The sequence below is a fragment of the Paenibacillus sp. Y859 genome (assembly GCF_056786405.1).
Genome location: NZ_JBXCIZ010000021.1, coordinates 1 through 45,693, shown reverse-complemented (window position 1 = coordinate 45,693; position 45,693 = coordinate 1). Strand labels below are relative to the sequence as shown.

Annotated in this window: 46 protein-coding genes and 6 pseudogenes; 9 read left to right on the top strand and 43 right to left on the bottom strand. The window is 41.0% G+C overall.

Features of this window, described 5'->3' with window-relative positions; genetic code table 11:
• The 13 genes and pseudogenes from AC1TO8_RS23055 to AC1TO8_RS22995 form a co-directional block, all read right to left on the bottom strand.
• Positions 1-1,421: calcium-binding protein (locus AC1TO8_RS23055; protein ID WP_482057921.1), on the bottom strand; the 1,421-nt coding region annotated here is incomplete at its 3' end.
• Between the two features lie 413 nt (positions 1,422-1,834).
• Positions 1,835-2,005 (bottom strand): glycosyltransferase, encoded by a 171-nt coding sequence (locus AC1TO8_RS23050; protein WP_482057920.1) that lies wholly within the window; start codon positions 2,003-2,005, stop codon positions 1,835-1,837.
• Between the two features lie 272 nt (positions 2,006-2,277).
• Positions 2,278-2,739: pseudogene (locus tag AC1TO8_RS23045) on the bottom strand (GH36-type glycosyl hydrolase domain-containing protein); the annotation flags it as partial.
• A gap of 110 nt (positions 2,740-2,849) precedes the next feature.
• Positions 2,850-3,869 carry an alpha/beta fold hydrolase gene (locus AC1TO8_RS23040; RefSeq protein WP_482057929.1) on the bottom strand — a complete coding sequence of 340 codons (1,020 nt, stop codon included), beginning with the start codon at positions 3,867-3,869 and terminating at the stop codon, positions 2,850-2,852.
• Positions 3,870-4,051: 182 nt separating this feature from the next.
• Positions 4,052-5,290, bottom strand: coding sequence for an RICIN domain-containing protein (locus AC1TO8_RS23035; protein ID WP_482057928.1), 1,239 nt, complete (start codon positions 5,288-5,290; stop codon positions 4,052-4,054).
• Between the two features lie 470 nt (positions 5,291-5,760).
• Positions 5,761-7,053, bottom strand: a complete 1,293-nt coding sequence (gene hcp, locus AC1TO8_RS23030) for a hydroxylamine reductase (RefSeq protein WP_482057927.1) — start codon at positions 7,051-7,053, stop codon at positions 5,761-5,763.
• 226 nt (positions 7,054-7,279) lie between these two features.
• Positions 7,280-7,717, bottom strand: a complete 438-nt coding sequence (locus AC1TO8_RS23025; RefSeq protein ID WP_482057919.1) for a hypothetical protein — start codon at positions 7,715-7,717, stop codon at positions 7,280-7,282.
• 309 nt (positions 7,718-8,026) lie between these two features.
• Complete coding sequence (locus AC1TO8_RS23020; RefSeq protein WP_482057918.1) at positions 8,027-8,875, bottom strand: ABC transporter ATP-binding protein; 849 nt, start codon at positions 8,873-8,875, stop codon at positions 8,027-8,029.
• A 240-nt stretch (positions 8,876-9,115) separates the two neighbouring features.
• Positions 9,116-9,991, bottom strand: coding sequence for an amidohydrolase family protein (locus AC1TO8_RS23015; protein ID WP_482057917.1), 876 nt, complete (start codon positions 9,989-9,991; stop codon positions 9,116-9,118).
• Complete coding sequence (locus AC1TO8_RS23010; RefSeq protein ID WP_482057916.1) at positions 9,978-13,148, bottom strand: GNAT family N-acetyltransferase; 3,171 nt, start codon at positions 13,146-13,148, stop codon at positions 9,978-9,980. The genes AC1TO8_RS23015 and AC1TO8_RS23010 overlap by 14 nt, the downstream gene beginning before the upstream one ends.
• A gap of 209 nt (positions 13,149-13,357) precedes the next feature.
• Positions 13,358-13,552: a hypothetical protein gene (locus tag AC1TO8_RS23005; RefSeq protein WP_482057915.1), complete on the bottom strand. Its 195-nt coding sequence runs from the start codon at positions 13,550-13,552 to the stop codon at positions 13,358-13,360.
• A gap of 127 nt (positions 13,553-13,679) precedes the next feature.
• Positions 13,680-13,916: a hypothetical protein gene (locus AC1TO8_RS23000; protein WP_482057914.1), complete on the bottom strand. Its 237-nt coding sequence runs from the start codon at positions 13,914-13,916 to the stop codon at positions 13,680-13,682.
• Positions 13,909-14,067: a TetR/AcrR family transcriptional regulator gene (locus tag AC1TO8_RS22995; RefSeq protein WP_482057913.1), complete on the bottom strand. Its 159-nt coding sequence runs from the start codon at positions 14,065-14,067 to the stop codon at positions 13,909-13,911. The genes AC1TO8_RS23000 and AC1TO8_RS22995 overlap by 8 nt, the downstream gene beginning before the upstream one ends.
• 24 nt (positions 14,068-14,091) lie before the next feature.
• On the opposite strand from AC1TO8_RS22995, the pseudogene AC1TO8_RS22990 reads away from it, so the two are divergent.
• From AC1TO8_RS22990 to AC1TO8_RS22980, 3 genes and pseudogenes are all read left to right on the top strand, one after another.
• Positions 14,092-14,265 (top strand): annotated as a pseudogene (locus tag AC1TO8_RS22990) (aldo/keto reductase); the annotation flags it as partial.
• A gap of 181 nt (positions 14,266-14,446) precedes the next feature.
• On the top strand, positions 14,447-15,634 hold the full coding sequence (locus tag AC1TO8_RS22985; protein ID WP_482057912.1) for a YhgE/Pip domain-containing protein: 1,188 nt from the start codon (positions 14,447-14,449) through the stop codon (positions 15,632-15,634).
• A 45-nt stretch (positions 15,635-15,679) separates the two neighbouring features.
• The gene (locus AC1TO8_RS22980) at positions 15,680-16,219 is read left to right on the top strand and encodes a PadR family transcriptional regulator (protein ID WP_482057911.1); all 540 of its coding nucleotides are present in this window, start codon (positions 15,680-15,682) and stop codon (positions 16,217-16,219) included.
• A 185-nt stretch (positions 16,220-16,404) separates the two neighbouring features.
• Here AC1TO8_RS22980 and AC1TO8_RS22975 read toward each other — a convergent pair.
• From AC1TO8_RS22975 to AC1TO8_RS22940, 8 genes and pseudogenes are all read right to left on the bottom strand, one after another.
• Positions 16,405-16,491, bottom strand: a pseudogene (locus AC1TO8_RS22975) (SF0329 family protein); the annotation flags it as partial.
• A gap of 293 nt (positions 16,492-16,784) precedes the next feature.
• A complete protein-coding gene (locus AC1TO8_RS22970) occupies positions 16,785-16,991 on the bottom strand; it encodes a hypothetical protein (RefSeq protein WP_482057910.1) in 207 nt (68 codons plus the stop codon).
• 193 nt (positions 16,992-17,184) lie between these two features.
• Positions 17,185-18,039 (bottom strand): ABC transporter permease, encoded by an 855-nt coding sequence (locus AC1TO8_RS22965; RefSeq protein WP_482057909.1) that lies wholly within the window; start codon positions 18,037-18,039, stop codon positions 17,185-17,187.
• Positions 18,036-18,950: an ABC transporter ATP-binding protein gene (locus tag AC1TO8_RS22960; RefSeq protein ID WP_482057926.1), complete on the bottom strand. Its 915-nt coding sequence runs from the start codon at positions 18,948-18,950 to the stop codon at positions 18,036-18,038. Before AC1TO8_RS22960 ends, AC1TO8_RS22965 begins: the two co-directional genes overlap by 4 nt.
• A 168-nt stretch (positions 18,951-19,118) precedes the next feature.
• On the bottom strand, positions 19,119-20,600 hold the full coding sequence (locus tag AC1TO8_RS22955; protein ID WP_482057908.1) for a M56 family metallopeptidase: 1,482 nt from the start codon (positions 20,598-20,600) through the stop codon (positions 19,119-19,121).
• 2 nt (positions 20,601-20,602) lie between these two features.
• On the bottom strand, positions 20,603-20,965 hold the full coding sequence (locus tag AC1TO8_RS22950) for a BlaI/MecI/CopY family transcriptional regulator (RefSeq protein ID WP_482057907.1): 363 nt from the start codon (positions 20,963-20,965) through the stop codon (positions 20,603-20,605).
• A gap of 286 nt (positions 20,966-21,251) precedes the next feature.
• Positions 21,252-21,671: an alpha/beta fold hydrolase gene (locus AC1TO8_RS22945; RefSeq protein WP_482057906.1), complete on the bottom strand. Its 420-nt coding sequence runs from the start codon at positions 21,669-21,671 to the stop codon at positions 21,252-21,254.
• Positions 21,672-22,587: 916 nt separating this feature from the next.
• A complete protein-coding gene (locus AC1TO8_RS22940; protein ID WP_482057905.1) occupies positions 22,588-23,145 on the bottom strand; it encodes a TetR/AcrR family transcriptional regulator in 558 nt (185 codons plus the stop codon).
• 266 nt (positions 23,146-23,411) lie between these two features.
• Here AC1TO8_RS22940 and AC1TO8_RS22935 point away from each other — a divergent pair, with 266 nt between their 5' ends.
• Positions 23,412-24,236 (top strand): SDR family NAD(P)-dependent oxidoreductase, encoded by an 825-nt coding sequence (locus AC1TO8_RS22935; RefSeq protein WP_482057904.1) that lies wholly within the window; start codon positions 23,412-23,414, stop codon positions 24,234-24,236.
• A 79-nt stretch (positions 24,237-24,315) separates the two neighbouring features.
• The gene (locus AC1TO8_RS22930; protein ID WP_482057925.1) at positions 24,316-25,257 is read left to right on the top strand and encodes an aldo/keto reductase; all 942 of its coding nucleotides are present in this window, start codon (positions 24,316-24,318) and stop codon (positions 25,255-25,257) included.
• 476 nt (positions 25,258-25,733) lie between these two features.
• Here AC1TO8_RS22930 and AC1TO8_RS22925 read toward each other — a convergent pair whose 3' ends face one another.
• Positions 25,734-26,450, bottom strand: a complete 717-nt coding sequence (locus AC1TO8_RS22925; protein ID WP_482057903.1) for a 3-ketoacyl-ACP reductase — start codon at positions 26,448-26,450, stop codon at positions 25,734-25,736.
• 492 nt (positions 26,451-26,942) lie between these two features.
• Here AC1TO8_RS22925 and AC1TO8_RS22920 point away from each other — a divergent pair, with 492 nt between their 5' ends.
• A complete protein-coding gene (locus AC1TO8_RS22920; RefSeq protein ID WP_482057902.1) occupies positions 26,943-27,308 on the top strand; it encodes a winged helix-turn-helix transcriptional regulator in 366 nt (121 codons plus the stop codon).
• 34 nt (positions 27,309-27,342) lie between these two features.
• Here AC1TO8_RS22920 and AC1TO8_RS22915 read toward each other — a convergent pair whose 3' ends face one another.
• Entirely contained in the window at positions 27,343-27,657 is a 315-nt protein-coding gene (locus tag AC1TO8_RS22915) for an ATP-binding protein (protein WP_482057924.1), read from the bottom strand.
• Positions 27,658-27,725: 68 nt separating this feature from the next.
• Here AC1TO8_RS22915 and AC1TO8_RS22910 point away from each other — a divergent pair.
• Positions 27,726-27,932: pseudogene (locus tag AC1TO8_RS22910) on the top strand (DUF2332 family protein); the annotation flags it as partial.
• Here AC1TO8_RS22910 and AC1TO8_RS22905 read toward each other — a convergent pair.
• The 16 genes and pseudogenes from AC1TO8_RS22905 to AC1TO8_RS22830 all read right to left on the bottom strand — a co-directional run bounded on the left by AC1TO8_RS22905 (position 27,933) and on the right by AC1TO8_RS22830 (position 40,377).
• The gene (locus AC1TO8_RS22905; protein WP_482057901.1) at positions 27,933-29,081 is read right to left on the bottom strand and encodes a hypothetical protein; all 1,149 of its coding nucleotides are present in this window, start codon (positions 29,079-29,081) and stop codon (positions 27,933-27,935) included. It abuts the pseudogene before it with no gap.
• Positions 29,082-29,129: 48 nt separating this feature from the next.
• A complete protein-coding gene (locus AC1TO8_RS22900) occupies positions 29,130-29,204 on the bottom strand; it encodes a helix-turn-helix domain-containing protein (RefSeq protein WP_482057923.1) in 75 nt (24 codons plus the stop codon).
• 10 nt (positions 29,205-29,214) lie between these two features.
• Positions 29,215-29,697: a DUF2975 domain-containing protein gene (locus tag AC1TO8_RS22895; RefSeq protein WP_482057900.1), complete on the bottom strand. Its 483-nt coding sequence runs from the start codon at positions 29,695-29,697 to the stop codon at positions 29,215-29,217.
• A gap of 279 nt (positions 29,698-29,976) precedes the next feature.
• Entirely contained in the window at positions 29,977-30,648 is a 672-nt protein-coding gene (locus AC1TO8_RS22890) for a hypothetical protein (RefSeq protein WP_482057899.1), read from the bottom strand.
• 291 nt (positions 30,649-30,939) lie between these two features.
• Entirely contained in the window at positions 30,940-31,680 is a 741-nt protein-coding gene (pyrH, locus tag AC1TO8_RS22885; RefSeq protein WP_482057898.1) for a UMP kinase, read from the bottom strand.
• A 520-nt stretch (positions 31,681-32,200) separates the two neighbouring features.
• Entirely contained in the window at positions 32,201-33,832 is a 1,632-nt protein-coding gene (locus AC1TO8_RS22880; protein ID WP_482057897.1) for a copper amine oxidase N-terminal domain-containing protein, read from the bottom strand.
• A gap of 322 nt (positions 33,833-34,154) precedes the next feature.
• A complete protein-coding gene (locus AC1TO8_RS22875) occupies positions 34,155-34,619 on the bottom strand; it encodes a hypothetical protein (protein WP_482057896.1) in 465 nt (154 codons plus the stop codon).
• Positions 34,620-34,936: 317 nt separating this feature from the next.
• Complete coding sequence (locus AC1TO8_RS22870; protein ID WP_482057895.1) at positions 34,937-35,242, bottom strand: DUF3889 domain-containing protein; 306 nt, start codon at positions 35,240-35,242, stop codon at positions 34,937-34,939.
• A gap of 571 nt (positions 35,243-35,813) precedes the next feature.
• Positions 35,814-36,134, bottom strand: a complete 321-nt coding sequence (locus AC1TO8_RS22865) for a hypothetical protein (RefSeq protein WP_482057894.1) — start codon at positions 36,132-36,134, stop codon at positions 35,814-35,816.
• 38 nt (positions 36,135-36,172) lie between these two features.
• Positions 36,173-36,526 carry an acylphosphatase gene (locus AC1TO8_RS22860; RefSeq protein WP_482057893.1) on the bottom strand — a complete coding sequence of 118 codons (354 nt, stop codon included), beginning with the start codon at positions 36,524-36,526 and terminating at the stop codon, positions 36,173-36,175.
• 149 nt (positions 36,527-36,675) lie between these two features.
• Positions 36,676-37,251, bottom strand: a complete 576-nt coding sequence (locus tag AC1TO8_RS22855) for a GNAT family N-acetyltransferase (RefSeq protein ID WP_482057892.1) — start codon at positions 37,249-37,251, stop codon at positions 36,676-36,678.
• 22 nt (positions 37,252-37,273) lie between these two features.
• On the bottom strand, positions 37,274-38,128 hold the full coding sequence (locus tag AC1TO8_RS22850; RefSeq protein WP_482057891.1) for a copper amine oxidase N-terminal domain-containing protein: 855 nt from the start codon (positions 38,126-38,128) through the stop codon (positions 37,274-37,276).
• Positions 38,129-38,167: 39 nt separating this feature from the next.
• A pseudogene (locus AC1TO8_RS22845) lies at positions 38,168-38,424 on the bottom strand (NAD(P)/FAD-dependent oxidoreductase); the annotation flags it as partial.
• A 373-nt stretch (positions 38,425-38,797) separates the two neighbouring features.
• Positions 38,798-39,301, bottom strand: coding sequence for a DUF3600 domain-containing protein (locus AC1TO8_RS22840; RefSeq protein WP_482057890.1), 504 nt, complete (start codon positions 39,299-39,301; stop codon positions 38,798-38,800).
• Positions 39,291-39,857 carry a sigma-70 family RNA polymerase sigma factor gene (locus AC1TO8_RS22835; RefSeq protein WP_482057889.1) on the bottom strand — a complete coding sequence of 189 codons (567 nt, stop codon included), beginning with the start codon at positions 39,855-39,857 and terminating at the stop codon, positions 39,291-39,293. The genes AC1TO8_RS22840 and AC1TO8_RS22835 overlap by 11 nt, the downstream gene beginning before the upstream one ends.
• A 259-nt stretch (positions 39,858-40,116) precedes the next feature.
• Positions 40,117-40,377, bottom strand: coding sequence for a hypothetical protein (locus tag AC1TO8_RS22830; RefSeq protein WP_482057331.1), 261 nt, complete (start codon positions 40,375-40,377; stop codon positions 40,117-40,119).
• A 271-nt stretch (positions 40,378-40,648) separates the two neighbouring features.
• On the opposite strand from AC1TO8_RS22830, the gene AC1TO8_RS22825 reads away from it, so the two are divergent.
• Positions 40,649-41,098 carry an AraC family transcriptional regulator gene (locus tag AC1TO8_RS22825; protein WP_482057888.1) on the top strand — a complete coding sequence of 150 codons (450 nt, stop codon included), beginning with the start codon at positions 40,649-40,651 and terminating at the stop codon, positions 41,096-41,098.
• A gap of 76 nt (positions 41,099-41,174) precedes the next feature.
• On the opposite strand, the gene AC1TO8_RS22820 is transcribed toward AC1TO8_RS22825, so the two are convergent.
• The 4 genes and pseudogenes from AC1TO8_RS22820 to AC1TO8_RS22805 form a co-directional block, all read right to left on the bottom strand.
• Positions 41,175-42,740, bottom strand: a complete 1,566-nt coding sequence (locus AC1TO8_RS22820) for a class I adenylate-forming enzyme family protein (protein WP_482057887.1) — start codon at positions 42,738-42,740, stop codon at positions 41,175-41,177.
• 237 nt (positions 42,741-42,977) lie between these two features.
• A pseudogene (locus tag AC1TO8_RS22815) lies at positions 42,978-43,652 on the bottom strand (phosphotransferase); the annotation flags it as partial.
• A gap of 222 nt (positions 43,653-43,874) precedes the next feature.
• The gene (locus tag AC1TO8_RS22810) at positions 43,875-44,081 is read right to left on the bottom strand and encodes a DUF5316 family protein (RefSeq protein ID WP_482057886.1); all 207 of its coding nucleotides are present in this window, start codon (positions 44,079-44,081) and stop codon (positions 43,875-43,877) included.
• A 218-nt stretch (positions 44,082-44,299) separates the two neighbouring features.
• Positions 44,300-45,022 carry an NADPH-dependent F420 reductase gene (locus AC1TO8_RS22805; RefSeq protein ID WP_482057885.1) on the bottom strand — a complete coding sequence of 241 codons (723 nt, stop codon included), beginning with the start codon at positions 45,020-45,022 and terminating at the stop codon, positions 44,300-44,302.
• Positions 45,023-45,171: 149 nt separating this feature from the next.
• Here AC1TO8_RS22805 and AC1TO8_RS22800 point away from each other — a divergent pair, with 149 nt between their 5' ends.
• Complete coding sequence (locus AC1TO8_RS22800) at positions 45,172-45,525, top strand: winged helix-turn-helix transcriptional regulator (RefSeq protein WP_482057922.1); 354 nt, start codon at positions 45,172-45,174, stop codon at positions 45,523-45,525.
• Positions 45,526-45,693: the final 168 nt, after the last annotated feature.

Below are 45,693 nucleotides of genomic sequence, written 5' to 3'. Positions count from 1 at the left end.
GCTCCGGTTGCACCTGTTGCTCCATCTGCTCCCGTTGCTCCTGTGGCTCCGTCTGCTCCGGTTGCACCTGTTGCTCCGTCTGCTCCGGTTGCACCTGTTGCTCCATCTGCTCCGGTTGCTCCTGTGGCTCCGTCTGCTCCGGTTGCACCTGTTACTCCGTCTACTCCGGTTGCACCTGTTGCTCCATCTGCTCCGGTTGCACCTGTTGCTCCATCTGCTCCGGTTGCACCTGTTGCTCCGTCTGCACCTGTTGCCCCGTCTGCCCCGGTTACACCTGTTGCTCCGTCTGCTCCGGTTGCACCTGTTGCTCCATCTGCTCCCGTTGCTCCTGTGGCTCCGTCTGCTCCGGTTGCACCTGTTGCTCCGTCTGCTCCGGTTGCACCTGTTGCTCCATCTGCTCCGGTTGCACCTGTTGCTCCGTCTGCTCCGTCTGCACCTGTTGCCCCGTCTGCCCCGGTTACACCTGTTGCTCCGTCTGCTCCGGTTGCACCTGTTGCTCCATCTACTCCGGTTGCTCCTGTTGCTCCGTCTACTCCGGTTGCACCTGTGGCTCCGTCTGCTCCGGTTGCACCTGTTGCTCCATCTGCTCCCGTTGCTCCTGTGGCTCCGTCTGCTCCGGTTGCACCTGTTGCTCCATCTGCTCCGGTTGCACCTGTGGCTCCGTCTGCTCCGGTTTCACCTGTTGCTCCGTCTACTCCGGTTGCACCTGTGGCTCCGTCTGCTCCGGTTGCACCTGTTGCTCCGTCTGCACCTGTTGCCCCGTCTGCTCCGGTTACACCTGTTGCTCCATCTACTCCGGTTGCTCCTCTTTCACCTGTTGCCCCAGTCTCACCTGTTTCACCAGTTGCTCCGGTTGCTCCTGTTGGAACTATTGGTAAATTAATAGCGACGATTGTAGAACCTTGAGTAACCTCAATATCTAACGTCGTAGATACAAAGGATAATGTTTCACCCACTAACATCGTTGCTACATCACCCAGCGGACCTTCAATAATGAACAAAGGCTCTTGTGGATCAAATTCTCCAGTTGGACCTGTTGGGCCTGTTAGACCCGTAGGTCCTGTTGGTCCTGTTGGTCCTCCAAATGGACCTGTAGATCCTGTAGGTCCTGTTGGTCCCAACAATGTAGGAGCAGACAGAACGGCTTCTAACTTATTCGTTAAGATCCATTCCTTTTTAATCGTTTCTCTTAGTGTGTCACGTACACTTTCATTTACATTTAAAAGATCTGCTATCGTTGCTCCAGGGCCAGTAATACCAGGTAATGTCCCCAGAACATATTGAAGCTTCTCCCCCTCTGCATTAATAATGTGACTCAGTCCTAATTCTTCCATCGCTATTGATGATAATAGCAACGTTATTGCATCGTCACGTGTTACTGAAATGCTGGGCGTAATATTCGGAATATTAGCTTGTGACATATTTATAACTCCTTTACTTGTGGGATGCTCTATCATATGTAAACTATCATTCTGTTGTTTGTGTTTTTTCCATAATGGGGAAGATATCTTCTTGGATACTAGATTTATATTTTAATCTTGTCCACTATCACTGGATGCACTATACTACTTTAGTTATTCACTCTTGAATTGCTCGTAATATAAGATCTAATTTATCCGTAAGAATCCATTCCTTTTTTCCAATTTCGCGGATTGTTTAGTTAAACCTAATTTGGATATATCTAATAGCTCATGAACGGCATTACGAAAGCGGAGATTAGAATTATTACGGAAGAGCCGATACTGTGCTAGCAAGTGCGACTGATTATAGCTAGCTGGAAGAGGACCATAATAGTTGATGATTTGTACACTACCCAACCAATACTTATTTTTTTTTACACATTTCGTAATAATTCAACACTTTCTCCCTCCACTTCTTCATCAGCATCAAGCCAGAGCACCCAATCTCCTGTGCTCTTCTCTAGACCATAATTACGTGCAGCCGCGAAGTCATCATTCCACTCGTAAGAATAGACTGAAGCATTGCGCAAGTCTTTCCTCTTCATTTCGTACGATCATACAGAGTGTCAACTTCTTAAGTTCCTCCGAATTATTATCCACGATTGTATATCCTCCCATTTATTCATAGTTCGACATTGAGAATAAGCAACACAAAATGAGTTAGAAATTAGAGACTCATGTAATACTAAATATATGTCTAGGGCAGTTTTCTGTTACTTATGACATTTGCTCATAGAGCACGGGGTTGTTACCAAGCAACAAAAAGAGACCTCTCACAAGTTCAATGAACTCATGAGAAGTCTCTCTGTGTGAATTGCCATTCAGAAGGAAACTGAGGCTGGATATGAATACCTTCTTTATTACCCTGTAGTCCAAATAGACCATCAATCAAACAGCGATAAACCCATGGAACGGTTCCTGTATTAAATAAATGGCTGGAACGTCCAGCAGTATGCGGAATTTGTCTATATGCACCTCTATAATAATTAGGTATGAATACAAGCAATTGACCTCATCTAATAATGGCCTCTGAATTTGGTCCTGGAATCATTTTCCGAAGTAAACGATAGGCATTATCCTTCTCTCCTACGGCGTACAACCCATAGATATAAAATGCTGCAGCGTGATTATATACCGCCCCATTCTCTGCGGTTCCTTGATGTTTCTGCGTTACTTTACCTACATCCTCTCGCATTGCTGTATAAGATGGTGCTAGCTTCTCAACTCCATAAGGTGTTTCTAATTGCTCCTTAGCAGCTTGAATCAGCTTACGCTGTTTCAATTCAGCATCCTCATGTAGAATAATACCATCCGGCATGGCACCGTTCACACTCTGTTGGCTTAACGCATCCCCTTTCCTCTTCCGCCCATTGAACAATGACTAATAATCTAAAAACCCAACCTCATTATCCATTCAACAAAGCGCTCCTTCTCCTCAAACTGCGGATAATGAGCTGATTCTTCAAATCGTACGAATTCCTTTACTGGTGCATCCAGTATATCGAAGTAATCTTTTGCCGCTTCCATAGATGTCATGTAATCATATTGTCCCATAACAAAATAAGTGGGTATATCCAAGCGCTCAACAATATCGGTGATATGGTTAGTTAATACTTCCTTCATCAAGAATTTTTGTGAATTGGATATCCCCTTGATTGAGCGAATCACATCGAGCCCATTATTCTCAGGATTCAGCAGTAACCCCAAGTAATAATCTTTGTTATCGTTGATGAGTCTTGCTGAACCACCATATTTCTGAACAAGATTTCTGGGTGTGTACTCCTCCCCTTGTTCGATAGGGTCTCGAAGAAGCTCTAAACTTTCCACTTCATCCAAGTTTCCCGCTTGCTGTGCCTGTTCAATAGTGTATTCCAAGCTATCCAGTTCACTCTGAATCGTATCCGCCATTTGTCCTATTCCTATGTATGCTTTGAATTTATCAGGCGCTTTAGCAGCAGCCTTCATCCCAATATAAGTTCCGAACGAATGTCCAATCAGCAGAGCTTTATCTTGATCTAATTTCTTTGTAACATAATCTGTTAATGCCAGTAAATCATCAACAAGTAAATCGGTTGTCAGATTCGAATAGTCCTCAAAAAAATGATATGACTTCCCACTTCCACGTTGGTCATAATGAACGATAGTAAAATGCTGCTCAAGCTCTTCCTGATATTTTCTCACATACGGAATCTCGGAGACGCCTGGACCTCCATGTACAAAGATCATGATCGGATTGCTCCGATCGACTCCTCTAATCATGATCTCATGTCCTTCACCGTTGATTTGGACCTGATCTAGTACACTGATGCTGTTCTTGCCTTTAATTTGTGGTGTCCATGTAGGAAATACCAAACCTAGTACAGCTATTATAATGATGATAAACAAGCTACGTTTTAATATTTTTGACATCTTCCTGCGCATGTAACGGCTCCTTAAAGTTGGATAGTATCCATCTTTTTAATTTGTATCTAAGATATGTACTCTTACAGTATAATACATATTCAAAATATTGTACCCCCGCCGCAAGAGTTAATTTCCAGAAACGGGGATACGGTATTCAGACAAATATATTTAAGTCTGATGAAACGGTATTAGTTAACTTTGGTAAATAACCATTTCTGCGCGTCCGTTCCGTTGTCTGTCCACTGTTGGACCGCTGCGCCATCTGCCGAAGAAGATCCGGATATATCCATTGCTAATCCACTTACTTTGGAAATAAGCTTGTAATAGCCTCCTCCTACATCAATTATACTCCACCTTTGGGCATTGGAACCATTGTTTTCCCACTGCTGAAGTTGTACACCACTTGAGGTTGAGGAACTTGGCACATCCAACACTTTTCCACTGTGTACAGCCGTAAGCTTGTAGTAGCCATCTCCTGTACTTTCCACCTTGAACTTCTGATTGTTGGTACTAAAGTTGGTCCATTGCTGAATTTTCGCCCCGTTCGCTGTGGAAACATCCACTACATCCAGCACCTTACCACTGGTCTTGGAGCCTAAAATGTAAGTACCATCGCTGATAACATTTGACGAAGAACCTGCCTGATACACACGTACATAGTCAACCATCATTTGCGCTGGAAATGAGGTTGAACTATTGGGACTTCCGGGCCAATTTCCACCCACGGCTAGATTTAGCAGAATGAAGAATGACTTTTGGAATTCCTCCGTATTTCCAGTTCCATTCTCGATATAGAAAGCATTAAACTGGGTTCCGTCCACAAACCACTTAATATAACTCGAATCCCACTCAATGCTGTACACATGGTACTGGGAAAAATCAAGATTTCCGGATACTTGTCCATATTCGGCGTGCCCATTGGCATCCCAGTGCACAGTGCCATTGACATTGGCGTTATTGTTTACACGTTCCATAATGTCTATTTCCCCACTTTTGGGCCAGCCCACTGAATCAATATTCGTTCCCAGCATCCAAAACGCCGGCCAGAGTCCCTGTCCTGAGGGTAGCTTGATTCTTGCTTCGATTTTTCCATGGGTAAAGCTTTTCAATCCCTGTGTCTTTATCCGTGCAGAAGTATAATTCATACCCCCATAAGATTCCTTTTGTGCCTTGATTACGAGATTTCCACCAGTAACCTGCAAATTCTGTGTTCGGTTCGTATAATACTGTAGCTCATTGTTTCCCCAGCCGCTGCTCCCGGTACCAACTTCAGCCTTCCAATTTGCAGTATTCAGTGAAGTTCCATCGAATTCATCGCTCCATGCCAAATTCCAACTTGTAGCTGCATTTGATTCCGTAGTAGGTAGAAAAGTTATCAAGAGTATGAATACCAACAATAGACTTAGCAATTTCCCTCTTTTCAACATCATTTCCCTCTCCTTCTCAAATGAATTTTTTAATAACTTAGGAGCGCATGAGACAACACTTTGCTCATGATGAGCCTTTTAGACATCACCTCTCTTATTTCATGATTATTTCAATGCACGCCGCGCGGTCGCGCACTTGAAACCGGATTAATATGTTACGAAGCCTTAAGGTATGCAGAGAAGGTTTCCCATTGATTATTTCCCTTAATAGCTATAAATGATAGCGCTACCATTTCTGTCTTTACCTGATTATATACTTGTTCACCTTCTTTTCATACCTAAATTTGGCTATTATCCATTAAAAGTATCATTTTGATACTCATACCTTTCGAGTGAATGACTGCCTTACTAAAAAGACACTAACGAGGAGTTAGTGTCTTTAATGGTAATAAGCACGAGAATATTTCGAGTGGTATGTTACTTTCTTCAAAAGTTGTATTACTTCAGTCACGTTCAAATACTATAGCCCCTTAGGACAGCGCCAACATCGCGTTCATATCCTCTGCGGCTGAAGTAATCAACTTCAAACCAAAAGTCTCTACCAGAACATCCAGCACGCCGGGCGAAATGAACTCAGGTGGCTTCGGTCCAATGCGGATGTCCTTAATACCGAGGCTGAACAAGCCTAGCAGGATAGCAACTGCTTTTTGCTCAAACCAAGACAACACGATGCTGATGGGTAGTTCGTTCACGGTACATTCAAAAGCATCAGCCAAAGCCAGAGCAATTTTTACAGTAGAACCGGAATTGTTGCATTGTCCAAGGTCAATATAACGCGGAATGCCCGTATCTCCCACCGTGCCATAATCTACATCATTAAAGCGGAATTTCCCACAAGAAGTGGTTAAAATGACAGTATCGTTCGGCAAGGATGTCGCTAACTCACGGTAATAATTACCTCCTGGACCTGGTGCATCACACCCTGCGATGACGAAAAAGCGACGGATATGCCCGGCTTTGACTGCTTGAATGATCTCGGGAGCGAGTCCAATCACGGTCTCATGGTGGTATCCAGTCGTGAGAACACTCTCTGACTCAACATCTGCCGCAGCTAACGATAGAGCACGCTCAATTAGTGGAGAGAAATCGTCATCCATAATCTTCGCAACACCTTCTAGCCCCGCTACTTCATAAGAGAAAAAGCGATCCGCATACGTTCCTTTAATCGGCATGACACAATTCGTCGTTGCAAGAATCGCACCGGGAAACCGCTCGAATAGTCTGCGCTGATCATACCATGCTTTGCCGATGTTGCCTTTCAAATGACCGTACTTCTTCAACGCAGGATACCCATGAGCAGGTAGCATTTCCGAGTGAGTATAGATGTTGATACCCATTCCCTCTGTCTGCCGTAGCAACTCCTCCAATGCATACAAATTATGTCCTGTCACCACAATACATTGACCTTCAATTTTATTCTGGCTGACTGTAATCGGCTGCGGAATACCAAAGCGATCTGTATGCGCGCGATCTAGCACATCCATGATCCGCACCGCTGCATTCCCGACCTTCATGGCCATCTCCAGATGCTCCTCCGTATTGAAGTTGGAATTGGTCAAGGTCATGTACAAGGCTTCGTGGGTGATCCGATCCACTTCTGGATCGCTATATCCTAACTGCCTAGCATGTGTAGCGTAGGCTGCAATCCCTTTTAACGCAAAAATCATCGTATCCTGCAAGCTCGCTATCGTTTCATTCTTGCCACACACGCCAACTATCGTACACCCACCATTCGGTGTCTGTTCACACTGGTAACAAAACATATCCATATCCTCCATATATCCATATAACTGGTATTTTTGTTGATATTCATAGCGTAACAGAGCTACAAACATAAGTTTGTGCTTACAATCACAAACTATAAATACACGCAGGTGGAACATGGGAATTTGTCGAGTATCATGGACTTTACCGATCATTTCGATGGCTTGAGTAGGATGTTCCGTGGATTCCACTAATAATAGATCTTTGGGGATACGAAGACAGCATCTACTCATACATTTTTTTAATTTGTAGCTTAAGATATACGTAAAACAAGAGCACGAAATATGCAAACGAGACCGATAATGTTACAGCCGATTTCAATGCTGATTGCTTATCATAGTTCATAAGAGTAGTGAACGTTTCAACGGCAGGAGGCAGCACCCAGAACAGTAACGAGAATCCCGAACCTGCAGAATTAACTAGACCTTGCATCGCCAACGTTACGATTAATACAAAAAGCATCCCACTAATCGAGAGACTTGTATTTTTCACAAAAGTCTTATTAAAGAATAGTGCTATGAGCATTCCTAACAGGGACATTTCAATATGGACTGCGAATGCTGTCAACCATTGCATCCATGTTACCGATTGATCAAACATATTCGTGACCACAGGATATACCATTGCAAATAAACTTAAGGAGGTACAAAGCAAAAAAATCATTACTGTTCTCCCGACTAGATAGGTTCGAACACTACCTGCATGCAAAGATGTAATCTGCTCCTGAACCTCATTCATTGAAGAAAGAAAACTGGAACATAACCAAGTAGAGATAAAATAAAGAAAGACTGAGGATATAGCATAGCTATCCATTACTGGATTTGGTCTATATGAATAAAGCATCATTACACCTATGAAGTAGCATAGAAAAATCGGGAAATATCTATAGGATCGAAAATAACTCTTAAACAAAAACACAATCAAGCTCACCGAAAATTCACCCCCTTTCCTCTCGATGATGAATAACCTTTCTTAAGTCAGTGGGTTTTGATCTCGTTCTACTGAAAGAATGGAGTACTTCCGTTCTAGCAACGAGTACAGCACGAAGTCACTATTTTCCTCTTTCACGATAAGTTCATTGCCGTTCTTTAACTTTTGAATATACTCCACGGGCAACCAATCTGCGACTTCATTACTCTCTTCAGGTTTCGGGTTTGAGAACACTATTCTGACTGCAGATTCGATTTCTCGTAAGTATGGATTATCTGATTCGACCACTCCACTATTAATAACGATGACACGGTCAGCAATTTGATTCAGCAAGTCCGTTTCGTGGCAGGACATAATAATCGTAATGCCCTCTTGTTTAAAAACACTCAGCATTTCAGCCAGATCGCTCTGAGACGCAACATCCAATCCCGAAAGAGGTTCATCCAAAATCAATACGTCTGGATTGCCCAAAACAGCCTGCAACAAATTAACCTTTTGCGTCATTCCTTTAGAAAAATAGGCGATACTATGAGTTTCTCTCAAGTTGAATCTATCCAGTAGAGCACCTATTCTTTCATTGAGATAAGGTTTAGAAAGCTTCTGTATTCTCCCCATTGTATACAGGTACTCTTCAGCAGTGAACTTTGGCTTAGGAAAGTGTTCCGGAGCAAAACCAACACGTAATGGAGAGGACGGATTATAGATCACTTTACCCGTAGAAGGACGAATAAGACCTGCAATTATCTTTAGCAAAGTGGTTTTACCCGATCCATTACACCCCAGAAATGCAATAGACTGATTTTTAAAAATGGAGAAGCTTATATCCTTGAGAATAGGCCGATGTTGGGTATAAAACTTATTAATATGATCAAGACGAATGATAGTATCCATTGGATCCCCCCATTAGAATATAACTCCCACCTGAATATTTATAACCCTATCTCATCCATAGAACGATTGATCGTTTTTAATTTGATTGTTGGTTCTGTCAAATTCATCAGTTCAATCCTTTCTTATATTTGAACAAAAAGCAAGCCATCCCCTTGGCTTTATCCCAGGGAATGTCTTGCTTTCTTATGCTCTAAGTCTCGCGCGCTTTATCGTGCTCTTACTCTACCGTTATTGACGCTCTCATAGCACCGCGATCCGCTCCTGAATACGCGGAAACAGCCCTAAGGCATTCTCGTAAAATATCTTCTCATGATGCTGCTCCGGCACGAGCCGGCGGATGAATTCCACATATAGGTCGATCGGTGCAAGCGGCCAGTCGGTTCCAAACAACATTTTCTCGTAATGATCACAGTACACGAGCGCCCGGCGGAAATGGTCCATGAACAGCGGTTCATTCATGAACCGTTCGAAATGAGGGCGATCACCGACGACAAGGCCGGACAAATCCGCGTAAACGTTAGGGTTCTTGGCCACCACTTCGGCGGCGTCCATCACCCAAGGATCACCCAGATGACAGATCATGAAATTCACGCCGCGCTGCTGGTAGGCCAATTCATCTACGGTAAGCGGATGCGAGTACTTCAGCAATCCGTTCATCGAGTAGGTATCACCTGTATGAATGACCACCGGCATGCCGTACTTGGCAGCCAATTCATAGATCGGCGTGTAGATTTTGTCATAGACGTAATGATGATAGTACCCGGCATATATCTTGATTCCCGCCACCTCGGGAGCTTGCAGCCTCGCTTCGATCAGGTCCAACTCCTCCAAAGCGTGCTTGCCCGCGAGCCTGTTCGGATTGATACCAACACATTCCATTAGGAATGGCGGAACACTGTCTTCCAAATCTAGGCCCATTGGGTTGGGTGAACTGGAATCGGGAAATGCCCCCTTCGTCTGCTCGCTGACACCCATTCCAATGCCGAGAATGACGTTGTTCTTGTCAAACTCCGCTTTGAGTCCTGTAGCGGTGTAATTGACTTTGGAGAGATCGATCGCTGTTTGATGAAAGCTGTCAATGTCTGAAAGATGAATATGAATGTCAATAATCGGCATATGTGGACTCCTTATTGTCGGTAGGACTAGCAAAGGTCAGCTTCAGAAAGTCACGGACATCCTCCAGATTCAGATCCATACGACCCAAGATTAGAAAAGTCGGCTGTGTCCAGGTGGTTTCCCCATTCTTAAGGGAAAGATGGTGATTCACGCTATGACAGAACACCTTGTTGTTCACATATGCTGATGAGTTCTGATTGTAATCACTATTCACTACATGCAGCATGTTCTGACGAGATACCGCGCCGATTCGTAAGAGTCCCTTGGACTGAAGATTGACTTCCAGATTCCCGAGAAGGAACTTCTCCTCTCCTGGGTTTTCCAACCATCCTTCGGAGAAGACAGGCGAAGGCTTGATGAAATTATCGTCCGAGAGCGAATAATGCGGTAGAACCACGCCACTTTCATTGGTCACCGAATGCAGCACACAGAGAACAGGGACACCGGGCAGCATAAGGTAATGCTGGTTTATCGTGATCCCCCGGTTCGCTTCCTGCTTCTCGATGACTGTGGTCATTCGGACTCCCTTCCAGATGTTTCCATGCACATCACTCCGCTCCGCCCAGGTCGCACTTCTTCGCTCCTGCTGTCGGCTAAAGCCACCTATGCCGTGGATACCCACGCCAAGTCCACCGTACCATGGATTCCACCAAGATCGCGGGGCCGCTTCCGGATACGAACTGTCCAGCCATTCTTCGCCTTGATGCTTCAGGGAATGCACAACGCTACCGAATCCGGGGGCAGTCGCTATGGAGAGGACTCCGTTGTTCACCGTGTACACGGGACCTGTCGTACTTTCCTCTATCTCACAAACAACGCTTGACTCCGTATGAGGAAACCAAAGAGCCGACCGTTCCTGAACCCGATCCTCACCGCGATAGATGGCCCGGATCTTACAACCTGATTCTCCATTTCCCGGATCTTGCTTTTCCTCAGGGGAGAACTCAAAGCTTGCAGAACGAAGATCCTGCTCCCTTAACAACTTCATGTCGGCAACCTTTCGCTCCGTTCCCTCACCGTTTTGCACATACAGTTCCAAGCTACCTGCGAGCGGAACCATCTTTCTTTCGATAAGTTCTACGTTCAAAGGCTCAGCCACGAATGGATTACTACCGCCAAGCGTCAGTTCGAGATGATTCTCCAGCACGGGTACGATCGGATTCCGCAACTTCCGAGCGAAGGAACGGAAATCCCACCACTTGGTGAAGGTGTTCAGTGCAAATACAGTCGCCTTCGTCCGCACGACGGCTCCGCCGGAAATCCGACCAAGATCATGTTCCAGCCCAAGTGGATATTCCGGGCGAAGCAGCTTCAGGGAAGGGTCCCAACAAATACCGCAAGCGAAGTTCTTTTCCTTGTTGAACAGCCAGTTCTCCGTGATCTGGGCGCTGTCCCAAAGATTCGGATCGCTGGAATATGCGTCGCCCATATCCATATAATCGCCCTGATATGGCAAGATGAGTCGATTGCCGAAGAACCCGAAATTCGTCAGGAGATACATATTCTCTTCCAGTTCTTTGCTACTAGTGTTGCAGATTTCATGATGAAATTGGGCAATACCACTTGCGAACAACTTGGCGACCGACTTTATTTGCAGGCCGGGGAAGTCTCCCGACTCGTAGAGGGCTTCAAGAACTTGACTCTCCCCTTCCGAGTAGATCTTCACTTCTTTGGCCTGCTTCTTGGAGAATTCTTCTGCAAACGGTTTACCCAGCTTCGGATAGTTCCACCAGAAACTGTGATGCGAACCAGGATATTCGATCCACATGTTATTCTCGAGCTTGTTAAGATGGAGGGAGAATGCGCCGTTCACGGCGACCCATTGTTCCCCGCATTCCCCACCAAAGCGGCCGTGCGTTCCCTTCATCAGGACGGATAGCTTGCTTGTGAAGGAGACCACCTTACTGTCTGCCGGGACAGCCGTCACCTCAACCTCTCTCGAGTAGAGTCCGTAGGACCGCAAGGTCAAGGTTACCGGGATAGATGCTTTGCCCTTAGCTGGAACTGTGAAGCGTACCGCACGCTCAGCCCATTCCACGCATTCATCCTCTGGCCATTCAAAAGCGAACTCCGCTTCCGAAGCAAAATTGTTCTCCACATTCAGATACAGCTCGGTCGGAATACCCGGATAAAGCTCGCTAACTGGTAGCGCTATCTTCATCTTTACCGGGAATTTAGGAGCGATACCTATACGGAACTCGGCTCGCTTACCACCGATAACCCATTGGCTCTTGACAACAGGATGGGTCTTCTTATCATTCTGCTCCTCCCGGACCGGATCAAGTTCGAATTCCCCCTCCACGATGACCGTTTCTCCTGGAGCGATTGTTTGAACAGTAGCCAGCGCAAATCGGATATTCTTATCGTCCTGCCCCATGATCTCAATCGCCAGCTCAGAAGCCGAACAGTTCTTTATGCGATAGCGAACCTTGTAGGCGCAACCGAACACAAGATCGTGATCATCGATTTCGGTGGAGATTGTATAGTCAGGCGTGTCGAGAGCTGTCAGTCCGCGACCTGTCTTTTCAAATTCCGCTCGCACGGAGAGATCTCCCTTACTCCACGTGTAGTCAAAGTAATCGAATCCACGCTCCCGACGACCATCCGGCTCGATGACGAGCTCGCGGGTGCTATCTGCATACCAATCCAGCTCTTCAAAATAAGGAGCGAGTGCTTCGGTTTGCAATACGGTCGGAATGAAGTTCATCAGGTGGACGTAATCCTCATTTTTTTCCCAGAAGAACCCACATTTCTTATACATCGGCACGGCTTTGGTGTTGCCAGCCCAAGTAAATAGATCCAGCCGTGGCCACTCCGCTTCCACTGTCTTGCGGACAGCATTCAAGATGAGATTACGACCAACCTTGTAACCGTGATAATCAGGTCGTACATTCAATAGCGGTACATACAAGGCCCCTTCGTCTTGACGATAGTGGGCGAAACTACAGAAGCCAATAACCTCTTTCCCATCGACCGCAAGAAACTCATGAAGATTGGACGAAATCTCCATCTCCCGACGTACAGTCTCCTCCGTACTCTGCTTGGTGCCACCTCCCCAACTTTCGTTGCTCAGATTCCACATATCAGCGATCGCTCCAGCGTAGGAAGGATCGTATTCAATAATGCGAATTTGTTCTACGGTATCATTTGTTGTCATTCTCTCATCTCCTTAGCTTCATCTAAAGGTATGTACTCTTCAATTGTAACATCCCAAACACGGATTGGCATTTTTGCCCATGTTTATCCTGGTAAACTCTACAATCAACACCCTTATCATACTATAAGATGGAATTATTTAACTACAGATAAAACAGTTTAACATAAATTCTACCACCTAGAATCAGGAACCTATTCAGTCCGAAACAATCAACCGTAGTTAAGAATGGAAGCGAGGGAAATCTTAACATCTAGCTTTTGATATCCAGCGAACTCATTCATGACTAGTTCCAGTGAATCTAGCTGTTCTGTATTTCTTACCCAAAGTGTAATGTTAACTTTTTCGCAAATGGACTTACAAAGCTCAAACGAAATCGTTCCTTTGAATACTACGATAAGTATCACTAGTCACAGCACGACTTAATGCCAAAAAGTTCATTTCCCCTAAAATAATTAGTTTTGAAAATGAGAAAAAGGCGTAATTCTTATAAATTACACCTTCATTATTCCAGTACACTTCATTTCTCCAGAATCAACCTTTAATTATAAAATTGCGTACTTTCATCCATTTTCCTGAAAAAAATTCATCAATCGTCCCCGTTTTCGGTCTAACACAGAATCGATGTTGTGTTTCTCTATCAAATCCCACCGCTTCAAAAATTAAGGTATCACCTATTTGTTCCTTATAAAATACCTTCTTCAATCCCAATCTATTCATCATTTCAAGCTTTACATTCTCAATATACGTACGTGAATACGTTCTAGACATATGTGTTCCTCCTAGTGGTGTTAGTAAAATTATAAAAGGTGCTAGAACCCACATTTGCCCTCTTAAAGATTTTCGAAAAGGTAACGGACTGCAAGCCCTCATCGTTAATTAAATCAAGGGTTGCAACCAAAATGTCTTCACATTTACTCATTTCACACCTCGTTAAGGAATAATTGTACCTTATAGCCCGCTGGGACGGGGATTCCTGACAGGACAAATTAAAAATATGGAAGTCGCAGAGCTGATTGAAGAGATGGCTTCAAAAAAAATGTGTACCTCTGCTCAACTTGCATTGGCGTGGCTGCTCGCCCAAGGAGACTTTATTGTGCTAATCCCCGGTACCAAGCGAATTGATTCTGGCGTCTTGTCTTCTTTACATCAAGTCAGCATTTCGAGTCTGTATGTTATCGGAATGGCCCCTCTCGTTATATTGACATTCGAATTTAATTATTGTAAGATAAATCACAGTCAATTAAAGTACTTTAATTAAAGCACTTTAAAAAAAGTGTCTAAGAGAGAGGAATTATACTGTGAAGTTTACAAAATTTTTGAAATCCAAAGGAGCAATTGCTTCAATTTTCATGGGTGTGTTCTATGCCGCTGCGATGCTTGGTATTTTCTTACCAGGATATACGGCGCTTCCGGGGAACATGGATGATTTAAAAATCGCTATCGTTAATGATGACGCAGGTGAATACGGGGCTCAGATTTCGAGTCAGTTGACAGAAAGCTTACCATTCAAAACGATTAAAACCGATGTAACGAATAAAAAGGCGATGGATGAATTAGAACATAATAAGTTAGCTCTAGTTGTTCATATTCCAGAAGAATTCTCCGCCAATATTCAAAGTGGTGATGTATCAGCGGGTATTGATTTCACAGTCAATGAAGCTTCTGCCACAATGGTATCTTCAGCGATGTCTTCTGTTGTAGGAGAAATTAACAAACAATTAAGCGCGAACTTCTCTCAACAAACCGCACAAGGTGTGTTAAAAAACTTTAATGTACCCGAAGAACAAGCAGCAGCACTTGCTGCACAAATAGAAAACAGTTATGTAGGGAACTATGTTGTTATTAATGATATTCCAGATGGCATGCACAACAGCATGTTACCCATGTTCTTAACCATGGCTAGTTATGTTGGTGCAATGATTGCGGCATTGCAATTAGTTGCTTCATTTAAAGCGAACCGCGGGAAAGCAAGTAAGACGAAACTATTTATTTTCGTACAATTAACAGCTTTAGTCATCGCTGTATTATCAGCAATAGTTGCTTTAGCTATTTCATTCTCTATTGCAGATGTAGAGCTATCATTACTTTTACCAGTCGCTGCTCAGCAGATTCTAATGTATATGGCTGCATTTAACGTGTGTGCGATTATGGTCTTCTTATTCGGTGAAGGCGGTATGATTCTAAATATTCCAATTCTATTAATGCAAACGCTCGCCAATGGTGCTACCATGCCTCGTGACATGATGCATGCACCATATGAATGGTTCAGCCACATTACACCGATGTATTATTCTGTACAATCTTATCTCGCACTAATGTTTGGTTCTATTAGCCCAGCACCATTCTTATGGGGATTAGCAGGCGTATTTATCGGTGCTATGTTGATTAACATTGTAATCGTCCGGTTTGTTCATAAACCAATGCCTGTGACTAAAGAAACTGTACAAACCATTGAAGAAAAAAACACAGCTGAAATACCCGCCTAAGTTTGGTAAGATGTAGTTAGCCAACAAATTAGGAGTGGGTTTGTGATGTCAATTCAAATTTATATATTAAGTAAGTTAATGGATGAAAATAATTATCCGTATAAATTAAAAAAAGAACTATCCCACCCTATTCCCTTTGATAAATTGGGTAATCTAACTGAAAGCAAACTGTATTATCACTTTGATTCCCTCTCTAAACAAGGCTTAATTGAACAAGTAGAGATTATTAAAGAAGAACATCGCCCAGACAAGCAGGTGTTTTCCATTACTGATAAAGGACGTAAGCAGCTCCCACTCAAAATTTATCAGTTAATAGAAAATGCAGAATCCATTCCAGATTTGATTGTCGGTCTTATGAATCTTCGTTTTGTAGAAACTGACAAAGTGATTCCTATTATCGAGAAGAAAATCGAACAGTCGCGGAAGAAAAAAGAATATATGAATCAAATCTATCATCAAATTGATATAGATGATTCCATTCGTGAAGTAGTAGATTTCATGGATAACTACTATGGATCTCTATTAGAGCAATCCACTCACTGGTTGGAAGTTCTTTTAGAAAAGTTAAAAACGAAGGCTATATAAAAGAGGATTGCTTTGGATTATGATAGTCCAAGGCATTCTTCTTTTTTTCATTAAAAATAACTGATTAAATAAACTGAACGGTGTATTCCTATCATTATACAACACCCCCACCGACACCAATCTGTCAGCAAACGTATGGTCTCATGAAAAAACCTCCCGATTGGAGGTTAATGAGTTATTTATTCTCATAACGTACTCAGCCGTAGTTCATAGAAATACTGCACAATTGGATGCTTTAACTTCATCTTCTCGGTCATATTTAAAATTCGCCTTTAGAGCATATCATTCCGCATGGCAGATCCATCCTGCCATAAGGCCCGTAGAATAAATCTGGGTTATTTTTGTAAATCCGGATTCTGCCAACAACCCTTCGATTTGTTTTTCCGATAGGAGATAAAGCTTCGTAATGTTACTGCTTATTCTCTTGTACAACTCGGCTGATTCTTAGCCGGCATCTATCCAGAATCTTTTCCATACATTTAATCGGTCTTATAGTTCGGAATCATCCAGGTCTCCGTACGCTGCCATTTTGGAATAGAACGTAGGATAAAAAAAGAACGGATCATCACTCCGTCTTTAATAATTTCGGCAAATCTGCTATTTTCTTATTTTCCAGATACTGCTCCATCTGTCGCTCAGCGTCGATAACAACCTGCTGGATCACACATTCACTTCCGTGACTCAGGCTACATTCGAACAAGGAAGCGAAACTACAGAAGCCAATAACCTCTTTGCCATCGACGGCGATAAACACATGAAGATTGGACGACATCTCCATCTCCCAATCTTTATCTAAAGGTATGGACTCTATAAGAAATACTCTTATTATACTATAAAATGGAATAACTTAACTACGGATAAAACAATTTAAAAATAAATAGACCGCTCTCATCCAAGATAGCGATCCAAAAAGGATGTCATCGTTTTATCCTCTCAGTTACGGTATGGGTTCATATAAATGATGCTCATTTATTTTTACGTCTCAAATTCAGAACGGCCAATCCGAAACAAACAACCGTAGTTAAGATTAGATACAATATACTGGTCCAAGCGGTTACCTCATAATCTCCAAAATAATAGGTTACTCCCATCATTTTCTCAAATTCAATTAACGTCCCAGCAGGTGCTCCGGCGAAAGCTTCAGAGAGGGGTAAATCCATAATCGCCTGGCGAAAAATCGATACGGCATGTGATACTGGAAATACTTTGATCACGAACTGGACTCCATCCGGCAAAGCACCAATAGGTAGGTATATCCCTGTCAGAAATCCGATCATTGTACCGATGACCGTACTAGCTGTAGCAAAGGCATTATTACTTTTAAAGAAGGAAACAACAAAAAATATGATAGCTGTATTCACAAAAGTACATCCTAGTATGAGTGCAATAACTTTGCCTAACGCCACTATAGACAGCCATTTCCCACCATTGGCGACGATATAGATTTCTACTAATACAAGTGCCACAGCACTCATAATGCAGCCGATCACAAACGCACTAATGACATATCCACCGGCAATACCGCTTCTTCTTACAGGCGAGGAATGAAAGTCCTTGTTAATTTTCTTCTCTCGATCGCTGACCAACGTTCCAAAGGCACCCATTGTCGTTGTTACAGATGTCACTGCCAACAGACCAGCCATAATCCAACTATCCATAAGAAAGCGAATATCCGCTATGTCCGGATAACTATTCGCCCACACATCTCCCAGAAACAATGCGTACAGACCAATAATAATAAACACAGCCAGCAGCGAAAAGAAGACGGCACTTTTATCCCTAAAAAAGAGGAAGAGATTTCGTTTAGCAAATCCTATCATGGTCTAATCTCCTTTCCAGTTATCCCGATAAAGGCATCATCCATTGTTCCATTTAACACTTCGAATCCTTTAATATACGGTTTACATTGTTCAAGAATCGGCAAAGCATCCAATGTGGAAGGGATTTTAATCGATATTTTATCAACGTTTCGGGTGAAATCGACCTGTGCTTCTGTCAGAAATTCCACTGTTTCTTCAATATCTATCGGAAATAGATTTAATTGATCGCTGGCATATGTATTTTTCAATTCTGTCGGAGTTCCTTTTGCCGCAATGCTACCATTGTCAATCACGACGACATAATCCGCATCGGCTGCTTCCTCCATATAATGTGTAGTCAGAAATACGGTCATGTTATTTTCTTTTTGTAGCTTTTTAATAATCTCCCACACATTTTTCCTCGTTTGAGGATCAAGTCCTGTTGTTGGTTCATCTAGTATTAAAATTTTGGGAGTATGGACTAGTGCGCGGGCAATATCGGCACGTCTACGCTGACCACCTGATAATTTACCGTAAGGACGGTTCAAAAACTCGGTTACGCCAGCGGCCTCTGCAGCTATTCGTACTGACTCAGCTAACTTCTTACCTTTCGTACCATAAAACCCTGCCCGAATCTTCATGTTCTCTTCCACTGTTAACAGCGAATCTAATAATCCATCTTGAAATACAGTACCAATAGCTGAGCGAATCTTATCATCATCTTGGCCTAACAGGTACCCATCTATGGATATCGTGCCAAAGTCCGGTTTTAGAAACGTACAAATAATATCAATGGTTGTTGACTTCCCCGCTCCATTCGGTCCTAGAAAAGCGAACATCTTCCCCTTCTCAACGTAAAAACTGATATCCTTAACTGCCTGAACCTTGCCATATGATTTACTTAAGCCAGTCACTTCAATAATAAGCTCCATAACTAATTCACCTCTCATCCCATCGTCATAACTCAACTTTACCACAAGTATAATCCATATATTTCCGTAAAAAAAGAGACTATAATCACCTTGCTTCAATATTTTATCCTGATTGGTGTCGTCCCCTACCCCATTGGGATTGAATAATAAGTCAGCAGGCTATCATTCTCATTTGAACACATCAAAAACTTTGCTTTCACCATCTTCATACTGGAAAATAACAATTTGTAAGTTTTTCATATTCCAATCTGAGGAGCGTAGATATATAAATGAATGATCCAACTCTACAATTTTGTTACTCGTAAGATAGTGTAAATCGAAATATTTATCGTATTGCTCATTATAACCAGGAACGGGTTCAATAGTTGTAGGTCTATACATGCTTGATGGCTGTTGTCTAGTTTTTTTGATTACTCTAGTACTAATATTGTATTGATGAGTATATATAAATTCATTATACATATCATCATTTCCAATAAAGATTGTTGTACCATCTTGCGATACAGATGCTAACATCATTGAGATGCCATATGACTTACTATGCTCATATGAAATTCGATTAGTAACTATTGAATCTTGCATATTATATACGACTACTCCAAATGTACCCTGCATAACCGCTATGTTGTTATCGGCATATAAAAGTCGGGGCATTTCGGCACCAATGTTCATTTGTTCAATATCAGACATGTCTACCGCTAATTCTTTAGCATTACTCTTAGGATTTGTAACTAGTGCAATTCCTACAATAATGACAGTTATCATTGATATAGCAATCACCCGAAAGGAAGTTTTTTTGTAATTCAACACATTTTCAATCCGCCCTTTTACATTGCCCTCGCCAAATGCAAGCGGGCTTCCATTGAAAATATGCTTTCTGGTAGCAAGTGACAATAACGAATAAGCATAAGGCTTTTTAATATCTTCATTCATTTCTTTCAGTACCTGTTCATCACAGGAAAGCTCCATATCCGTACTCATTAACATGAACGCAATCCACACAAGAGGATTAAACCAATGTATGGATAATATTAAGAAGGCTACTATTTTAATGATATGGTCTTTTCGATGAATATGAGTCTGTTCATGTAGCAAAATATAGCCTCTTTCTTCAACGTTAAGTCCAACCGGTAAATATATCTTTGGTCTTATTAAGCCAAGCACAAATGGTGTTTTCAAATTCTTCGCTTCGAAGATATTCTTCTCTATTAATTGTGCACTTTTAAGCTGTCTTTTTAAGATAAAAGTAGATACCAGGCTATAAACAAGCAATGCTATTATTCCTAAGACCCAGACGTATGCCCCTATTTCTGTATAAATCTGTAATGGATTTACACTAGCGCCAATACTCGGTGCAGGAAGTGATTTACTTACAAAAGAATCAACTACTTCTATCCCGCTATTAATCTGTGGAGATTCCTGATAGATAATATCATGGGGGATAGGAACAGTATTCGTATTCCGTGGCATCAGACTAAACATACTTTCAAAAGAGAATGGAATGATAAGACGAAATGCCACCACACCCCAGAGTGCATATGAGATAAACTTCGGAGCTTTTTTGAGTGGAAACCTGATAAGTATCACCAAAAGGATAACATAGCTTGCTGTAAGGCTCATATTTAAAGCAGTAAGAAATAGTTCACTCATTGCTAAACCTCCTCATGCTCGTCAATCAATCTTTTCAACTCTTCCGCTTGATGCTTACTTAATTTCTTTGCTCCAATAAAAGTAGTTAGAAATTTAGGCAAGGACCCACCAAAGGTATCCTCAACAAAACGTATACTTTGCTTAGCGTAATATCCATCCTTTGTAATTAGAGACGAAACCACAGCATTTTCATTTTGAAAAATGTCCTTTTCACATAACTTTTTCAGTACTGTATATGTTGTTGACTTTTTCCATTTCATTTCTTTTTCACATAGCTTTACAAGATCGCCAGAGCCAATCGGCTCATTCTGCCAAATTAAATGCGCAAACTTTTCTTCACTTTCTGTTAGTTTATATTCTTTCATCATAAGCCTCCTTGGTCTATATATTATCGACCTACTCTTAGTCTATATCTTATAGACCCAGATGTAAATAAGCATTATTATTTCCAAACAAAAAAAGCGAATCCTATCGATCATAAGTTGACCGAAGACTTCGCCTTTTGGAAGTTAGCATCCATAAGCTCCTATTCATTCACAACATTTTTATTGTTAAGATTTTTAGCTGCTATCAATTTGTACTGCAGATTAAGTTCATCACGGTAACTGTCGATGTATTTCAATCCATAAACACCAGAAATAGAATACCCCATCAGAATATATTTTTTTTCACATCGATAGCCTGTAGCGCCTCGTGGATTTCCTCTGTGACGTTTTCAATCGTACGTTCATCCTCAATTATATCGCTTAGACCATAGCCTAATGGTTCGACTACCACTACACGATACTTAGAAGATAGCTCCTCCAACATTTTTGTATAGCAAATTCCAGGAGCAATATCTCCATAGCCCGGTATCCAAACAATAGTCTCCTCACCCTCGCCCACTGTATAAAGATTCATCTTTTTTCCTCTAACATCAACAAGCTTTCCGTAAGGTTTAATTTCCTCACTGTTAACGTTTCCTGCAGCATTAGAGGAGTCCAAATCCTGATTACCTGAACCCTTTGGAGCACAACCTACCATAGTTAGTATTATAGTAAGTATCAATCCAAGTGTAATTATCTTTTTCATTATTAATCTCCTATTTACTTTTTATTAGAGGTTGTTCAAAAAGTCACCTTTTTGAACACGCACTTTTAGTTTTATTTAATTCCAGTATAGCGTTCGCCTGATTTGTAAGATGTTTACTATGTGTATTTCCTTGTAACATAGTTCCATCCTCCTTTAATTACCGGCACTTACCTTCCCTCCTTACTTTATAATCTTACTTTACATCCCCAATATGAAACCTATGACTTTTTGAATTCAATAGTAAATTTCATCAATCTACTTATCTTAGTCACACCAAAAAATCCCAGCTGCAGTTGAACAGCCGAGATTCTTATACCATCTTTTTATGCATTAACCTAAAGGTTTGTCAGAAAGAGCCCCCCTCGATAACTCTTGCACCGATAGGATCAGGTTTTCTTTGAACTGCACGAACTCCATGGTTTCTTGTTCAATTTCCTCACCAGTTTTCTTGTTGATATTTTGCATTTGATTAATTGAAAGTTCAAAGATTGGAGATACGATGTGATACAAAAAACAGCAAAAGCAAGGTTATACCTGAACGATTGAGGTCTAACCTCGAAGGTATAATTAAGAACGAAGATCTCTCAGTTGATGGAAGTCAGCTAAGGGATACATTCATATTTGCAAAGATAAAATGACTAATAAACAGTCATACAATGTTAACTTAACTATATTTGGATTCAACTAACGCAGAACGATAGTTCATCGGGTAAAAGAAAAAGAGGGGCTAATTCCCCCTCTTTACTATTTCCGTCAATATATCTCAACTATTAGTCTTTCCTGACCAACAGTGAACAGCACTCCACATGTGTGGAGTGCTCATATTTGACAAGCCGTCTGTGATTTTTAGCAGGGAAATCTGCCGCTGAACCACTTGTTATGGAATTCCCGCCTAATATTGTCACAAGCTCTTTCACTAAACCTTAATAGCTTTCCAGCAAGCTTCAAGAGTCTGTTGTATCTGATATTCATCTAAAGAATATTTACCTGCCAAATAACCTTTTATGACAGAGTTGATCATTCCAGTGAAGAGTTGGCAACATAATATGATATCCATTTCCCGAATAACACCCTCTTTTTGTCCCTGTTCAATGATTGAGAAAATTTCGATGGCCGAGGGATCTAGCCTATTCCTCAATTCTTCGGAGATATAGGGTGACTCGCAATAATTCTCAATAAACGAAAGTTCCTTGGGGTAGCTAAGTGCATAATCCATCGTGCTTTTTAGCATACCTTTTATTCTTTCATAGACAGTCAGACTGGGATCATTCCCCATCATAACTGCTTCTCCCATATGAGTACGAGCATTCATAAAGAGCTCACTAACCAATTCCTCTTTGCTTTTATAATAATTATAAAAGGTGCTAGAACCTACATTTGCCCTCTTAAAAATTTTCGAAAAGGTAACGGATTGCAAGCCCTCTTCAATAATTAAATCAAGGGTTGCAACCAAAATGTCTTCACGTTTAGTCATTTTGCACCTCACTAAGGAATTATTATTCTAATTAATTATACAACTTGATTAATAGCGTGTCAATTAAGGGAATGAATATTCCGTAAAAATAACGGTTATACGTTTAAAATCAGCTATTTAACGTACAAAATCCATAAATTTAGAATATTTTTTCTGATTTCATTGACTTTTTTACATTTAATTCTTATAGTGGAGTAGAATAAATATTCCAACGGAGGGGATAAACAACACAGAAACTCAAATTTTATATCCAGGAGGTTTTAACAATGGTCGATTACAAAGGCAAGGTGGCACTGGTTACCGGTGCTTCAACAGGTATCGGCAAGGCATACGCTACGGAACTGGCTGCTAAAGGTAGCCATGTGATTGTGGTGGCGCGGTCGAAGGATAAATTAGAGACCCTGGCAAAGGATTTATCATCTAAATATGGTATAAAGGCATATGCCTTACCAGCTGATTTATCCAAACCAGGTGCGGCGCAACTGTTGGCTGAACAAATCGCCGAGCTTGGCCTGAACGTGAATATTCTGATCAATAATGCAGGTTTCGGTACACATGGTCGTTTTGAGGAGATTTCAAGCGAGCGGGAACTGGAAATGATTAATCTAAATGTATGTTCACTCGTAGATATGACGCATCAATTTTTGCCTTACATGCAGCATCAGAAAGATGGAATTATTGTGAATATAGCTTCGCTTGGTTCCTTTCAGTCGATCCCTTATATGGCTACTTATGCCGCCACTAAAGCGTTTGTTCTTTCCTTCACCGAGGCGATCTTTGCAGAAAACCGCCACCTTGGGGTACGCATCCTTGCTTTATGCCCGGGAACAACCAAGACAGAGTTTTTCGATGTGATCGGCACAACGGATATGCCAGCAATTAATGGCACTCCCGAGTCAGTTGTGAAAGCTGGTTTCCGAGGGATAGAGAAAGGCCGTAGCTATACCATAGATGGCACCTCAAATTATTGGTTGGCTCAAAGCAGTCGTTTTCTGACACGTAAATTTACTGCCATCGTAACCGAGCGTATGACGCGTCCAGCTTCATCTAAGACTGCCGCTTCAATACCAGCTTCGGGTAAATCCAAATAAGAGGTTGGGCGTGTGGAAACTCAAAAGTGAGTTGTATCACTATTATATTCTAGGAGGTAGAATGATGAATTCGAAAGCCATACAAAAAAGAACCCTTGGACGTGAGGGATTAGAGGTTTCAGCATTAGGTCTTGGAACTATGATGATGCCAAATAACGAGGAATCGGTTCGCGTCATTCATGAAGCACTGGATATCGGCGTCACTATGTTTGACACAGCGGATATTTATGGTGAATTTGCGCAAGCGCGGTTTGGAGAAAATGAGAAGTTGGTAGGGCGGGCGCTTAAGTCTAGACGGGATAAAGCGGTGATTGCCACGAAATTTGGTGTAACGCATACCCAGGGGCCCAAAGGTGATCGGGCGTATATCAAAAAATCCGTGGATGCCAGTCTTTACCATCTCGGATTGGATTACATTGACCTCTATTATCAACACCGCTACGATCCGAATACCCCTATTGAAGAAACCATTGGAACGATGGCCGACTTAGTCAAAGAGGGGAAAATTCGTTTTATCGGTCTATCCGAAGCACCTGCTGATATCATCCGTCGTGCGCACGCCGTGCATCCCATTACGGCAGTGGAAACGGAGTATTCTTTGTGGAGCAGAGAAGTGGAAGATGAAGTACTTCCGGTTCTCAAAGAATTGGAAATTGGTTTTGTACCGTATAGCCCGCTGGGACGGGGATTCCTGACAGGACAAATTAAAAAGTTCGAGGATTTAGCAGAGGATGATTATAGACGAAATTATGAACGGTTCCAAGGCGATAACTTCATTAAAAATATGGAAGTCGCAACGCTGATTGAAGAGATGGCTACAAAAAAAATGTGTACATCTGCTCAACTTGCATTGGCGTGGCTGCTCGCCCAAGGAGACTTCATTGTGCCCATCCCTGGTACAACGCGAATAGACCGGGTGAAGGAGAATCTTGGCGCTCTGCAGGTTCAACTTACTCCAGCGGATTTCGAAGAAATTGAACGTATCTCTCCAAAAGGTTTCGCTGCCGGGGGGCGTTTCTAAATTCAAAGTAGCCATTCACGCGCTAACATTGCTTATGAAAAAAACTCCTATATAGGAGTTTTTTTGATTTTTACAAATACGTTCAAGATGAGTCGCCAATTACTGTAGAAGCAGGTTCGAAGTACTGATAATAGAATCATCTCTACCTTGTAATGTTTCCATTTGAATAAATTATCTTTCGATCCCATACTGTTTTCCCAACCGATGATTTCCAATCCATTTTCGCCGCTTAGCCCACAGCATCAATGAACTGACATATAGGCGTGCTTGAGCAATACTGTCACACCTCATTTTCGTACCATCAATATTACGCACTCCACATGTGTGGAGTACTGTTCACTGTTGGACAGGTTTATGTTGTGCCCCTAACTGTAGCATATAATAGAAAAACACTGATTATTATCTCAGTGTTTTTCTCGTTTTAATTTTTTAGTTAGCAATATCTTCTTCTGCCATTGATATTTCGAATAGCTCTATTAAGGGTTCGTCGACCATAGTCCTGCGTGTTTTAATAGAACACGTGGATGAAGTTTTAACTGTGCAACCATTAATTCTGCCAAATCTTCTGCTTGCATCACATTTTCTGGATTGCCGTCTGTTAAATTTAACTCAACAGCCATATCAGTTGCAACTGTACTCGGTGTTAACGTTGTCACGCGAATATTTTTCTTACGCACTTCAAGCATTAAAGACTCACTTAGTCCAATAACTGCAGCTTTTGAAGCCGCGTATGCACTTGTAGTTGGTGCACTTCTTTGGCCAGCTGTTGATGAGATGTTAATGATGTCGCCTGTGTTGCGCTCTATCATTTCTGGTAATACCGCACGTGTTGTATAGTACACACCTTTTACGTTGACATCGATAATATTTGTCCATTCTTCAGGCGTTAAGTCCATGAAGCTACCGAATTTTGCAATGCCGGCATTATTCACTAAAATATCGATTGCACCGAGCTCGCCACGAATTGATTCAACCGCTGCTGTGATAGAGTCTAAATCCGCTACATCCGCTGCCGCGATTGCCACCTTCACGTCATACTGTTTAAGTTCCTCTGCAACTTGTTGTAAATTTTCAAGCGTACGTCCAACAAGACCTACGTGAATACCTTCTTGCGCGAAAGCTATTGCTGTGGCACGTCCAATTCCACGCCCTGCTCCTGTAATTAACGCTACTTTTCCTGTGATTGTTTGCATGTTTTTTTGCTCCTTTAGATGAGATAGATTTATTATTGACGAAGTAGAGTGTATTAAACCAAGCAGAAACGGCTATGCCGTCCTTTTTCGAGGAGTTTATGCTTCCGATGCTAGCGATACTTCGTATCGCTTTAAGGTAACCGTCTCTGCCGAAATATAAGAAATAGAGTATCAAGAATCAATTTCATAATTACGCAACTCGATTTAGCTGCATCGGCGATTATGAAGTTGATTCAAGTAAAACTTATACTTTCTTATATTTCAATAAAATAATAATTAAGTTTGATTCGTTTTATAAAACCGTTCTAGTGGTATAATTAAATACGCTGTTTCACTCAGAAATGCTTGCCTCCCAAAACAGATAAAGATTTGTCTTTAAGACTAACTTCATTCTACCTTCAATTCTCTACATTGTGAAGAACGCACTTTTTTGAGCGGAGGTTACCAAATGGTTACTACCTATGATAGAAATAGAAAAAGGAGTTCATACCCATGTCAGATACATTAAGAAAAGAGATCAAAAAGAGAATATTAAGTCATGATTATCATTGTGAAAAAGAACTTACCTTATCGATTATTAGTGGGAAATGGAAAGTTGTTATTTTGTGGCATTTAGGTGTAGAAGGGACACATCGATTTAGCCAACTTCAAAAACTTTTCCCGAAAATATCCCACAAGATATTAACAAACCAATTACGTGAATTACTAGAGGATGGAATTGTTCATAGAGAAGTCATTCCAGATATTCCCCCGAAAGTCGAATATTCAATGACTGAACTTGGGATGACGTTATTACCAATCGTTGAAATGATGTATGAATGGGGGAAAAAACGAATGGATCAAATCAAACTAGAATAACCATACATTACTAGTGTTCAAAGGCCACTGGATTTCAATCGGCATGAACTCCCGGAAGTTCAACTCTTATCTCTAGAAACCCGCCTACTATGGAAGCACTTGTGCTGCCACCCAATTGCTCGGCTAGAAGCCTGACAATGGACAACCCTAGACCTGTGGTTCTGCTCTTTGCTTTATTGGCAGGAAAGAAACGTTCAAAAATCCGATTAACATCCAGTTCAGAAGTATTCTTCACGTGATTTCTAAACGATATGACCGCATTTTGCGCAGTCCGTATTTGTACCTCTATATCTCCATCGGAATGCCCGACGCAGTTGCGGATGAGGTTCTGAATAATTCGGTTGACCATTTCTTTATCAGCATAAGCAAACACAGGTACATTTCCCTCAATATGAACCGCTATATTGTTTTCTTCAAGCCAACCAAATACCAAAAGAAGACAAGTATGAGTTAATTGAACGCATTAAAAAACTTAGTGAAGAAAGAGATATATTTCACCTCTACAATAATATGTGGGATTTAGGACAAATCCACCTTGATTATTATCTTGGCGGTAAGGAATATAATGAAACGCTAGCGGAAACAGATGGACATGGGCGTTGGTTCGAATGGAAACAAAAATAATTAGTTCTCTATATTCACTTTTGGTAATTCACCAAATTGCCATATGCCGTTATTTTGAGTCATGTGTACTTGTAATCTTAAATCTTGACCTAACGCATAAGCAACATTAGCAGTGAAAGTAAAGAAAAGTTCTTTGTTCTGCTCATCCATACGCACGTCACTAGTACCCCAGTAGAAAGGTCGAGAGTATTTCATTTTATTTTGTGTTATATACTGAAAGCTTTCTTTCTGCGATGCCTGTTCACTAACGCGCTTTAATAGATTCTTCCAAGATTCTTCGGTTGCATCAATAACATGTTGGCTGTCTCCTACTCCAAAGAATAATATAACTTCTAACACTCTAGCTTGTTCTTCAACTAGTTGATCTATATTGAGATAGGTTTCATCGATAATTTCTGCCTCAACTAGCTTTCCTATTTTTTCATCAAGATCGATTTTAAAGGTAAGTTGGTGTGTTTCAGGTGAAGGGCTAAATAGTATTAAATGTTCCGATGTATTAGAAGATTGAAAATCATTGTCGACAGTCAGCTCTTCAAGTTGAGTTTCACCTTCCTCTGTATGAACGAGAAAATGTAATGGAAAGACACCCTTGTTTTCGGTGACAACAAAAACGCGAATATTTCTCGTTCGATGTTGATGTTTATAAAACTCATTTTGGTTTTCTCTCAGAATAAAGAGATCGAAGCCCTCGAATTCAATGATTTCCCATTCCCAAGCTTTCACGTCTTCTTCTATATGTGCGGCTAATTGTGCAATTACATTCATATCTCCGTCGGTATTAGAATAAAGCACATTAAAGTTACCCATATACCTCTTAGCGTTATCATTGGTTAGTAGTAAAGATTCGCCGTCAGATTGTAGGGTCAGTGACCCATATCTCGACTTTCCTTGAATCTGGAGATCTGTATACTCTTCTTTTTTGACGTAAATTTCAGATGGTTCTATCTTCTGCATTAATAGAGCCTTGGGAATTGAAATATCCTCATGTGGGGAACCTGACTCCGACTGTATTTTGTTCGAATTGTTATTGATCAGTTCTATCTCCTCTATGGAGGGAGTATTAAGGGAAACATCTTTACTACATCCAACTAAAATCGTAACAATTAAAATCAAGCTGATCCAGCCGAGTGAATTTCTTGATTTATACATGGTATCCCTCCTCTACTCCGTTAGAGTATCGATCTATTATTCATTTTATCATTGAGTGTCTTTGTCACTTCTGTATTCTAAAATATCACCAGGCTGACATTCTAAAGCCTTACAAATCGCCATGTTATTTACCTCAGACTATGAAGTCATTTCCAGATTTTATATCGATGGCTTCTTGTAAAAGCCTTTGAAGAACAGCAGCGAAGACCGCAATCACCATTGAAGCAAAAATAATGACCAATCCGATTAATATGATACCTGGAGCGTCGTCCATCTCTGCCATAAGATAAAAGAGTGGCATGCCTAGAACATACAAGATACTAATTGAGATTGCACAGTATTTGATAGTCTTTAATGCCTTTACAGATAAATCCGAAAAAGCTTGATTCTTATCAATATAGCTTAAAAGTTTAAAAGCTTGATACAGAGCAAAGTAAAAAGGTATCGCCGTTGCATACAAATCGATTGAAATGAGATATTTCAAAAAAGTCATATCTGGATACAATTCTACTGCAAAACTCGCTATCTCAGGCACCACAAATATGCACAAAGCAAGAACTGGAATTCCAATAAGAATAATAGCTATCTTTAAAAAGAGTGTTGTTCCTCGTTTCATAAAATGCACCTCACTAATTTATTGTTCATTTGACTTTAACACGGGATTTATCGTTTAACAAAAAATTTTTACCGAATCGAATCATATTAATGTTGTTTTTAAACCTGTATTTTTAGTTTCACAAAAAAATATAGAGCATTCCTCATTACAAAGAAATGCTCCATGACTTTAAGCTATTCTATTAATAACTTGTTCAACTAACCTGTCGATCCATTGCTGTCGGCAAGTCTTCCCCTGATGTTTATCAAACTATTGTGTTCCGTTAGTTGAATGGTTTACTTAACTGTTCATTTTAGGTATTAATCTTATTCTTATACTTTCAAAAGCAGCAACTTTCTCCTGTACTTCTTGAGTATGAAAGTATTCCGCACTTCTTATCATGTAATCCTCGAAATAATCCAATAGTGCTTTGTTTTGAGAACTTTCGCTTCTTATTTTTTCAAGTACTCCAGTTATTTCAGCTATTATTTCTATCCCTTTCCGTTCTTCATCTTTTAATTTATTAAAGCTTAGATACAGTCTTTCATCTTCAACCGCAATCGAGTCAGAATTATTCTCATATAAATAATCAAAAAATGACGAAAAATTAGCAAGCATATCAAAGATGTTGGGGTTAGTACTTATGCTGCTAATTTGGTTATAGTTGTTATATGAAAATAACGGTCCATACAACAGCGTTAATTCTCGATGCATATTACTTAGTTCTTGAAAATCTCTCGCCAAATAATTAACTGGTCTTCCTACCTCGCCAAAGTATAATTTTCTATCAGTGATTACTTGAGTGAGTGACCTATCAATGGAACCAGTTTTATTATGTGAAAGATAATCACTTAAAGCAACGCTAACGGCAACCTCATAATTTTTTGTTTTTTTGTAATTAATTACATTCATGCTTACGGATATCATTAACAATGCAACGGCTAGTATGGCTACAACCTTGCAGATTTTCAAATATTCCGCCCCCTTATCTCTAATAACTTTGCATCTTCTTAACTTGTTCGAACCCTCTTGATTGTGACCAGAACCCGTTGTCGTTCATATCTTCACTTTTCTTATACGTTCACATTCACTGGAAAGTTCTGTTTAACTGCCTTGTGTCGATATTGAACTAATCTGCACGTTAGCGTAACGAAGGGCTGCCGTTTGGCAGCCCTCATGAAATTGAACTATCGTACCCTTTAGCTTAACCAAGAAATAGTATGGGGGGTCATTTTGCCAAAGTTCACTTTACCATCCATTCACCTATTCTTTGCTAAATTTTAATTCTGACTTATTACTAATTATTGTACCAGTGTTCATACCCTCAAATATTTCTCTCATTGAGCCAATTTTATCAAAATCGAAAACATGAATCGGTAATTGGTAATCTCTAGCGAGTATAAATGCTGACTGATCCATAACCTTTAAATTAAGATGTAAAATGTCGTTATAATGCAGTGACTCATACCTTTTTGCATCTTTATTAAACTTGGGATCTTGATCGTAAACACCGTCCACACCTTGTTTTGCAACAAGAATTGCTTCACAGTTAACCTCAATTGCTCTTTGTACCGAGGGATAGTCCGTAGTCACATAAGGTTGTCCATTACCACCAGCAAATATTACTATATACCCTTTCTCTAAATGATGAATCGCTCTTAATCTAATATATGGTTCTGCCACGGAAGTAACTGGTATTGCCGTCATAACACGTACTTCAGAACTTGTTTTTGCTTTTAAAACACCTCTTAGCATTAAACTGTTTATTACCGTAGCTAATGTTCCAATGTTATCTGCCTCTGCTCTTTCTATCCCCCAATTTTCTCCCATATTCCCTCTAAAAATGTTTCCTCCGCCTATAACAAGAGAAATTTCAACCCCGAGACTTAGAATTGTCATGATCTCATTTGCAATATGTTCTAATCTTTCTGGATCGAAACCAAACTCATTACTTCCTGCTAATGCTCCACCACTTAGTTTTATAAGAACACGTTTGTACCTCATCTCATTCACCTCCAACAAAATAAAAACACTAAAGCAATGACTGCTTTAGTGTTTTTTAAATAAAGGAATATGGTTTAACTGATCTAAAAAGTTGTTCGTCACAGACAACACCATATTCCAACACCTTCCATTTCTATTATTTATAATATAAGACCGTAAGACAAAGTGCAATATAGTTTTATTTTTGATAGGCGTTTATTTGTGTATGGCAGTGCATAGCTATTAAACTCTTCTGCCTGTTAGTTTAGAAAAAGCAGCCGATCACAAGAAGCCGCGGTTCTTGTAGCCGCCTGCCATCCTGGCACACCAATTTGGCCTAAACCGCGTAGAGAAGTCCGTTATCGATGAGCAGGAATGGCAATATCATAATCCGAATTACTCGGATGTCCTATTTTTAGATGCAGGTTTTGGATTATTTTCCTCTAAATCCACCACAAAAAAACAAGCCGGGCAAATCTCGGCTTGTTTAGGCGATCGTTTATTCGGAGTACTGTAGGGCTCCAACATATTTCCAGATCATTCATTGCTTAGGCAGCACTTTCAGGCGCTCAAACTCCTTGATGATTTGGGCATCGCCAAGAAATATGTTTTTTCCTCCAAGCTCGGAACCCATGGCCAGCTTATCCCCGGATGCTCTATGGATGCTGACCGAATCGCCGGTAGAAAAATTAACTGACATTCCATGGGAGAACGTTTCCGGAAATGTCCGGGGCAGCGTAACTTCAACGCCTTCTGCGGTGATTTTCTTGAGGATGCGGCAAACCGTTCGGATCCCTTCCTGATCCTGCTTATTCGTTCCGATCAGCGGTTTATACATGAGATCCCCATCCTTAATATCTACAGACACGACCGTATCGGTAGAGCATGAGGATGCCATCTCCTGAAAGCTGCGCTCCTTGGGAAGCGCCTTTCGTTCTTCTTCATAAGACGGTCGTTCGTAGGACAGTCGTTCTGATTGGCCGTTGTTGTTTTGGAACGGACTGAGATAAGCGAAATCCAAAACGCCGTACCCCACGTCCCCGCCAAAGCTCAACGAATCCCCAGGATATGGCGTCTGGTTGTCATGCGCATATGCCAAATCTTTTCCCGTCAGGAGCTTATCGGCAAGGAACACAGTAGAGCTGTCTTTCAGGTCGATAAGTGTCAGCAGCCCGCTGCGTTTGGGCCGGACTACCAGAAAATCGGTACCCACAGCCTGGACGCCGAACACGTCGTCCTGCTGGGTCAGCTCAGGCAGATCATACGTTGAGACGACTTTCCCTTCATCGTTATATACCAACACGATCTTGCCGTCCGTCAGGACCGTATATTCAATCCAGCCGTTTAGATCATAGACCTGATAATACGACGTATTTGGCTCATACCGTTGGTCATAAGACGCATGTTTCTGCTCGACGATCCGGTTATCGCGGATCAGAAGAGTGTAGACTTCATAATGGGGATGGGGACTGGCATATCTATCCTCTAATGTCAGCACCGTATTCTTACCTTGCCTGCTAAGGTACTGAACAATAACCGTACCCTGCAACTGCGCATCCAGCTTGCCGATGGGAAGTACATCGGACTGTTCGTCTTTGCCCATATACAGGTCATGGGTCGTATGATTCAACCATATCGCAAACGGGTTCAGCTTGAGGTAATCGTTCGGCTTCGTCATGCGTACGTTATGTGTGGCCGCCTCCCATTTAACTTCCGCTCCAACAGCCTCCGAGAAAAAGCGCAGCGGTACATACACACGCCCATCAACCATTCGGAGGGGCGTGGACAGAGCGACTGGTTGCCCATTTACTGCTGCGCTGGTCGAGCCGAAGGGAATTTTAACCGTGAGTTCCGGATACCTCATCGTCACCGTTTTGGCCTGTGTGTTCCAGGACACCAAGGTTCCGAGTAGTTCCCCGATATCCCGGACAGGCAGATAAACCGTACCTTGGTCTAGGAAAGGAGGCGTTTTCGTCTTTGCCACTTTTCCGTTAATCGTGATGTTGATGTCGTTTTTTACAGATGTAGCGTGGGCTTCGGATTTGTCCGCCGATACGGGTAGCGCGATGACAAATGCTGCAGCCGTGGCTAGAAGCGTCGCCGGCAGAAATAAAGACCATCGTAATTTGAAGCGCATCTCGCAGGAAAACTTAGTTTTTAAGTTTTTATTCATCTGTTCATTCCTCCTTTAAGGTGGTTTTAAAAAATTAAATTCTATTGCCCATTTATTTTTGGCTTTTTATGGGTACTCAGCCGGAAAATATTGTGAGTGTTGGACCGTTTCTCGAAGCATTTTCGGACTTATTGTGTTTCCTTTGGTTCTTGCTTTACTTTCACAGTGGTGGGCAAGACGGCAACCACGTGGGGGAACGACTCCTTGATGCTGCAGCATGGCTCCCTGAACCTTTAAAAAAATGAATGAGCTGCGTCTTATTTACTTTTGCCTTTTTACAGTAACTGCAGATTTAATTTTCATGGGAGCTTAACTTGCCACTTTATTTTCTTGTTTTTCCTCTATATAATTCCCCAGCATATATACCATCTTTCCATACTATCTCGCCATCACCTGATAAAGCCTCAATTTTGAGGGGATCTGGTTGTCCAGGGGCTTCTTCCAAATAATAGAAATAGGTAAACCAATATCGTCCTTGCTCTGTTGAAATAATTTTTGCTTGTTGATTTAATGTGTTTTGTCTTACCATCACATTTTGTATTTCGTCATCAGTAATTAACCCTGCAAACGTCAGTATTGGAATGTTAGGATCATTAGTCATTCCCCAAGTAAAACCATCCTTTGGATTTAGTTCGGCATTCCCACTAGTGTTCCAGTATTTTTTTTTATTAGAGAAGAATGCATGGCGAAATCCCGATTCGTCTTTATACAGGACAATCATTCCCTTTTCCACATCTTCTTGATAAAGTAACTCAAACGTTTTAGGCTGTGTTTTCTCTAATAACATGTCAATTTTATCCTCTCTCGAAATTGAGCATCCTGTAATAAAAATCATTAAAATAATAATGAAAGATATCCTTCTCACCAAAATCAACACCACTTTTCTTAGAATCCCTTTGAAACAGCAACTCCTGAATGTTGCTATATATTTTGACGTTAGCACACGATAAAAGTTCCACCTTTTCACAATTTATTTGTACTGTCCTTAATACGCTATCCTGCCCGTTAGCTGAGCGGGTTTCCAGTAATGCAAAACAAGCGATGGATCGGTTCCACCGCTGTTCAATCGCATCCCTTTAGCATTATAAGCGAGATTTATTACATCTAACGATTAGATTCAGAAAACTGAATCGATTGGATCATTTCAGTTGACGGGTCAAATTGAATTGATACAAAAACCCCAAACTCGTTACCTTCTTTGCTTCTAATCCATAGTTTGAATTTCTCTTCAGACTTTTTTGGTGTTAAATTAGTACGACCAATGTGCTTATAATCAATTATGTCTGCTTTGTAATGTTTTTGTGTTTCCTCTACTGCAATTTTACCCCATTTTGCGTATTCAGGTGCAGCTTCTACTGAAACAGTAGAAATAATTAGAAGAGTTAATAGTGATATCATCAATTTTTTCATAATAACCGCCCATCTGGAGAAGTTTTCAATAATATCTCCTACATTATCCAGATATATTCTTAATCAAACCTGCCCGTCAGCCATACATGCAGCCTAAGAGCGGGCTGCACCACAGAGGATGAAAATGGATACCTCTGTCTATACTGTTTGTACGGCTGGCGAAGAAGGTCGATAAGCTATGGTGCTATAGAGCCCAACCGTTAGTCTGACTCCGACCACCACGGTGCATCACAGAATGTCGCACCCTATATGGGTAGCACTCATGGGGGATTAATCCTTTTTTGGTTGTTGCACCAGCCTTGCCTTTTTGTTTGTTGTATATGATGTTCTTTGTGCTTAAAAGATCTAACAATCTCTATATGATTACTCAAGGGGCTCAGCCTTTTTTAAAAAAGTGTTATTCTGGGTCTACTTTATTATGCTCTTTTTCAGGGTTTGAGCTAATTTAATTTTCATGGGAGCTTAATGAAAATAGGAGCAGCTGCCACAGCAACCTGCTCCTTTAACTTACGTATCCCGTTATCGAGTTAGCTTAACTTTAATGTCGGAGGCGAGGAAGGAGTAGCCCAGCCTACTTCTTCTTGTTTAAAGGAATCTCAGCAATTACCTTGTTTCCCAAAAGCACAAGCAATGTAGAATCGAATGCCGATTTCCGCACCTCTTCATAATCTACGCCCTTCTTAATGGCATATTCAAGACTAAGGGTTCTTTCCTCTTCGGTGCTAAAATTTCCTGAATCACTGCCACCACGTATTTTCATTTTTACATACTTTGTATTGGGTTCCAGCTCCATAAGTGATGCAAATGCGTTATTTGGTCTTACAGCAAAATTTAATACTTCGCCGTGATGAAACAAATGATGACCAGGCGAATCCCCAAAGAAATCCACCATGTGACTTTTTGCAATAAGCTAGCTAAACAATATGTACTTTATCTCACTATTGTGAAGTTTTCCTCACCTTCACTAATAGGCAGATTAATAATAGTCAATTTCTTGACAGATGCCCGTTTCAATGACTGCATACAATTGACCAGAAAAGAAATTTGCAACTCTTCCCCTTGTAACTCTACTTCCACACTTCCATCTTTTAAATTTTTTACCCATCCCGTTAATTGCATTCTTTGAGCAATACAATGTATTTCCAAGCGAAACCCTACCTTTTGTACCCTTCCAGAAAAGGTCACTTTCTTTCTGACTATAGTGCTTGATACAAATTTCGGAAGCCTAATGCGATTTGCATGCCGAATGACATATCCATCTCTTACTTTCTTGAAAACACTCATTCTTTCGTACCCCTTTTTATAGATATTTCATTTTCAGATTGTTGAACACTTTCCAGCTAAACTTCCCATTGAAAAACGGCTGCCAATCGGCAGCCATTTATTCTTGAACTATTGTGTCCCGTTAGCGTAGTCCTACAAGATAAGTACGTTTAGTATTCGTATCCCTTTGCCTTTGCGAATATCTTAATATCAGTAATAGCTCCTGAGTCATCTTGGCTTACATTTCGTAGTGTTCCTTCAAGGGTAAAACCAGCTCGTTCTGCTACTCGAATGCTAGCTACATTTCCGGAACTACAACGAATCTCAATTCGTTTCGCCTCTAAATGATTAATTGCAAAAGACGTAATTCCGTTAACTGCCTCCGTCATTAATCCCTGTTTTGTATGTGAAGTTCTCAGCCAATATCCAATTTCAAACTTACGAATATTCCAGTCAAAGCGATGAAGCCCACTGCTTCCAACAAATTGACCCGTGTTCTTATCAATTAAGTGTAGAACTAAATCTGTCCGTTCCAGAAAGTTAAGCCTAGCTTTACGGACATAGGCTTCTGAATCATCAAGTGTAGGAAGATTCTTTACAAACGGTAACCATGGACGCATCTCATTTACACTTTCAGTTATTGCCTCGTTTATTAAGGTTCCATCTCCGAATTGAGGAGCACGTATGATTAATCGTTCTGTCTCAAATGTTTCTGGAAATGAAAGCAAAATAGGGTTACCTTTCATATGAAATCCTCCTTTTTCTACACTATACAACGGTATTACTAATCATTTTTATGAAACCATTCTTAGTCGCGGTATCAATTAACCGTTGAATAGATTGTCTTGCGATTTCGCTAAATAAATACCATTGTTTTTCAGTAGCATCATAAATTAAAACTTCTGGGTATCCCTTTAAGCTTTCCTCTGGAAAATATTTTAATAAAGTATAAATATCAAAACGCTTTAGACTATTACCTTCTAGGTCCAAAAAGTCATATTGACCTTCTTTATAATAAGATCCAGGAGTATCGATCGTATACATCCACGAATAATTCGCAGGAGCTTCGACTTTATTGCCTTTGTTGTCTACAAAAACATTATAAATGGTTTCGTTATATGCGTTCCCGTTACTTTGCTGTACTACGCCACCCATAGTCATATGGTATTCCTGTTGCAATGCTTGTACTTTTACACCATCTATGACCAATGCCTCGCAATCAACAGTAACTGTGGAATTTCTGTAATTGACCTTACAGCCGAATGTTTCTGAAAGGAAGCGAAGCGGAACCATCGTGCGATTATTCTTTATATATGGTTTTACGTCAAGCAGAGACGTTTTTCCGTTTTTTATTACGGTATTGCTATGCAGGTTTAATATGACCTGCATATTATTTTTAGTGAGAGTAACTTCGGAATTAGACCAATTGACTGTAGCCCCCAAATTTTCACTAATAACACGCAAAGGCACCATTGTACGATTGTTCTTAATTTCAGGTTCCACCTCGGATGGAATAACAACACCGTCAACCTTGATTTGGATGTTAGTTGCAACTGCATAAGTAGGTATAGAAGTAATTACTAGTACAATTACAAGTAAAATCCCTGAAAATATTCGTTTCATTATTAAACAACTCCTTTTTATTTGTACTAAACCAACAGGTTAGCTAATCGCTTTACGAATGTCATAATCGGTTAGATCGATATCTAATTCCATTCCTAGCGCTAACTTAGCCAACTGACTCCGATATAAGGGCCCATCGTCAATCCGGAGGCTCCGAGACCGTTTCCCGCAAGAAGTCCTTCCCAGTCTGGAATGGCACCTATGACCGGAAGAAAATCGGCTGTAAAAGGACGGAAGCCTACCCTTACTTCCTGAAATGTGCTCTCTGCTAGATTAGGTGCGAATGTAAGACTTTTCAATGTAGGGACGGATAATAAGGCGCTCTGTTTCTAAGCGCATCGTAGATAAGGCTGTTTCCAACTTCGATATCCCCCTAATCTATAGTAGTTGTACATGTATCAGACTAAAGTACGTAATTTGGCATAGTTACTCCTTCTTCTTGTTATAGACGGTCTTGGAATCATTTAGTTACGAAAAACGGTCTGTTTACGAAAAAAAACTGCCGATCCATTGGACACGATAGCGTAATCAATCATGTTTATGCTCTTTGTCCTCATGAATAATCCAACTCACCGCCTGAATGCGCCCCTGGTAACAACTTCGCAGGTACTACCCCTGGTCGAGAAAAAGGGACCCAATCCAGATCGGATGGGTCCCTGCTTCATTTTCTTACGGCTTGGCGGTTCCGGTAATCTTCTCGAAGTACGGGGCCAGCTTGGAGCCGAGCTGCTCAAACTGCTGCTGTTCTTCTTTGGTCAGCTTCTCCTCATGTTTGACCCCATTTTCATCGGTCATCTTCACCTTTAATTGCATCAACTGCTTGAACAGCTCCATATACTCCTTGAATTCGTCTTCCGTAAGCTTGCCTTTTGCTGCTTGAAGCATTCCCTCAATCTCTTGATAATCTTCTTGTGTACCACCGCGCTGTTCAATGGTCGCAGAAGAACCGAAAATATCATCGGCCAGATAGGAAGCAGCAAATACGGCAGACGGAATCAGGATTGCTACTGCGACAATACCTGCCAGCATGCGTTTTTTCATGGGAAATCTACCTCTCTTTTCGTTTAGATAGTGTTGATAGGACTGTTGGACACGTCCATACAAATCGGGTGGGCAGTGCATCGAATCTGCTGCCTGGCGTAGTTCTTCACGCAATTGCTTGTCAATGGACATACACGTCTCCTCCCGTCATTTCGTAACGTTTCCGGAGTTCTTTCAGTGCCAAATGATGCCTGGATTTCACTGTGCCCACGGGGATCTGCAGCATGTCTGCGATTTCTACCAGAGCATAGTCGTGAAAATAGCGCAGGATGACGACCATACGTAGTTTGTACGACAACTGGCGGACAAGGCTGAACAGTTCATGCTGCATTTCGGACTGCAGGACAGCTTTGTCCGTCCAGTCGAACTGCTGTTGACAAGTCATCTGACGGTTTCGTTCAAAGAGGCGAATTCTCCTCCATGTCTTTCTTTTCCAATCCTGGACCTGGCGTACAGTGATCCCGTGCAGCCAATACCGGAACGGCCGGTTCGAGTCGTACGTGTGAGATGACCTCCACATGCGCATGTAAATTTCATTCACGATATCCTCAATGTCCTGTTTGTTGTAGACGAGAAAAGCAACCGTCCGATAGACGTCTTGATGAGTCGCCTGATAGACAATCTGAAAAGCCGACTCGTCGCCCAACGTTGCTTTTTCAAGCCACGGGAGTAACTCTTTATCATTCATGGGGGCCCCTCCTTGACATGTTACAACCCTTAATTCGCTCTCACGGGGAAAAAGGTTCAGTAAGAGATTAAACTTTTTTGACGATACTCGTCAGGTATATCCCTGATTTTTTACACGTTTGGTGAGGTAACCCCTATTCGAACAAACCTGCCTTTTAGCGGAAAAGACCTGCCGATCCATTACTGTCGGCAAGTCTTCCCCTGATCTATATTGAACTATCGTGTCCCGTTAGCGTAATGAGTTGTACTATGACTTGTCATTAATCCTTATTAAAATATTCACTTACCAACACTATCAAGCCAAGAACAAACAATAAAACACCCACTATGAATGGGAAACCTAAAAACAAACTCTGTACTGCTTCATTTCCATATTGTTTTGCACCGAAAATTGCATACCAAAGCTTTGATCCATTCCAACTAGTGATACTTGGGACATATAAAGCGGCGGTTAGTAAAATAGCTAAAGATATCAAGGACCCAGTAAACATAAATATTCCACCTATTATTACCTTCTTCATTAAAAATCCTCCATTCGCACTGACTAATATAGCTCACCATCACTAAAATATATAACAATGACCACAGTTAAAAGTTGCACTACACTGCCCGTTAGTTGAACGGATTTCCAGCAATGAAAAACAAGCGATGGATCGGTTCCACCGCTGTGCTATCGTGTCCCGTTAGTTGAATTTAAATTTTCAATATAAAAAAAGATATGAATATTTTTTTATATCATGATAACATCCAAAATGTAGAAAATAACAGATAAGAAAGGAAGAAAATCAAGCTATGGATATTAAAATCGAAACTCTACCGAATTATCGCATTGCGTATGTACGACAAATTGGACCCTATGGTCCTGCCAATGTTCAAGTAATGCAAGAATTAAAAAGATGGGCGATGGAGAAAAAAATACTTACTGAATCGGCTATATTATTCGGAATTCCACATGACAACCCGCAAACAACACTTCCTGAGAAATGTAGATATGATGCATGTATTGTGATTGCAAAAGATAACCAAATTGATGGTTTTGTCAACGAAAGTGAACTCTTTGGTGGAGAATATGTTATTTTAAAAATCAAACATACAGCAGAAGATGTTCAAAGAGCATGGTCAGAAATTTTCCCAGCTATAAACGAAATGGGATTTTACCCTGACGACAAGCCGATCTTAGAAAAATACTCTGGTAACAACAATGACTTTTGCGAAATATGTGTTCCAATAAAACGGTTATAATTAACGAAATCTCCGTTATTAATAAATTTGTAGCCGGTCGTGCTGACCGGCTGCCTTTTTGTGCTTATTGAGCAGTTTAACTCTTAGCGAATAAAGATAGTTGCATGCGCAGACTTTTTTTATCAACCTTATCCACGGCAGTTCGAGGGAGTGTATCGAGAATAAATATCTTAGTCGGCCATTTATACCGTGCAAGGATAGGTTCGCAAACTGCCCACAACTGTTCCAGTTCTAAGCTACCGTCGTCTCGCAGAACTATACAAGCAACGAGCTCCTCTCCTTCGTCGGGTAGTGGAAGTCCAATAACAGCCGCTTCCGCAACCTGTTGATGTGCCATGATCACTTGTTCCACTTCAGGACAGTATACGTTAGAACCACCTACGATGATCATATCCTTCAGACGGTCTAATACAAATAGATAACCGTCAGCATCCAGACAACCCTCATCGCCTGTTCGAATCCACCCCTCGCTCATAGTTTCACTAGAAGTCTCTGGTTGGCGCCAATACCCTAACATCGTCTGAGCACCGCGAACAACGATTTCACCAGGTTCATTTTCTACTGCCTCCCGTCCATCAGCGGTGATAACTCGAACCTGAAAGGCTTGTTCTCCCTGAATGGCTAGGTCGGCGGGACGACCTACTGATCGAAGACGAATCGGATCATCTATATGATGTATTGGTAGTAATCGACTTATCGCCATCCCACATTCCGCTTGTGAATAGTTGTTGACGATCAACGCTCCTGGGAACTGTGCAACCGCACTCTCTAGAGTAGCCGGTGAGATGACAGAGCCACCACAACCAATTATCTTGAGACTTTGCAAATCTCTACCGGTAGCGGAAACCTCGCTGGTTAGGTCACGAAGCAATTGTCCGACCGTGCTGAGGTGCGTAATCTGTTCGCGTTCAACTGTCTCAACTATACACTGAACGTTAGCCGGATATTCATCGAGAAAGACCAGACATCCCCCAGCTGCCATGGTCGCCCACAGTTGGAATTGCCCGACTAGGTGCGACAGATTAAGCACTAGCACTCGACGCCCAATATCATATCCGAACCCAACGGAAGGAGTTAATTGATTCCAGGCTGCCATTCCACGATGCGAATGCATTACCCCCTTCGGTCTACCTGTAGTTCCTCCTGTATAAATAAGTACGGCTGTATCATCAATTTTACGGTCACACGTACCAATTGATGGTGATGTAAGATCCTTTTGTAAAAGAGATCTCAACAAATTAGAACTCGAACCTTCTTCAGTGGCAAACAGTGTCGGAGAGTTCGAGAGAAGTTTTACAGCGGAGTAGGCGGTTTCTGCGTGACGATTGTCATGGATTAGAAAGTTCGGTTCAGCGTCATCAAGAATAGCTGCAATTTCCGGAGGGCTTAGCAACGGTGAAATCGCAGTTGGTATGACACCAATCCCAACCGCAGCATAGAGCACAACAACCATCTGGGGATCAGGATCCCCGAGAATAGCAAGTCGATCTCCTGGCCGAAGACCCTCGACATAGAGAGCACTCCCGAGCTTTTCAGCGTGACGATGAAGCTCCCCATAAGAAATAGTCTGCCCATATCGTAAAAGTGCTGGCGCATCAGAAAACAAACTTGCTGCCAATGGTAGTCGTTCAAATAGAAACAATTCAATTCCCCCTTAATCTAGTATGAACACTAGGATTAGTGAGATTATAGCATATTATTGAAAATATTAGACATAACACTTTTCTATTACTTTCATTAGCTCACCTAATAAATCACTGAACTAATCTCCCTCTACGAAGAAAGCATTAGCTCTCATTTCCTCCTGTTTTCTTAAGTTTTCATAGCATCATTGGTATTTGAGCATAAGTGTCTCATGAAGGACAAAACGGTAAAAAGCCTAAAATGAATAGTAAACCTCTTCACCTTCAAGAAAATCACAACAAAGCGTCCTGCACAACTTTGCAGCGTGTTCTTTAATCCAACCATTCTTATTAGGATCGTGAATGAAAAAGACATAACTAATGAATATATCCATAAAGATTTGCCCTTCAATATATCGGATATCAGAAAAGGAAAACTCCGTTTTAGATGCGTAACCTTCCAATAATGTCTTTCTGAACTCGCTTTTAAGCATGGAAGAAGCACTTCCCACATCAAACAAGTAATAACCATATCTGAAAAGACAAAAATCTATAAGTATCGGGTTTTCTTCTGACACAATGACATTTCCCAGTTGCAAAACAGCATGAACATGCCCCCATGAATTTTCCCTTGAGTCAAGTTCTTTTAGCTGTTCTTGGACTAATGTAAGTACTTTTTTGATAATATCGAAATCATTTTGATTGAGGAAACCTTTGTTTACTCCTTGTTGAAGTTCTGTTAATACCTCATCGATCCTTTCAGCATTATAAACAGGCCGATGTAATTCCACTGGTTTCAAAGTCTGTGAAAACTCATGCAATTTAGCTAAATTTCCACCTAATCGATAGATGATTCGGTCAATATGTGCTTCAGCTAACGAAAGAGTCGAACCATCAATCCATTCAAGAAGAGTTGCGAAAATGGGACCTAACTGGTCAGAATGATATTCTGTAACTAGTTGGCCCGCTTTGTTTACAACAGGTTTCTGAGCACCCCTCTAGAAACCGTTAAGGGCGTTATACAAGCTCTGGAACAACTCGATGATGATAACTCAAAAAAGTTAGCAAACTTGATGAGAATAAATAATACTCATATTACGTAATTCAGGAAACCCCGGAGCTCTACGGATGGATGATTGAACTAACGTGTTCCGTTAGCCTAATAAATACATTAGACCAGCAACTGCAAACGAAACGACTCCTGCTAAAGCAGACCATGTAGCAACTTTCTTCTTTATTTCACGTTCTTCCTTAGGCTCTGAGTAAAAATTACCTCTTTGTTGGTAGCCAGTCGTCCATGCTCCAATGCAAAGACCAGAAACAAAAATGAGAATAAACCCTAGATAGATAAAAAAATTCATAATTCATCTTCCTTCCCAATCACCCTAGTTTTTAATAAAACGTTTATTACAGGGAAAGGTTGCAAGCGAGTAAGTGAAGTTCTTTTACGTTAAACTGCCCGTTAGTTGAGCAAATAAAAAAACGGCTACCGAAGCAACCGCTATTCCACTATCGTGTCCCGTTAGTTGAACAAACAATGTCTATATATTGCTCTGTGACGAGTCCGGAGTTTCCAAAATTATGAATTATATATTTCTCTGTTTAGATTCACAATATCTTTATGTGAAAATCCAGCTGAAAACTTCTCCATGACCTTATCCCGTAGGAATGGTGCTTTTTCTTTATTTTCCTTTTTCAATGCTTCCGCTAGTTCCTCTTTTGTTAGTTCTGTACAGTATGCAGGAGTTCCTGGCTGTTGTCTCCACGAATCACTTAAAGAACCACTGTCTACTGCATCGAAGCCTAGCTCGTTTACTACGTCCATGATTATTTGTTTTTGTGATACGTCATTACCAGCAATCGCCATGGCAATGCGACCACTAGTACCTTCGGGGGTTCCTTTATTTTCTAAAGTATAAGCTAATTGATTGTTGAAAGCTTTAACGATAGGTCTTCCTAATTGATTTGAAACCCAAACACTTTCAACGATCCCGTTCTCAATTTCTTCAATTTTATTGTCTCTAAAAGGATAATAATTCGAAGTGTCTACAGCGATTACTTCCTCTCCAGCTTGATCTACAATGTTACGAATGCTAGGCATTACATGAACAGGGATAGATATTATAAGAACATCAATATTTGTTATTACATCTTCTACACTCACAGGTGTTCCAGCAATCTCTTTTCCTTCTAAACGTTCAATTCCTCGAGCATCTGCAATTTTGACATCATGTCCATTCTTAACTAATTTTTTAGAAATAATTGTCCCTATTGGTCCTGCACCTATAATTCCAAATCTCATTATTGTTCCTCCTAAATATAGTGTTACTTCTTTTGTGACTTTTTAAAGTATTGATTATATAATAAGCTTAATACTCTATTTTTTGAAGTAGGCAATAAAAATTGACGTAGTACACTTTTTTGTACTCAACAGAAAATAAAGGTGATATGATGGCTAGAATATGTAAGGATGGATTTGAAAAGGAGTTTATTAAGGAAAATAGAGACCTCTATGGGATTGCTTATACTCAAAACATGCTATCGGGTCGTTGGAAATGTCTCATACTTTGGTTTCTAAAATCAAAAGAATATCGTTACAATGAAATTAAAACTTTTTTATGGGATATTTCACAAGGCTCACTTACAAAACAACTTCGAGAACTAGAATCCGATGGTTTAATTGAACGTAATGCTTTTCCAGAGGTACCACCACGCGTTGAATATTCGTTAACACCAAAAGGGAAAGAATTTATTCCTATCCTCGATTTGATGGAGGATTTCGGGAAAAAACATGGAGAAAAATAGAATAATAAACGCATATAACTGCGGACCTTATATCCAAATATGTTAAAGCGATTGAACTACTCACCACTTAACCGACCTTACGGTCTGTTTGAAGTGGGAGATTCCTAAGAACACCAACCTAACGGTTCGTTTTTGATTAGGCGATCCCCGTCATTCCAACGGTTAGAA

Coding starts and splice junctions, on each gene's coding strand:
- AC1TO8_RS23050 (WP_482057920.1), bottom strand. CDS start 2,005: ATGAAGAGGAAAGACTTGCGCAATGCTTCAGTCTATTCTTACGAGTGG.
- AC1TO8_RS23040 (WP_482057929.1), bottom strand. CDS start 3,869: ATGTCAAAAATATTAAAACGTAGCTTGTTTATCATCATTATAATAGCT.
- AC1TO8_RS23035 (WP_482057928.1), bottom strand. CDS start 5,290: ATGTTGAAAAGAGGGAAATTGCTAAGTCTATTGTTGGTATTCATACTC.
- hcp (WP_482057927.1), bottom strand. CDS start 7,053: ATGTTTTGTTACCAGTGTGAACAGACACCGAATGGTGGGTGTACGATA.
- AC1TO8_RS23025 (WP_482057919.1), bottom strand. CDS start 7,717: ATGATTTTTTTGCTTTGTACCTCCTTAAGTTTATTTGCAATGGTATAT.
- AC1TO8_RS23020 (WP_482057918.1), bottom strand. CDS start 8,875: ATGGATACTATCATTCGTCTTGATCATATTAATAAGTTTTATACCCAA.
- AC1TO8_RS23015 (WP_482057917.1), bottom strand. CDS start 9,991: ATGCCGATTATTGACATTCATATTCATCTTTCAGACATTGACAGCTTT.
- AC1TO8_RS23010 (WP_482057916.1), bottom strand. CDS start 13,148: ATGACAACAAATGATACCGTAGAACAAATTCGCATTATTGAATACGAT.
- AC1TO8_RS23000 (WP_482057914.1), bottom strand. CDS start 13,916: ATGTCTAGAACGTATTCACGTACGTATATTGAGAATGTAAAGCTTGAA.
- AC1TO8_RS22995 (WP_482057913.1), bottom strand. CDS start 14,067: ATGAGTAAATGTGAAGACATTTTGGTTGCAACCCTTGATTTAATTAAC.
- AC1TO8_RS22980 (WP_482057911.1), top strand. CDS start 15,680: ATGTCAATTCAAATTTATATATTAAGTAAGTTAATGGATGAAAATAAT.
- AC1TO8_RS22970 (WP_482057910.1), bottom strand. CDS start 16,991: ATGTCGTCCAATCTTCATGTGTTTATCGCCGTCGATGGCAAAGAGGTT.
- AC1TO8_RS22965 (WP_482057909.1), bottom strand. CDS start 18,039: ATGATAGGATTTGCTAAACGAAATCTCTTCCTCTTTTTTAGGGATAAA.
- AC1TO8_RS22960 (WP_482057926.1), bottom strand. CDS start 18,950: ATGGAGCTTATTATTGAAGTGACTGGCTTAAGTAAATCATATGGCAAG.
- AC1TO8_RS22955 (WP_482057908.1), bottom strand. CDS start 20,600: ATGAGTGAACTATTTCTTACTGCTTTAAATATGAGCCTTACAGCAAGC.
- AC1TO8_RS22950 (WP_482057907.1), bottom strand. CDS start 20,965: ATGAAAGAATATAAACTAACAGAAAGTGAAGAAAAGTTTGCGCATTTA.
- AC1TO8_RS22945 (WP_482057906.1), bottom strand. CDS start 21,671: ATGAAAAAGATAATTACACTTGGATTGATACTTACTATAATACTAACT.
- AC1TO8_RS22940 (WP_482057905.1), bottom strand. CDS start 23,145: ATGACTAAACGTGAAGACATTTTGGTTGCAACCCTTGATTTAATTATT.
- AC1TO8_RS22935 (WP_482057904.1), top strand. CDS start 23,412: ATGGTCGATTACAAAGGCAAGGTGGCACTGGTTACCGGTGCTTCAACA.
- AC1TO8_RS22925 (WP_482057903.1), bottom strand. CDS start 26,450: ATGCAAACAATCACAGGAAAAGTAGCGTTAATTACAGGAGCAGGGCGT.
- AC1TO8_RS22920 (WP_482057902.1), top strand. CDS start 26,943: ATGTCAGATACATTAAGAAAAGAGATCAAAAAGAGAATATTAAGTCAT.
- AC1TO8_RS22915 (WP_482057924.1), bottom strand. CDS start 27,657: ATGGTCAACCGAATTATTCAGAACCTCATCCGCAACTGCGTCGGGCAT.
- AC1TO8_RS22905 (WP_482057901.1), bottom strand. CDS start 29,081: ATGTATAAATCAAGAAATTCACTCGGCTGGATCAGCTTGATTTTAATT.
- AC1TO8_RS22895 (WP_482057900.1), bottom strand. CDS start 29,697: ATGAAACGAGGAACAACACTCTTTTTAAAGATAGCTATTATTCTTATT.
- pyrH (WP_482057898.1), bottom strand. CDS start 31,680: ATGAGGTACAAACGTGTTCTTATAAAACTAAGTGGTGGAGCATTAGCA.
- AC1TO8_RS22880 (WP_482057897.1), bottom strand. CDS start 33,832: ATGAATAAAAACTTAAAAACTAAGTTTTCCTGCGAGATGCGCTTCAAA.
- AC1TO8_RS22875 (WP_482057896.1), bottom strand. CDS start 34,619: ATGTTATTAGAGAAAACACAGCCTAAAACGTTTGAGTTACTTTATCAA.
- AC1TO8_RS22870 (WP_482057895.1), bottom strand. CDS start 35,242: ATGAAAAAATTGATGATATCACTATTAACTCTTCTAATTATTTCTACT.
- AC1TO8_RS22865 (WP_482057894.1), bottom strand. CDS start 36,134: ATGGTGGATTTCTTTGGGGATTCGCCTGGTCATCATTTGTTTCATCAC.
- AC1TO8_RS22860 (WP_482057893.1), bottom strand. CDS start 36,526: ATGAGTGTTTTCAAGAAAGTAAGAGATGGATATGTCATTCGGCATGCA.
- AC1TO8_RS22855 (WP_482057892.1), bottom strand. CDS start 37,251: ATGAAAGGTAACCCTATTTTGCTTTCATTTCCAGAAACATTTGAGACA.
- AC1TO8_RS22850 (WP_482057891.1), bottom strand. CDS start 38,128: ATGAAACGAATATTTTCAGGGATTTTACTTGTAATTGTACTAGTAATT.
- AC1TO8_RS22840 (WP_482057890.1), bottom strand. CDS start 39,301: ATGTCCATTGACAAGCAATTGCGTGAAGAACTACGCCAGGCAGCAGAT.
- AC1TO8_RS22835 (WP_482057889.1), bottom strand. CDS start 39,857: ATGAATGATAAAGAGTTACTCCCGTGGCTTGAAAAAGCAACGTTGGGC.
- AC1TO8_RS22830 (WP_482057331.1), bottom strand. CDS start 40,377: ATGAAGAAGGTAATAATAGGTGGAATATTTATGTTTACTGGGTCCTTG.
- AC1TO8_RS22825 (WP_482057888.1), top strand. CDS start 40,649: ATGGATATTAAAATCGAAACTCTACCGAATTATCGCATTGCGTATGTA.
- AC1TO8_RS22810 (WP_482057886.1), bottom strand. CDS start 44,081: ATGAATTTTTTTATCTATCTAGGGTTTATTCTCATTTTTGTTTCTGGT.
- AC1TO8_RS22805 (WP_482057885.1), bottom strand. CDS start 45,022: ATGAGATTTGGAATTATAGGTGCAGGACCAATAGGGACAATTATTTCT.
- AC1TO8_RS22800 (WP_482057922.1), top strand. CDS start 45,172: ATGGCTAGAATATGTAAGGATGGATTTGAAAAGGAGTTTATTAAGGAA.